The sequence below is a fragment of the Rhizobium sp. RAF56 genome, assembly GCF_052113965.1.
Taxonomy (GTDB): Bacteria; Pseudomonadota; Alphaproteobacteria; order Rhizobiales; family Rhizobiaceae; genus Rhizobium.
On the sequence record NZ_JBFRDU010000031.1, the window covers coordinates 1 to 55542 of the forward strand.

Consider the following 55542-nt stretch of genomic DNA (forward strand, 5'->3'; position numbering starts at 1 on the left):
CATTCACAAAAACAGGCAAAATGCCCGGCATAACGCCCGCAAAAACGCCGCCCTTTTGCCAAATAACCATAACGCGGGGTGGAGCAGCCCGGTAGCTCGTCAGGCTCATAACCTGAAGGCCGCAGGTTCAAATCCTGCCCCCGCAACCAAATCCATACATACAACCCTAGACGTCGTTATATAACAACGACTTCCAGGGGAAGCAGCCTACCAAAACCAAGCCCCTCCTCACTTGAGGAGGGGCTTTCGTCGTTCGGAGGCGGGCGGCGCTGGAGCGCCGCCGCCTTGCTGCTCTTCAATCGTATCGAGCGGCATCAGGCCGGTTTAAGGGTCGGGCCGACAGCCCCCTCGGAATTCCCGGCCCGCCCATGGTGACCACGCTGGAGATCTCGGGGCTGCTTGCCCGTCGCCCGCTCATACGAAGCTCCAAAGCCCGACAATCAGCAACAGGGCGACGAAACCGGCAATCGTGGTCAGCACGGTCCACGTCCTCAGCCCATCGCCGACCGAAAGCCCGCTCATGCGCGTCACGATCCAGAAACCGGGATCGTTGACATGCGACAGCGCCATGCCACCGGCTCCCATTGCCAGCGCCACGAGGGCAAGCTGGTTCGGGTTGAGTGCCGCGTTCTCGACCATCGGCGCGATAATCCCCGCCGTCGTCATCAGCGCTACCGTCGTCGGGCCTTGCGCGCCACGCAGCAACATCGTGACCAGGAAACCCATGATGACAATTGGCAGGCCGCTTGATTGCAGCAGTTTCGCCAGCGCCGGCCCGATCCCGGTCGAAACCAGCACCGAGGCGAATGCGCCTCCGGCACCGGTAATGAGGATGATGACCGCCACACCCGGCAAGGCCGATCCGAGAACTTCCGAAACTGTCGCCAAAGCCGCACCGCGCCTGACACCGAGGAGCCACGCGCAAAGCAGCACGTCGATCAGCAGCGCGACGTAAGGTATACCGAAGAACGTCAGTACGGCACGCAAGGCCGATTGCGGCTCCAGCGTCAGGGATGCAACCGTTCCGGCGAGAATGAGCAGGATCGGCAGCGCGATGAGCGTCACGACCAGCCCGACGCCCGGCGCGTGTGCGTGGCCGGGAAGCGCCGTACCGACCGGTTCCAGAAGCGCCCCTTCACGGTCTGCCGCTCTGCCTTCCAGAAGCCGTTCCCGGCCGATCTCGGCTGCAATGTCGGGCGACATCGCAAAGACGCTGCGCGTCAGCACCTTGCCGGCGAGAAACACGAAGACGGCTGTGACCGCCGCGAGAGGAAGGCCGAACATCAGCAGCGGCCGATATCGACCGGCATCAGCATGATCACCGCGACCTCGAAGAAGACGGGTATAGCGACCCCGAAGCCTGCCATCGTCAGCGCCATCGCGATGCGCCGCTCGCCGAAGCGGCGCACGAGGCCGCTCGCGAGCGCTTCCGCGCCGCCCGAAAGGTCGATCATGCGCCCGATCATCGCACCAAGCGCAATGATGACGGCGATGTGGCCGAGCGTCTTGCCCATGCCGCCCTCGACGGCGGCAACCACGTCGGTGACTTTCGTGCCTCCGGCGAGCGCGACCACTGTGGCAACCAGCAGAAGCGCGATGAAGGGATGGAGGCGAAGGATCAGGATCAAAAAAAGCAGTAGGACGATGGCGGCTACGCCAATCGAGAGCAGGGCAAACGTGGTCAATTTATTCTCCCTTGTAATATCAAATGATTATGTCTTCGGCAGGTCCTTGCGGCCGCCTTCCGCTTCCGGCGACGAGGGTCGGTTAATCCCCCATCCGATCGGCGGGCGGCGATTGCCGGGGTGCCAAGTATCCGGCCCCCAGATTGCTTGATAGGTGTCGATGCAGCGGCGCTTGGCTTGCAGCCATATGAAGATCAGCGCGTAGGCGACCCACCAACACCCGATGATCACCGCCATCCAGCGCGGGGCATCGACCAGCACCATTCCGGCGACGGTGACGCAAATCGCAACCGCCATCGCGGCCCAGCCCAGCGTCTTGTGCAGGTATTCGAAGATCACCCGCCGGAGCGTCATGTCGTAGTGATCGCCGCGCACGGTGACCGCCGTCGGCCCACCCTTGGAGCCGCGCAGCAGGCCGGAAAGAAGTTGCAGTGCGCCGATCCCAATGACCAGCCAGCCACCGACGTGATGGGCATTGGCGAGAGCCGAGCCGGCTGTGCTGCGCGCATACACCAGAGCCAGTCCGACGAGGACGAGAGCCAGGCCCGCCGCTTGCAGGCGAATATGGCAGCGCCACCAGAATTTATTGTCGAGGGACGACGGCCAGTTCTGGCGTGGCGTGACCTTCAAGAAGCGGGCGATCAGCATTCCGACAGGAAGCAGGATCGTCCACCCGACCACCATGCAGCGCGCGTGCCAATAGGCCCATGCCGGCGGCGAAACATGCGGGTGGCCTGACAGGCCGGTCAGCAGCCAATCGGACGCTGACGAGATCAGGGATGCCGTGTTGTCCACGGCTATATCCGGCACAGACCGATATCGAGCATGACTCCTCCCAAAGCTGCGATGTTATCGATAACATCGGCTATAGTAATGCATGCGGGGAGTCAATGTAGGTTATGTATTTTCGAATTATATAAGCGATTGATTATATTATAGTCGATGTGTGGCGCTTAATTCCTGAATACAAAGTCTAGTAATTTCTAGATTAGTGTTTTCATGACCTGCGTGAGGCCTGCTCGGCAAACCGCGTGCCGCGCGCAGCTTGCTCGCGCATCTCCGTCGGCCGCTCGTGTCGAGTGGGCGCCCGACGGCTCAAGGGGCCGCCCCATTGCCCGCCTTGGCAAAGGAGGGCGTTTCGGAGACCAGGAGCCTTGCCACAAAAGCCCACACTCAAACTCAGCGCCAGCTACGCCGCAAAGCGCTGCGCGGGTGGCTGCCGTAGCAACTTCCCCCGACGTCAACTGCCGTTAGACTTCCCCTCCAAATCGTTCTCGCGCGAAAGGTCAGCTTTCGCTAGACTTTGCCAAGCTTCGGGACCTTCTGACCTGCGCGGTCTTGCTATTGAAGGAAGCAACGATGAATGACGATATGCGCACACGCCTGATCAAGCTGAAGAATGAAAAGGTGGCCCACCGAAACGATCTCGCATTGTTGAAGTCGAAAGGGATCGCGGCGGATTGGGATGATGATGATGATCTTGATATCGACCGGATGATTGCCAGGGAAGACGAGGCAATCGACAATCTCGAGCGGGCGATTGCAAGATTGACTTAGGTCGCCTACGGCCGAACTACGGCGGCCTTGGCTTGTTCGCCGCGCGACGGGCGGTCTTGGCCCTCACCGAAGAAGTGTTAGGCCGCGTGGCAGCGTTCCGACCGGTTAGGCAGCGGATCGTTCCTTCTCGTCCGCATAGTATTTCGGTTTGGCCTGGCATTCGTCCCAGACCCGGATGGAGACGGCAAGTGCGGAGAGCAACAGCTTCATTTCCTCGTCATGCTTGCGCGGGTCCCCATACTCGCCTCCGATTTCGATCAGGCGCGCGAGAATCTGGTTGCTGACGGAAGACAACTCTTCCTTCGTCGAAACCGAGCCGAGACTATGAGCGATCTCGGCGCCTCGTAGGATCCGTTCATCTGCGGAGATCGGTTCCGGCTTGGTATTCGGCCGCCTTGTCCAGAGGCTTGCACTTCCGACGACCGCGCCCCCAACGACCAGAAGACCAGCCCAGAGCAGCGATGTATTGAGAACTGCATGCGTAAACATCGCGACCAATACGGTGCCGATAAGGGGTTCTACATAAGAGAAGGTGCCAAGCGCCTGTATATCTCCGCGCTTCAACCCGAAATCCCAGAAATAGATGGCCAATCCCATCGGCAGACAGCCAAGGGCTGCCATTGCGAGCCATTCCGTGCCGGTCGGGCTCACCCACTTTTCGAGGGAGAAGTGGGCGGCACCCGCGACAATCGCCGAGGCCGCATAGAATATCCCCAATGTCGATGTCGGAACGTCGGCAAGCCTGCGGGTCAGAACAGAGTAGAGCCCCCAGAGCGAAGCGGCGATCCCGATCAGCGAGAGATAGAAGACCGCTCCGTCGGACGAGTTGCCATCGCCGCCGTTGTCGATCAGGCAAAGCACGCCTGCCAGGCCCATCAGGGCACCAAGGACATGCCACCATTTCAGCTTCTCTCCCGGAAGAAGGGCCGATCCGAGGACGATCATCAGCGGCGTGGTCCCCTGGAGAAGCGCGGCCGCCGCTGGAGGAGCCTTCTGCGTGGCATAGTAGATGCAGGCGTGATAGCCGACGAGGGATCCAACGGTCAGCAGCCAGGCGCTGAGTGGCTGGCGAAACGCTAGCAGGGGATGGCTGCCCGTCACCAACCAGACCAGAGGAGACATGGCCGCTGCGAAGATGAAGGCGAGAGCCACGGTCTGAAGGGGCGGGATGGCAACCGTGTAGGTTATGAGCGTCGGTTCCGTCGCCCAGAGTATAACCCCGACGCCACCGATTGCCGACGCCACGGCTTTGTTGCCTGCCCACCTGCGCATCTATTTCACGTCCCGAGTGCGACAATCTGTTTGGCGAAGAAACCATTGAAGTGGGTTCTCATGGAGAGCGAGTAGGCGCCCATCATGCCGATCTCGATCCAGTCGCCTTCCTGGACGTCTTCCGGCAGCGTGAACGGCGCGCCGAGAACGTCGTTGGAATCGCAGGTCGGTCCCCACACCTTGAATTGCGCATTCTTCTGCGCCGTCCGGGAAGCATGCCGGATCAGGCGAAGCGGACGGTGTTCCCTTGGATGGCCGAGTTCCTGCAACGTGCCGAAGACGCCATCATTGATGAACAGATTGCGGTCGCGGCGCATCACTACCTGAACGATCGTCGTCCCGGATGTTGCGACGAGCGCGCGGCCCGGTTCGCAGAGTATGATGCAGCTGCGTGGAAAGCCGACATCGCGCATGGCGTGGACCAGCTCGCCGAAATACTGTTCGCGGCTTGCAATCTCATCGCGCGGGTAGGGCGCCGGAAAGCCGCCGCCGACGTTCAGGACGCTGAGCTCGACGCCGGCCATCTTCGCAACCTTGCCCGCCAGTCTGACGGCGTTGCCGAATGCAGCGGGAGCCAGGCACTGGGAGCCGACGTGGAATGAAATCCCGGCCTTGATGCCATGAGCGGCGATAAGCTTCAGCATCGTCACCGCGTCGTCCGGCTGCGCGCCGAATTTCGTCGAAAGGACATAGCGGGCTTCAGCGGCGCGGGTCGCGAGACGGACGGCGATGACGAGGTCCTTGCTGCCGCCGGTCTCATCGATGATCTTTCGGATCTCCTCAATGCAGTCCGCCGTATAGAAACGGATCCCGTGCTCTTCGGAGGCGGCGCGGATGGCCGGGCGGCTCTTGGCGGGGTTGTTGAAGAATTGCCCCGCCGCCTTGCCGAAGACGTTGTCGATCAGTTTGACCTCGTCAAGCGAAGCGACGTCGAAATCGGTGATGCCGGATCTAAAGAGCGTTTCCAGAACATAGGGATGCGGGTTGCACTTGACCGCGTAAAGCGCCCGGCCCGGAAAGGATTGGAAGCTTGCCGCGGCTTCGCGCAATTTGGCCGGCTCAATGCAAAAGACGGGCTCGGACGGCTTCAGATCGGCAATCACGTCGTCCACGCTCTGGTAGACCGGCAGAAGAGGCCCGACGCGGGACGCTTTTTCGATGGAGGGGAGCGCTTCCCGAATTTGTGTCTGAAGGTCCCTCGGCGAAAAACCGACGGCCGCTGACGATGCCTGCGCGTTCATTTGCTTGACCCTGTTTTGAAGATTTTTGATTTTGCTGTTGGAGAGGGTGGCGGCTAGACCGAATTGCTCTAGGCCGCCACCTCGTCGGTCTGCTTGTTGCGGTTCCAGGTGGCCATGAAGGCGGTCAGGTCATCGGCGGTCACGGGCCTGCTGAAATAGTATCCCTGGAGCTGGTCGCAGCCTTCCTGGCGGAGGAAAGCGGCCTGCTCGAGGGTTTCGACGCCCTCGGCGGTTGTGATCATGTTGAGGCTCTGGCCGAGGCTGATCACCGATTTGACGATCGCGCCGGCCTTGTCCTTGACGCTCATGTCGCTGACGAACGACTTGTCGATCTTGATCTTGTCGAAGGGGAAGGAGTTCAGATAGCCCAGCGACGAGTAGCCGGTACCGAAATCGTCCATCGCGATCTTGACGCCGAGGCCCTTGAGGCCGGTCAGGATATCGAGGGCGGCAGCGGCATCGTTGATAAGCACGTTCTCGGTGATTTCGAGTTCGAGACGGGCAGGTTCGAGACCGGTCCGCACCAGGACCTGGCGTACCGTCTCCACCAGCTCGCGGTTGCGGAACTGGACTGGCGAAAGGTTCACGGCAACGCCAAGGCCTTCCCATTCGAGTGCTTGCCGGCAAGCGGTCTCGAGAACCCATTCGCCCACCGAGATGATCAGGCCCGTCTCTTCCGCGAGCGGGATGAATTCGGCGGGGGAGACGAGGCCGCGCGTCGGGTGCCGCCAGCGCACCAGCGCCTCGACGGCAACGACGTTACGGCTTTCGAGATCGATCAGCGGCTGGTAGTGGACATCCAGCTCGTCTCTCAGGAGGGCCTGGCGGAGATCATATTCAAGCGCCTTACGCTCCTGAAGCTCAGCGTCCATCTGCGCTTCGAATATGCGGTATGTTGCGCGTCCGCCCTGCTTCGCACGGTAAAGGGCGATGTCGGCGCTCTTGAGCAGGCGTTCTGGATCACTGTCGTCGTTGCCGGCGATCGCGATCCCGATGCTCACGCCGACATGCAGGTCCTGTCCGTCGATGTTGAAGGGAGCGCGGATGACCTCGATGAGGCGCCGGCTGATCTCTTCAGCCTCCAGCGGCTGATTTACGCCAACCTGGATGATGGCGAACTCGTCGCCGCCAAGCCTTGCGACGGTATCGTGCTGACGGACGCATCCCATCAAGCGTCCCGACAATTGCTGAAGGAGGATGTCGCCGGCGCCATGGCCGAGCGTGTCGTTGACTTCCTTGAAATGATCGAGGTCGAGGCAGATGATCGAAATGCGCGAAGTCTGGTCGGCGTTGGCAGCAAGCGCCAGGTTGAGGCGTTCACGGAAGAGAACGCGGTTCGGAAGGCCGGTGAGGGCATCGTGATGCGCAAGATGGCTCGCACGCTCCTGCGCTTCCACTTCTTCGGTGATATCCGTCGCCGTGCCACGAAAACCGAGGAAGCTGCCGGCCTGGTCCACGATAGGACGCCCGGCGAGGCGGCAGATCCGGGCGCGGCCGCTCGCATCGCGATAGCAGCAGCGCAGGTCACGGAACGAGCCGCGGTCCTGCGTTTCTTCGACCAATCGGCGCCAGCCGTCGGAGTCGGCATCGCTGGAGAAGAATTGCTGGATCGTCTTGCCAAGAATGCTTGCGGCCGAGAGCCCCGTCACTTCGGTGAAGCGCGTGGAAAAGTACACAAGGTGCAGAGATTCGTCGCTTTCCCAGATCCAGTCGGAAGACGCTTCGGCAACGTCCCTGAACCGGGCCTCGCTCTCCTTGAGGGTCTGGGCGTAGGCTTCGACCGTCTTGGCCGATTGTTCCAGGGCGCTTGTCGAGCGGCGGGCGTTTCTGATGACGAGCGCGGCAAATGCCGCGAGGAATGCAAGAACGATTCCGAGCGGGGCAACGATGAAGCTGACCAGTTGGTTGCCCGGCTTGTCAGGCGACCAGGAGAGGAAACCAAGCGGCTCTTGGGCCTGAGACGTCAAGGGAATCCAGGCGCCGGCACCGAAAGGGCGGGTCGTGGAAATCTTGAGGTTTGACAACAGATAATCACGGCCTATCCGATCGAGGAACTTCTGATCCAGCCGCTTGGCAAAGACCAGCATCGTCAAATCTCTCACGTTTACCGTGCTGCGGTCGATCGAAGGCGGCAGCAGAGTGTTCGCCGCGACGAGATAGATGTCGTCGCCGGATTTGATGAGATAGGTGGTCGGGTCCGCCTGGATCGAGGCTACATGCAAGAGATCACGGAGGCCGTACGGCATCACCTGCAGCGCATCAACCTTCTGGGGCTTGCCTTCGATGACGGCGTAGACGGTCTCGCGTTTGGAATTGATGGCAAAGGCCATTTCATAGCCGAGACCTTCGTAGATATTTGCCCCGATATTGCCGTCCGTTCCGGCCCATTCCAGATCGATTTTCTCGTGGAGGTTCTTGTAGGCGTCTTCCCAGACGGCATAGTCACGAAGGTTGCGGGCAACCTCGCGCGCCTTCACCTGAAGCGCGGTCGTGGCGAGCTTCGTCGACGCTTCTACCTCAAGGTTATTTTGCTGGCGGGCGGACAGGAAGACAAAAGCGATGACGACCGTAATCGCGACAAGCATGACGCTTGCCATCGGAACGACGATCCGCTTGGTAAAATCCTTGCCGGAAAATTGCGCAAACTCAGAACGAAAAACCCGCATCTTGCCCCACCCCGTTTGAGGAAAAATGCTAAGTGGGAGATACAAATGACAGGTTAATAGTCACATTTTTCCGTGCCAATACAGTTAATAAAGAATTTCAGAGGATACTATGAGCAATAGAAGTCCCTCCAGTTGTCGCCTCTTTTGAAAATTCTTCCGGTATTCATTGCGATCCGCAGCATGCCGGCGTGATGCCATCGCATCCCTTGTGCGTTTTTTCAGGTTACTTCACTTGGCGGTGAAGAGTATCCTCGCGGATGCTTTCTAGTCTGGACCTTGTTTTTGACAATATCGAGAGGCAACCGGCATAAAAGCGCGGTTTGATTGCAAGTGCATCCGATGCACGTAGACGCAGGGGCTGTATCGCCGGTAGGATTTCCCTGGGCAGTTTACCTCAAGGCATCGCGAATTGCGTGGACAGCCGCGTGCGTGGCCCGCGTCCGATCCACACTCAGAAACTCCGGCCAGCTTGAGAGGACAACGGTCGCGAACTCGCTTTCCGGATCGATATAGATGAGTTGGCCGAAGACGCCGCGCGCCATGTAGGCTCGCCGCTCCTGGTCCTCGATCCAGAACTGGTTGTGGTAGCTGCCATTCGGGAGGGTCTGGCGATAGGTTTCTCCCAGCGGATTGGATTTTCCAAACCGAATCTCCTCGATCCAGCGCGAAGGAACAACCTGGCGGCCGCCAATATTGCCTTGCCCCAGGTGAAGCAATGCGAAGCGCGCGTAGTCGCGAAGCGTGGCATTGAAGCCGCCGTCGCCGAGTGCATATCCAGCGGGATCAACCGTGAAGTAGGCGTCTTCCTCAGCACCCATCGGCGCCCACAATTCGTGGCTGACGAGCTCGGACAGCGTTCGGCCGCTCGCTCTCTGGAGAGCGAAGGAAAGCACGTCCGTTTCGATCGAGCGATAGCGGAACGATGCTCCGTGCGGGCATTCGGCCTTCGTCAAGGTGAGGATCAGCTCCCATACCGTCTTCGGCCAATCCGGATCGTGCCCATCCTTCCAGCCGCTCGCGACATCCAACTGTGCCATGTGGGATTCCGGGGCAGTGTAGGTTTCGTCGAATACCACGCCGCTGGTCATATCCAGCACGTGTTGGACGGTGGCGCCTTTATAGGCTGTAGCTTCGAGCTCGGGGAGATATCGAGTGAGGGGAGCAGTCGGATCGATTTCGCCTCGATCAATCAGAATTCCCGCAACGGTGCCGACGATGGATTTCGCCACGGATTGAGAAAGGTGCGGCGTTCTCGCCGTCATGCCATTCAGGTATTTCTCCGCGACGACCTTTCCACGGTGCAGCACGAGAAGCGCGTCGGTGTATTGCGCTTGCATGAAATCCCGGATCGTGTGTCTGGAACCGTCAAGCTCGAACTCCAAGCGATCGATGTTCTCGGGCGCGCTGGGCAATTCCGTCGGCGCACCCGGCCCACGCCAAACCTGCGCCGTGGGCATTATCGAACGCACATTCTGGAAGGTCCAACGGTTCCACGGGGCACGATCCCAGTCCGCCCGAGGCACAAACGGGCCATCGAATCGCAAAGGGCCGCCGGATGCGAATGTCGAACTCAATTTCATCTCACTTTTCTTTCGCAATGCCTGGAAGGTTTTATCTTTGCGGCGCGGAGAAGAGCCGCCCGAACAGATTGCCCATTTCGCTCATCGTCGCGAAATTGCACGCGAATTTCAAGTCGGCTTCAATGACTGTCGGCGTGATCGGGCCAGCCTCCGGGATTGAGCGCTCCACCTGAGGGCGTTTACGCATTTAATCTATAGGCGTTATGGGTATATATTCGACGGGGGAGCTTTTGCGACCATTTAGCGGCGTCAGGCGGGCTGAGGCATCGGATGAGGAACCGCTTGAAGGCGATGCGCGTTCGATTGATCGTGCCCCGAGGAGAACTTGATGATTTATGACGTGGTGGTGGTCGGATCAGGTTTTTCGGCAATTGCGACAGTCTGCAATCTGATCGAGCTGCTGCCGCCTTCATCGAGTGTCGTCGTTATCGGCGACGATCCGGGTTTCGGACGCGGCACCGCCTATCGCACCGAGCTTTATCTGCACCGGTTGAACGTTCCGGCGGGGCGGATGAGTTTGTTTCCGGATCGGCCGGATGCCTTCGTCGAATGGCTCGGCGATCGAAAGCGGCCGTTGCGCGAAGGGGATTTCGCCTCCCGCCAGGACTACGGACTTTACGTCCGAGACACGCTTGCCGCGCTGTTGCGGAGCAAGCGCTCCCATTGCAGGGTCGATTTCATTCGCGCCAAGGCGACGGGATGCATCGAGCGCTACGGCACAATGCTTGGCTTCCTGCTCGACAACGGCGATGAGGTGGCAGGCCGCAACATCGCCCTCTGTCTCGGCGTGGGAAACGCCGCATTGCCCGTTGAGATCGCGGAACTATCCGCCGAGGCGCGCAGCCAAGTCATCAAGAACCCTTGGCGCTTGTCATGGCTGCAGCGGGTTCGAGCAAACGACCGCGTCGCCATACTTGGCTCGGGACTGACGATGATCGACCAAGTCCTGGCGCTGTACGCGCATGGCTTCAAGGGGCATATCGACGTGCTGTCCCGACGCGGTCTCATACCGCACGGTCACGCCAAGGCGCCGAAACCGGCCGCACACCTTGACCTCGACAGTCTTCCGACGAACGTCAGCGGTCTTTTGCACCGGCTACGTCGCGAAAGCCGGCAAGCGGGCGACTGGCGCAGCGTCATGGACGGGCTGCGTCCGCAGACCCAGGCGCTATGGCATCGCTTGCCGGAAATCGAGCGCCGACGGTTCCTGCGCCATGCGCTCCCGTGGTGGAACATTCACCGGCACCGTGTGGCGCCCGACGTGTTTGACCGGTTTCAGCGGATGGTGGAGAGCGGCCAGGTGTCGATCCATGCCGGCTTTCTTTCACAGATCGGAGAGGGGAGCGGCCTTACCCTCAGCTACCGCGTCAGAGGCAGCCAAGAGTTTCAGGCGCTGAAGGCAGATTGGATCGTGAATTGCACCGGCATGGAACGCGCCGGCATCTCTCACTCACCGCTGCTGCGCGAGATGCTGAAGCAACGCCTGATCGAGGCCGACCAACTCGGCCTCGGCATCGCTGTCGATCCGCAATCGCGCGTCCTTCGCGGGGGAACCAGCGATCCGACGACCTACGCCGTCGGCGCTTTGACGGCCGGTCAGTTCTGGGAGATCACCGCGGTTCCCGATATCCGTGTCCAGGCAAGGAAAGTTGCCAGTTCGATAGTGGCCCCCGAGCCTTGACGCGTCTAGCCATCTGAAACGGTCAAAGCTTGCCCTTCCAAGGCACGAGCAATGTTTCCAGAGAGCGTATGGCGGCGGAGAAGGCGAAGGCGCATATGGCGATGATGCCGATGCCGACGAAAACGACGTCGGTTGCCAGGAATTGCGAAGCCGACATGATCATGAAACCGATCCCGCGCGTGGAGGCGATCAGTTCGGCGGCGACCAGCGTGCCCCAGCCGACGCCCAACGCGATGCGAATGCCGGTGAGAATCTCAGGCAAGGCAGACGGCAGCACGATGTCGAGGAAGAGCTGCAGGCGGTTCGCGCCAAGCGAGCGCGCGGCGTTTACCCGTTCGATCGGCAATGACCGAACGCCCGCCTGCGCGGCAAGGCAGATAGGCGCGAACATCGCAAGCACGAGGAGCGTGATCTTCGACGTCTCGCCGATCCCGAGCCAGATGATCATCAGCGGCAGGTAGGAGAGCGGCGGCAGCGGCCAGTAGAACTCGATGGGCGTGTCAAGGATGCCCTTTGCCCAGCGGTTGAGCCCCATCAGCAGGCCCAGCGGAATACCGAGGGTGATGGCGATCGTTGCCGCGGCAACGATGCGAAACAGACTGGCGTAGACGTGCTCCCCGAGCGAGGCGCCCGCATAGCCATCGCGATAGACGACCGCCACCTGCCGCAGGACTTCGTCCGGGCGTGGCAGAAACAGGTGCGGAACGATGGCGAGCTCCGAAACCACCCACCACAACGCCAGGATGGCAAGGCCGGTGATCACGCTGATGGCGACCGTCGGACGTTCGCCGACGCCGAAGCTCGCCATCTTGACGAGCCGGACATTGTCCTGCGGCTGCCTGGCGGTGATCGTCGGGGCGTGTGTTATTTCGCTCATGCGGCGCTCCTGAAGTCTTCGGCCCGATGCAGGATGGCGCGTATCTCCTCGCGCAGCTCGGCGAATTCCGGCGAAGCCTTTATCGCGCCGGCATCACCCGTCTCGGCAAAGCGTTTGACGAAATCGAGTTCGAAGCGGGCAACGACGCGCCCCGGCCTCGGAGACATCACCAGCACCTGCGTGCCGAGAAACAAGGCTTCCTCGATCGAATGGGTGATGAAGAAGATCTTCTTCGCGGTTCGGTGCCAGACGGAGACCAACAGCTCCTGCATCTGCTCGCGCGTGAGACTGTCGAGCGCCCCGAACGGCTCGTCCATGAGGAGAATATCCGGGTCGGTCGCCAGAGCGCGCGCGATGCCGACACGCTGGCGCATGCCGCCCGACAGTTCGTAAGGAAACGCGCCGGCAAACTCGTCGAGACCGACAAGGCGAAGCAGTTCCTGCGCCCGCCCCTGACGTTCTCTTCGTTTCACGCCGGCAAATTTGAGGCCGAGGGCAACGTTGTCCACGACCGATTTCCAGGGCAGGAGCGAATCCTTTTGGAAGACCACGCCGCGATCGGCCCCAGGGCGGTCAACGCCGCGTCCGTCAAGCGTTATCCTGCCATCCGAAAGCGGCAGAAAGCCCGCGATGGCATTCAGAAGCGTGGACTTGCCGCATCCGGATGCCCCGAGCGCGACCACGAAACCACGGTCGGGAATATCGAAAGACACGCGATCGAGCGCATGAACGGTGCGCCCGTCGCGTGCTGAAAAGAAAACGCTGGCATGATCGACTTTAAGCATCTTGCACCTCATGCGGTCGACACCGGCGCGCCTGCCGTATCGTTGGCGCGCCGGCGTCCGGGAGGATCAGTTGGTTGCGGTGGCAAGCGCTTCGGCGGTGACGAACGCTCCGTAGTTCGGCAATACCTCCGACACCTTGCCCTGTTCCTTCAGAAACGAGGCGGTGTCCTTGAGGATCTTTGCGGCACCCGCGCTCTCGCCGCCGCCGAGCCAGGCGTTCGAGGCCTGCGCGTCGGGCGTAAGGAGGGTGAGGTTCTTCAGCGCGGCAGCCTGCTGCTCAGGGGTTCCGCCGAGAAGTTTGGCAAGGGCCTTGGCGTTGTCGCTTTCCGGACCCCAAGCTGCTTTATCCGCTGTGAAAGATGCATAGTATTTGTTGGTGACGGTCGCGAAACCCTTCAGGAATTCGGGGCTGTCCTTGGCAAACTTCGAGGTTGCGACCCATGCGGAGAATGTCGGTGCGCCCTTGTCGGCGACCTCCTTCGACGTGACGAGGACCTTGCCGTTCTTCTTCAGTTCGGTCAGCGCCGGGTCCCAGACGAAGCCGCCGTCGATGTCGCCGCGGTTATAGCTTGCGACGATTTCCGGCTGTGGGATCGCGAAAACCTGGACGTCCTTTTCCGAGAGACCGAGCGACTTGATGAGAGCCAGAAGCTGATAGTGGTCGGTCGATACCGGCGCTGCGGCAAGCTTCTTGCCCTTCAGGTCGTTCAGGGTCTCGATACCGGAACCGTTGCGGACGACCAGAGCTTCGTCGATGCCCGAGATCGAAGAGAGATAGAAGGCCTTGATATCAAGGCCGCGCGAGGCGGCGGCCGCAAACGGGCTCGAGCCCACGTAGCCGACCTCCACATCACCAGAGGCGATCGCCGCAAAGATCTCCGCACCGGAATTGAACCTGCGGAAGTCGATGTCGTAGCCCGTGGCCTTGGCATATTCGCCGTTCGCGATTGCGACCGAAGATGGAAGCGCATCCGTCTGGTAGCCGATGACCACCTTCTTGTCGGCCGCTTCGGAATGGCCCGCAATCGTCAGACTGCTTACGCCGACTGCAATCGCAGCGAGGAGATTCTTGATGTTCATGACTTGCCCCTTTTTGAAGAAGGCGCCCTCGGCGGCCTTCGATCCGACAATTGGGATCATAGACACCGAGACAGGCAGGCAAGAGAAATAGTAAACTAATTTTATAGAGTATAATGACAATAGTTTGCCCGGAAAGAATGACGCTCGCTACCTGAAGCGTGGGCTTGCCGTATCGCCAGCTTCCGATGATCGAGAAGCGGTTAGAGTGCCGATCTCAGCTCAAGATAGTGTTCCGTCAATCTCGTCAGGCTAAAAGCCCTGTTGAGACCACTTGGATTTGGCAGCACCCAGACGGAGGCACCCGCGAACGCGTCCGGTTGCCAACCCCAATCGACATCGGCTCGCAGACTGATCGCGGCGTATGCCGCCTTTCCCAGAAATGCCAAATTCGCCGGTGCAAACGCTCGTATTTTGCTTTCCAGTACTGGCGCCGCGCTCACGTAATCCTTGCTCACAAGCTCGCTGGCACGCCTTGTGGGACGCGGGACAGCCGATGTCAGGCCGCAGCCATATCGCAATATCTCGCGTTCCTCATCCGCTCGCAGCAAGCGGGGTGTGTATCCGACCAGATGCAACACTTTCCAGAAACGGTTGCTCGGATTTGAGAAGTTGTGCCCGTCTCGGGCAGCCGAAAGCGCCGGATTCAACCCGCAGAAAACGACGGAAAGACCGGGCGCCAGTATTTCTGACAGTCCCGCAGTCTGCGGCGTGATGTCGGTCTGGCCATCGATGTCCGTTGCTGTGGTATAGTCCTGCATTGTAAAATTCCGCTTGTGTTCAGTTAGTCCGGTCAGGATACGGCCCGGCCGCGGTCAGCAGCAACTGATGCGAAGGTATCGGCGACACTATCGCATAATTGATCGAAGCGGCCTTTGGTCGTTCTCTGCTAGAAGAAAAACGAGACCCGACGCTGGAGGCGAAGTCGTCCTGGGACGGTCCCGAAATTGTGGCGACGACCCTCGGAGACAAATGTGATGGTGCGCCTGTTATCCGTCAATGTTGGCCTGCCGCGTGACGTCGTTTGGCAGGTCAAGACCGTCAATACCTCGATCTGGAAGGTACCCGTGGATGGCCCGCGCATGGTGCGTCGGCTGAACATCGACGGCGACAAGCAGGCGGACCTCGCTGGCCATGGCGGCGAACGGCGTGCGGTGTTTGTCTACCAGATGGATTCCTATCGTTACTGGGAACAGCATCTGGGCCGAAACGATTTCGTCTACGGGCAGTTTGGCGAGAATTTCACAATCGACGGCTTGCCGGACGCGGAGGTGTGTATCGGAGACCGCTACCGCATCGGCGGCGCGTTGTTCGAGGTGACCCAGCCGCGCGTCACCTGCTATCGACTGGGGATACGCATGGACGTGCCTGAGATGGCGGCGCTTGTGGTCACGCACGACAGACCCGGTTTCTATTTCCGTGTGCTTGAGGAAGGGGAAGTCCAGGCGGGCGACGAGGTCACGCAGGTTGCGTCCGGCCCCGAAGGCATGACGGTATGCGAGATCAATTCGCTCCTTTACAAGCCCGGTCATCCGCGCGACCGGCTTGAGCGCGCTCTGCGGATTCCGGCGTTAAGCGCGGGCTGGCGAAGTTCCTTCGAGGCGCTTCTGGCTCAGGCGGAAAAGAGCGGAACGATCGCCGGAAACGCCGGGCTGACGGGGCCGTCGGCTCCGCCTCCGGCATGGCGCGGGTTTCGCCCGCTGCGTGTATCGAGCAAAGTTCGGGAGAGCGACAATGTGGTCTCCCTCGTGCTCGAGCCGACAGACGGGCAACCGGTGGCCGCTGCCCTGGCTGGTCAGTTTGTTGTTCTCCGGCTCGGATCACAGTCCGCGCCGGCGATGTTGCGCAGCTATTCCCTGTCCGGGAAACCTGGCGACACGCACTACCGTGTCAGCGTCAAGCGCGAAACCCACGGAGCGGCAAGCGGCTTTATAAACGACGAGCTGAAGGTTGGCGATGTCGTGCAGGCGAGCGCGGCGCGCGGGAGTTTTACGCTGCGGCCGGGCGACACGCCCGTTGTCCTGGTGAGTGCCGGGATCGGTGTGACGCCGGTGCTTGCAATGCTTCATGCATTGGCAGCCGAGGCATCGACCAGAGAAATCTGGTGGCTGCATGGCACCCGCAACGGTCGCGAGCACGCGTTCGCCGGCGAGGCATGCGGACTGCTTGAAGCGCTCGTCCATGGCCACAGCCACATTCGCTACAGCGCGCCTAGGCAAGACGATCGGCCGGGCATCGATTTCGACTCTCCCGGCCGCCTCGACGTGCAGGCGCTCGATAGCCTCGGCCTGCCGCGCAACGGTGATTTCTATATCTGCGGTCCCACGGCATTCATGGACGACCTGAAAGCTGGACTTCTCGGCCTCGGCGTCACTCCAGATCGCATCCACACCGAAGCCTTCGGAGCGGGACCATCGATCACGCCTGGCGTCGCTGCCGTGCCGCACCGGCCTGCGCATTTGCCGTCGGGGCCGGCTGGCTCGGGAGCGATGGTTTCGTTCGCCCGAACCGGTCTCAATGTGCGCTGGGATCCGACGTTTCACAGCCTGCTCGATCTCGCGGAAGCATGTGACGTGCCCGTGCGGTGGTCCTGCCGAACGGGGGTGTGTCACACTTGCGAGACGGGGCTCGTTTCGGGAGAGGTTGCCTACCGGCCAGACCCTGTGGACGCTGCGGCTGACGGCAATTTGCTGCTCTGCTGCTCGCAGCCGAAGGGCGACGTCGTGATTGATTTGTAGCCGGCCGAGCTCCGGTTACCGAGCCGCGCAAGAAAGTCGAGGACTTCAAATGAGATCTGACATCGTTCCAGGCGCCGTTTTCCCGGATTATGAGTTGAGCGATCATACCGGAAAGCATCGAAAACTCTCCGAACTGCAAGGGCAGCAGCCGATGGTGCTCGTGCTCAGCCGCGGCAGCTTCTGTCCGAAGGACCGGCGTCAGGCCGAGGGACTGCTGCAGCTCCATCGCGAGATGGAAGTGGGCTACTGCAGGCTGGTCACAATCAGCACCGACAACATCACGGCCACCCACGAATTTCGCAGCGGCGTCGGCGCGCACTGGCCCTTTCTTTCCGATCCGCGACGCATCATCCAGAAGGATCTCGACATCGCGGAATATACCGACCCGGTCCATGACCCCATGATCCCGCATGTGATGGTGCTGGAGCCCGGTCTCGTCATTTACAAGGTCTACAACGGCTACTGGTTCTTCGGCCGACCGACCGTGGAAGATCTGCGCCAGGACCTGCGGGCGGTCTGCCAGAAATGTTTTCCGGACTGGGATATCACCCGGCCTGAGCTTAGAGCCGCATGGCAACAGGGCCGCAAGGAGCTTTTCTATCCCTACGGCAAATCCTTCGTACAAACGCTCAGCGACCAGGATTGAAAGCAGCGGGCCAGTGCCGCCGAAGGCCACGTCGAAATCGGCACCAAAGTTCGATTGGAGTACGCCGCAAAAGGACCTATCCTCCAGTGCCTCCTCTTCCAATTCTACCAGCCTCGACCGATCGATCCGCCAACAACCACGGGCATTCTATCCATGACCAAAGGTTCTGATCTCCTAGTGGCCGCGCTTGAGAACGAAGGTGTCGACCGCATCTTCGGCATTCCCGGCGAAGAAAACCTCGATGTCGTCGAATCCATCCGAAATTCCTCGATCCAGTTGGTGCTGACCCGCCACGAACAGGCGGCAGCTTTCATGGCGGCGACCTACGGCCGCCTGACCGGCAAGCCGGGCGTCTGCCTGACGACGCTCGGGCCGGGCGCTCTCAATCTATCGACCGGGGCGGCATACGCGCTGCTGGGTGCGATGCCGATGGTGATGATCACGGGCCAGAAGGGCGTCCTTTCGTCTCGGCAGGCGCGGTTTCAGGTGGTCGACGTCGTCGCGTCGATGAAGCCGCTCACCAAGCTGGCGCGGCAGATCGTTTCGCCGCAGATGATCCCGACGACGGTCCGGGAGGCGTTCCGCATCGCCCAGGAGGAGAGGCCGGGACCGGTACATCTCGAACTGCCGGAAGACATCGCGGCAGAGGAATGCCAGGAGATGGCGCTCATTGCTCCGCACCAACTCGAGCTGCCGACGGCAAGCGACGCCGCACTCGATCGTGCCGCCGCGCTCATCACCGCCGCGAAACGGCCGCTGCTCATGTTCGGCGCCGCCGCCTCCCGTCCCCGCTCCACGTCTGATATCGCCGAGTTCGTCATTCGCACCCGCATCCCATTCTTCACAACTCAGATGGGCAAGGGGACGGTGCCGGGGGGAACCGAGCTCTATATGGGTACCGCGGCGCTGTCCGAGCGCGATTATGTTCACGAGGCGATCGAGCAGGCGGACCTGATCATCACCATCGGCCACGACACGATCGAGAAGCCACCGTTCATCATGGGCAAGGGCGGCCCCAAGGTGGTCCATGTGGGCTATCAGCCCGCAACCGTCGAGCAGGTCTATTTCCCGCAATCCGAGGTCATCGGCGACATCGGACCATCGCTGAAAGGGCTGGCAGATCGTATCGAGGGCAGGCTACCGAATGCGTCGGCTCTTCTGCATCTTCGTGAGCGGATTCTCGAGCGCATTGCAGCGCGGGCGACTGAAGATCGCTTCACTCCACAACGCCTGGTTCACGATATCCGGGAGGTTATGCCGCACGACGGCATCCTCGCGCTCGACAACGGCATGTATAAAATCTGGTTTGCGCGGAACTACCGGACGCGAATGGCGAATACGCTGCTGCTCGACAACGCGCTTGCAACCATGGGAGCCGGGCTTCCCTCGGCGATGGCCGCCTCGATGCTCTATCCGGAGCGTCGGGTGATGGCGATCTGCGGCGATGGCGGCTTCATGATGAACTCGCAGGAACTCGAAACCGCTGTCCGGCTGAAGCTCAACCTCGTGGTTCTCGTGATCGAGGACAACGCCTACGGGATGATCCGCTGGAAACAGGCCGTGGATGAGTTCCCGGATTTCGGGATGACCTTCGGCAATCCGGATTTCGTGAAATATGCGCAATCCTATGGTGCCAAGGGAACCAGGGTCGATGACATCGGTCAACTGAAGCAGGCGCTTGAAGACGCCTTTTCGGGAGGCGGCGTGCATCTGGTCAACGTACCCGTCGACTATTCGGAGAATGAACGCGTGCTTGTAAAGGAGCTGCGGGAGCGGCTTCCGGCGATCCTGGAGGACTGAGATGTCGCTTTCATTGAAGGTCTACCAGGCATTTGATCGCGAACTGATCGGGGAAGTTCCCGCCGACGATGCCGACGCCGTCGAACGCAAGCTTGACCTCGCCTCGAAAGCTTTCGCCGACCGTGACGGCTGGCTGCCAGCGCATCAGAGGACGGCGATCCTTAGAAAGGCGTCGGCGCTTCTGCATGAACACCGCGACCGCTTTGCCATGATGATTGCGCGCGAAGGCGGCAAGCCTCTCACGGATGCCATCATCGAGGTCACCCGCGGCATCGACGGCCTTCTCAACGCGGCGGACGAGCTTCGCAATTTTGGCGGCAAGGAGATCCCGATGGGCCTCACGGCTGCCAGCGCCAACCGGTGGGCCTTCACCACCAAGGAGCCGATCGGCGTGGTGGCGGCGATATCGGCGTTCAACCATCCGCTCAACCTCATCATCCACCAGATAGCGCCCGCGGTCGCCGTCGGCTGCCCGGTGATCATAAAACCCGCGGCGACCACGCCCATTTCCTGCATCGAGATTGTCAAGCTGTTCTGGGAGGCTGGGCTGGACGAACGCTGGTGCCAGACGTTGATCACAGAGGACAACGCGCTTGCCGAGCGTTTTGCGACCGATCCGCGCGTCGCGTTTCTGAGCTTCATCGGCTCTGCAAAGGTCGGCTGGTACCTCAAAGGCAAGCTGCCGCCGGGTACGCGATGCGCGCTGGAGCACGGCGGAGCCGCACCCGTCATCGTCGACCGCAGCGCAAAGGTCGATGCGATCGTCGGTACGATCGTCAAAGGCGGCTACTATCACGCGGGGCAGGTCTGTGTGTCGGCACAGCGCCTCTTCGTGCACGAGGACATTCTAACCACGTTCACGGACGCTCTCGCCGCCAAGGTTGGCGCCCTTCGTGTCGGTGACCCCACATTTAAGGAAACCGAGGTCGGCCCGCTCATACTGCCAAGAGAGGTGGAGCGTGTCGCAAGCTGGATCAAGGAGGCGACGGACGCCGGAACCGAAGAGATCGGAGGCGGGCGGATGTCGGAGACGACGCTTCTGCCGTCGGTCCTCGTAAACCCGCCCGCCGACGCCAAGGTATCGCGTCTCGAGGTGTTCGGACCGCTCACCTGCGTCTACGGCTATAGTGAGCTCCGTGACGCGATCCGCATCGCCAACTCGCTTCCATATGCGTTTCAGGCGAGCGTCTTTTCCTCCGACATTGCGGTCGCTCTCACGGCTGCCAGGCATCTCGATGCGTCGGCCGTTCTCGTGAACGACCACACGGCATTCCGGACCGACTGGATGCCTTTCGCTGGACGCAGACAGTCGGGCTATGGCGTCGGCGGCATTCCATGGACGATGGAAGAGATGGCCGAGGACAAGATGGTGGTATTCAACCACGTCACGTAGCTCTCCAACAATCGCTCCCCCTGACCAACATGTCGTCCGCACGCGGGCTTTCGGTGCTCGCGGCGCAATCGCGGCGCTTCACGTTTCGGTGTTCTCACCGCCAGGGGTGTAACAAGATCGCTTCCGATCTCGTATCTCGTTATGGACACGAACCCGTCCGGCCACGGAGAAGAGAGCAATGCTCAATCGACGCCTACTACTTGTTACCGCGGGGCTTGGCGCCCTCGGTCTCCGCTTCGGCCTTTGCACGCAAAGTGCAAGCGCCGCCGAAACCTTTGCCGTCACCCATACGGACGAGCAATGGCAAAAGCTGCTCACGGCCGACCAGTATTCCGTGCTCAGGAAGGAGGGGACCGAATACCCTTTCTCAAGTCCTCTGCTAAACGAGCATGGAACGGGCAACTTCGCCTGTGCCGGCTGTAACCAGGATGCGTTCTCCTCGACCACCAAGTTCGAGAGCGGCACAGGATGGCCGAGCTTCTGGGCACCGCTTGACGGGGCCGTCGCGACGTCGGGAGACGCCTCGGCCGGCATGGTTCGCACGGAAGTCCATTGCAGCCGCTGCGGCGGCCATCTTGGCCATGTCTTCGACGACGGCCCGAAGCCGACGGGCTTGCGCTACTGCATGAACGGCGTCGCCATGAAATTCCATAGGGCTTCGGCCTAGTAGAAATAGAGACACATCGATGATCCTCTTTGTTCTTGCCTATCTCGGCGGCGTGCTGACGATCGTCAGTCCCTGCATCCTGCCGGTTCTTCCGTTTGTGTTTGCGCGGGCGGGCCAGCCCTTTCTGCGCAGCACATTTCCGATGCTCGTCGGCATGGCGGCGACCTTTGCAGCCGTTGCGACGCTTGCCGCCCTCGGTGGCGGCTGGGCGGTGCAGGCCAATGAATACGGACGCTATGCAGCGCTGGCGCTGTTGGCTGTGTTCGGCGTCGTTCTTCTATTCCCCTCGCTTTCGGACCGCCTGACACGTCCGCTCGTGTCTCTCGGAGCGCGCCTTTCGCAATCCGCGGATAAGGAAAGTCGCCGTGGCGGCTCGACGGTGATTGCCTCGCTGCTGCTTGGCATCGCCACGGGCCTGCTTTGGGCCCCCTGTGCCGGACCGGTTCTCGGCCTGATCCTGACGGGTGCCGCGCTTCAGGGCGCAAGCGTCGGCACGACGCTCTTGCTTTTGGCATACGCTCTCGGAGCGGCGACGTCACTGGCGCTGGCGCTTCTCATCGGCGGGAGGGTCTACCAGGCCATGAAGCGATCGCTCGGTGTCGGCGAATGGCTGCGGCGTGGGGTCGGCATCGCCGTGCTTGTCGCAGTCGTTGCCATCGCAATGGGCCTCGATACCGGGTTCCTCACGCAAGCATCGCTTGCGAGCACCGCATCGATCGAACAGCGCCTGGTCGACAGGTTCCATGCCGAGGACCGGAAGAAGCCGTCCTCCGTCGTCATGACCAACGACGGCGGGGCGATGATGAGCGCCAACAACCAGATGATGAAGGGCGATCCGGCTGCAATGAGCGGCGCGAATGCCATGATGATGCAGGCACTGCCGAAGACGGCGACCGCCTCGGCGTTGCCGGTGGAGAGCACGATGCCGTCGCTCGACGGCGCCGTGCAGTGGTTGAACTCGCCGCCGCTGACGGTCGAAGGACTGAAGGGCAAGGTGGTGCTGGTCGACTTCTGGACCTATTCCTGCATCAACTGCATCCGCGCCATTCCCTACGTCAAGGCCTGGGCGGAGAAGTACAAGGATCAGGGTTTGGTGGTCATCGGCGTCCATGCGCCGGAATTCGCCTTCGAGAAGAATCCCGACAATGTGAAGAAGTCGATTGCCGACCTCGGCATCACCTATCCGGTCGCGATCGACAACGATTATAAGATCTGGCGCGCCTTCGAGAACGAATACTGGCCGGCACACTACTTCATCGATGCGCAGGGCCGCGTGCGTCACCATCATTTCGGTGAGGGGGAGTACGACGAGTCCGAGCGCGTCATTCAGCAGCTCCTTGCTGAAGCTGGAAAGAACGTGGCCAACGACATCGTCGACGTGAAGGCCTCTGGTGCGCAAGCCGCCTCGGACCAAGGCGACGTTCAGTCGGCCGAGACATATGTCGGCTGGCAGCGATCGGAAAACTTCGCCGACGACCAGGGGACAGTGAACGATGCGCCGCATGTCTATACGGCCCAGACACCTCGCCTCAACGAATGGGGACTGACCGGCAACTGGACGGTCGCCCGGGAGAATGCAGGCCTTAACGACAAGGACGGAAGCATATACTTCCGGTTCCATGCGCGGGACCTGCATCTGGTGCTCGGTCCCGGCTCAGACGGAAAGCCGGTGCGTTTCCAGGTGACGATCGACGGCAAGCCGCCGGGCGCAAGCCATGGCGTCGATACCGATGCCGATGGAAACGGCACCGTGACGGGCGAGCGGCTCTACCAGCTCGTTCGGGAAGACGGCCCGGTCTCTGATCGCACCTTCGAGATCCGCTTCAAGGATCCCGGCGTCCAGGCCTACGCGTTCACGTTTGGCTGAAAGGCAGCGGTAGGCGCCCTGTTCTTCACCGAACTCGGCGTCGTCACGAAGGGCGGCGTTCTCAGGATCGCCGCCGCTGCCGGGACTACGCGGCGCGCCCCAGTGCATCGTCGAGTTTCGACACGATCGTGTCGATCTCATGCTTTTCTATGATGAGCGGCGGAGACAGGGCGATGATGTCGCCGGTGACCCGGATGAGAAGCCCGCTCTTGAAGCAGTCGAGGAATACGTCATAGGCGCGGGTTCCCGGAGCGCCGTCACGCGGTGCCAATTCGACCGCGCCCACCAGGCCAAGGTTGCGGATGTCGAGCACGTGCGGGCGGCCCTTCAGGGAATGGAGGCCTTCCTGCCAATATTCGGCCAAATCGGAAGCACGCGTCAGCAGCCCCTCTTCCTCGTAGATTTCCAGAGTTGCGAGGCCCGCCGCGCAGGCCACGGGATGGCCGGAATAGGTGTAGCCGTGGAAGAGCTCGATTGCATTTTCGGGTCCGACCATCAGCCCGTCGTAGACCTTGCGGCTGGCGAACACGGCGCCCATGGGGATCGTGCCGTTGGTGATCCCCTTTGCCGTGGTCACGAGATCCGGAACGACGCCGAAGTAATCGGTTGCAAACGGCGTGCCGAGACGCCCGAAGCCCGTGATGACCTCGTCGAATATCAGGAGGATGCCATATTTGTCCGCGGTCGCGCGCAGCTTCTCCAGATAGCCCTTCGGGGGCAGGATGACGCCGGCCGACCCGGACATCGGCTCTACGATGACGGCAGCGATGGTTTCGGCGCCGTGCAGGGAGACCAGCCGTTCCAGGTCGTCGGCAAGCTCCACGCCGTGGGCGGGAAGGCCCTTGGAAAATGCGTTGCGTTCAATGTCGAGCGTGTGGCGCATGTGGTCGGCTGGGATTTGCGGAAAAACACGGCGATTGTTGACAAGGCCACCGACGGAAATGCCGCCAAACCCGACGCCATGGTAGCCTTTTTCACGCCCGATAACCCGTGTGCGGGTACCCTGGCCGATCGCCCGCTGATAGGCGATGGCGATCTTCAGCGCGGTATCGACGGATTCCGATCCGGAACCTGTGAAGAACACCCGGTCGAGCTTGGCATCCGCGCCGCCTGGCGCATTCGCGGCAAGTTTGGCGGCAAAGTCAAAGGCGATCGGGTGTCCCATCTGGAACGTCGGGGCGAAGTCCAGGGTCGAAAGCTGGCGCTCGACGGCCTGGGCGATCTTCTTTCGGCCATGGCCGGCGTTGCAGCACCAGAGGCCGGCCGTGCCGTCGAGGATCCGGTTGCCGTCGATATCGGTGTAGAACATGCCCTCGGCGGCGGCCAGCAGACGCGGCGCCGCCTTGAACTGGCGGTTTGCCGTAAACGGCATCCAGAAATTTTCGAGTGCGCGCGTATTGCTCTTGCTGACCTGATCCATCTCGGCCTCCTTTGGGTGACCAATGAGATCAGTGATTTCCGTTCTTCGAACAAGTCCTTTTCTTGCAGCTGGCAACCCATTGAAATAACGAATATCCGAGAATAAAGTTTTGGCTATTCTGAACAACTGAAACGGGATCGACATGACGGTCGACATTGGCAACCGCCTCCGCCATCTTCGCATCGCGCATAACCTGTCCCAGCGCCAGCTTGCAAAGCGCACGGGCGTGCCGAACTCGACGATCTCCTTGATCGAATCAAACGCCACAAACCCTTCGGTCGGCGCGTTGAAGCGGATTCTTGATGGTATTCCGATTGGTCTCGCCGAATTCTTTGCTTTTGAACCGGAGCGACCACGCAAGGCGTTTTATGCGGCTGAGGAACTGGTGGAGATCGGCAAAGGCGCGATTTCCTATAGACAGGTTGGAGAAAGTCTCTTCGGCCGCAGCCTGCAAATGCTTAAGGAATGCTACCAGCCCGGGGCGGATACGGGGAAAGTTCCCCTCGTTCACGAAGGCGAGGAGGGCGGGATCGTACTTTCGGGGCGACTGGAGGTAACGGTCGACGACGAGCGGCGCATTCTTGGCCCGGGCGATGCCTATTATTTCGAAAGCCGGCGTCCGCATCGTTTCCGGTGCGTGGGACCGGTTGCTTGCGAGGTCATCAGCGCTTGTACGCCGCCGACTTTCTAGACCGCTTCCCGCCTTCGCCTTTAGGACTGCTGCTGCGTCGGCGGGTCGGGTGCCCGATCGGCTTCCCTCAACCGATAGCCGACGCCGGTTTCGGTCGTGATGTATTGCGGCTGATCGGGCAGTTGCTCGATCTTCTGGCGCAACTGGCGGACATAGACGCGCAGGTATTGCACGTCGGCCGCGGGTCCCCAGATCTGCCTCAGCAGGAACTGGTGCGTCAGCACCTTGCCGGCATGTTGCGCGAGCACGCGCAGGATGTCGTATTCCTTGGGGGAGAGCTTGATCTCCCGGCCGTCGATCCGGACGATGCGCTTGACCAGATCGATCTGCAGGCCACCGCTCTGAAAGATCGCCGTCTCGCCCTGTTGCTGCAGCCGGTGGCGCAGAGCGACGCGGATGCGCGCGCCGAGTTCGTTCATGCCGAAGGGCTTGGTGACATAGTCGTCGGCGCCTGCCTCAAGCGCCTGAACGATGCCCGCCTCGTCGGTCCGGCTCGACAGGATGACGACCGGCATCGAAAGCCCGGTCGAACGCCATTCCCGCAAAAGCTCGTGACCGGATCTGTCGGGCAGGCCGAGGTCGAGGATGATGAGATCGGGCGGGTCTTCGCGTGCCAGGTGGCTTGCCGATATCCCATCGGGTGCCTCCTGCACGGCGTAGCCTTGAGCGCTCAAGCCGACGCGAAGCAGTTTGCGGATCGGTGGCTCGTCGTCCACCACGAGGATTTTCACGGTTGCACCGGTCATGCAAGCTCATCCGGTTTGGAGGCGTCCGCGGAAATCGGGACGCGAATGGTAAAAAGGGCGCCAGAACGGTCGCCGCGATTGGTGGCGGCAATCGTCCCGCCCATGGCCTCGACGAAGCCACGGCAAATGGAAAGACCGAGACCGGTCCCGGCCCGGACCTGGTCGCCTTTGCTGACGCGATAGAACGTGTCGAAGATACGGTCGAGGTCCGCCGGTGGAATCCCCGGCCCTTCGTCGGCAATCTCAAGAATGACAAATCCATCATCCGCCCTGCCGTCGATGGCGATCAGCGAGTTCTCGGGCGCGTATTTTGCGGCGTTGTCGAGCAGATTGAAGAGGACCTGTTCGAACAGCACCGGATCGACGCGCACCATCGGCAGGTCGCCCGGGATAAGCATCTTCGTTCGGTGATGCGAAAGTATCTTTGCCGCGCGGCGCAATGCGCTGCCGACGATGTCGCCGACATAGTGGGGGGCGGAATTCGGCTCGGCCGCGCCGGATTCGATCCTCGTCATGTCGAGCAGATTTGCGATGAAGCGGTTGAGCCGCTCGGATTCATCCACGACGGTGGAAAGCAGATCCTTTCGGTCCTCTTCCGGCATGGAGGCGAAGTATTCGCGCAGCGTGCCAGCAGCGCCGAGAATGGCGGCAAGCGGCGTCTTCAAATCGTGCGAGAGCGACGTCAGCAGCGCCGAGCGCAGGCGGTCGGCTTCCACGGCAAGCTTGGCGCGTTCGACGTCCTCGACCAGTTGGACGCGTTCGATGGCGAGCGCTGCCTGGTCTGCCAACGCGTCGAGAAGGCGCTGCTGTTCGGGCGTCAACAGCGGGCCTTCGCGGCGGTCGCCGTCGAGCCCGATCACGCCCACGGCGGCTCTGCCGGTGCGCAGCGGCACGTAGAGGCGCCGGGCGCCGGGAAGCGTGTCGGCGCCGCGGCCGGCTGCGTGATTGTGCTCCCAGGCCCAGCGCGCAGCGGCGATATCGGCGTCGTCGAGCGTATCGTCCGGAGGATAGCCGGATTTGACGACGATGCTGCCATCCTCCGGCAGCAACAGCACGACGCGCAACTTGAGCATCGAGGCAAGCTGGAAGGCGGTCGCCCAGAGCACATCGTCGAGGGTGCCGGTGCCGGCGAGCTTGCGGGAAAAGAGGTAGAGGTCCTCGGTGGTGCGCGCCCGCTGCCTTGCGGCGACGGCCTGGCGCTGCACGGTCGCCGTCAGATTGCTGGCGATGATTGCCACGCCGAGGAAGAAGAAGAGCGCAAGCACGCTTTCGGGGTCGCTGATCGTCAGCGTGAAGCGCGGCGGCAGAAAGAAGAAGTTGAAGGCGAGCGCGCCCAGAACGCAGGAATAGAGCGCCGGCCGCAATCCGTGCAGAACGGCCGAGGTCAGCACCGCCATCAGGAAGACGAGAGCGAGGTTGCGAACGTCCAGCACCTGGTCGAGCACGATCCCGACGCAAAGCGCGACCCCCACGTAGACCGTCGCCAGCAGATAGGCGCGAAGATCGAAGGGGGTCTCAGATGCGGCGGCCACGCCGCGCCGGGGGGATTTTTCCTCTTCCTCGCCGGAAATGACATGAACGCTGATGTCGCCGGCCTTGCGGATGAGCAGGGCTGCCGTCGACGGCCGGAGCCATTCGCGCCAGGTCGGCTGCTTCGGGGCGCCGATGACGATGTGCGTGACGTTGTTGGCCGCCGCATGCCGCAGGAGTTCTTCGGATGCTTCGCGGCCGGGAAGGGTGATCGCTTCGCCGCCGAGCTGTTCGGCCAGCCGCAAGGTGGCGGCGATGGCATCCCGCTGCGCTTCGCTCAGATTGATGGAGCGGTTGTTTTCGATATAGGCGGCCGTCCAGGGAGCGCGGAGCCGCGAGGCCATGCGCGCCGCATAGCGCACGAGCGAGGCAGCGCGCGGATGATGATCGACCGAGACCAGCACGCGTTCGCCGGCCGCCCAAGGGCCGGAAATGGCGTTCGCCTGCATATGGTTCAGCAGCTGATCGTCGACGCGCTGGGCGGTCCGTCGGAGCGCCAGTTCGCGCAGCGCCGTCAGATTGCCGGCGGTGAAATAGTTGGTAAGCGCCCGCTCGGCCGTGTTGGCGAGGTAAACTTTGCCGTCGTGCAGGCGTTTGATCAGGTCGTCAGGGGTCAGATCGATGATCTCGACATCGTCGGCCATGTCGATGATGGAATCCGGTACGGTCTCGCGCACCCGGATGCGGGTAATCCGCGACACCACGTCGTTCAGGCTTTCGACGTGCTGGATATTGAGCGTCGTGTAGACGTCGATGCCGCGGTCCAGCAATTCGCGCACGTCGAGATAGCGCTTCGGGTGACGGCTGCCTTCGGCATTGGTGTGTGCGAGCTCGTCGACGAGCACGAGATCCGGACGTCGGGCGAGAATGCCGTCGAGATCCATCTCCTCGAGATGATGGCCCTTGTAGCCGACTGCGACGCGCGGAACGATTTCGAAACCCTCGAGCAGCGCCGCCGTCTCCTTGCGGCCGTGCGTCTCGACGACGCCGATAACGACATCGTCGCCATCGGCGATCCGGCTCCGCCCGGAGACCAGCATCTCATAGGTCTTGCCGACGCCGGGAGCCGCGCCCAGAAATATCTTCAGGCGGCCGCGCGTCTCGGCGTTGGCTTTTTCGAGGAGCGCATCCGGCGATGGCCTGCCAAGCTTGTCGCTTCTTTCATCGGGCATCCGCATGATCGTCCTTAGGTTGCCGCACCGGCCCGGTCCGCCGGGCCGGTGCGGCAACGGTCACTGAGACATAGAAGCATCAAGGCTTCGGTTCAACGCCAGAACATTGACGACCGGCTCGCCGAGGACGCCGAGCTCGCGATCCTCGACCGCGTCGTCCACCAGTACCTTGACCTTGGCCTCGTCGAGGCCGCGGGCCCTGGCAACGCGCGACACCTGGAAATAGGCCGCGTCCGGCGAAATGTGGGGGTCAAGCCCGCTGCCCGATGCGGTTACCAGGTCGATGGGGACCGCCGCGTTGGGGTTCGTCGCGTGAGCAGCGTCATAGTCGCCCTTGACGCGATCGATCAGCTTCTTGCTGGTCGGGCCGAGGTTGGAACCGGAGGACGATGCGGCGTTGTATCCGTCTCCGGCAGCCGAGGGACGACCGTGGAAATATTTCTCGCTGGTGAAGGCCTGGCCGATCAGTGTCGAGCCGACGGTTCTGCCGTCCTCTTCGATCAGGCTGCCGTTCGCCTGTTTGGGGAACAGGGCTTGGGCGGCACCGGTCATGGCAAGCGGATAGATCAGGCCGGTGATGGCGGTGGTGGCAACGATCATGACGATCGCGGGACGAAGTTCTTTCAACATGGACGTTGTTCCTTAGGCAAGGCCGATTGCAGCGATCAGCATGTCGATCGCCTTGATGCCGATGAAGGGGACGATGATGCCGCCGAGGCCGTAGACGAGGAGGTTGCGCGACAAAAGCGCGCCGGCGCCGACCGGCCGGTAGCGCACGCCCTTCAGCGACAGCGGGATCAGCGCGACGATGATCAGCGCGTTGAAGATGATCGCCGACAGGATGGCGCTCTGCGGCGTTGCCAGGCCCATGATGTTCAAGACGCCGAGCTGCGGGTAGAAGGTCAGGAACATCGCGGGGATGATGGCGAAGTACTTGGCGATGTCGTTGGCGATCGAAAACGTCGTCAGCGCGCCGCGCGTCATCAGGAGCTGCTTGCCGATTTCGACGATCTCTATGAGCTTCGTCGGATCGCTGTCGAGGTCGACCATGTTGCCGGCCTCGCGGGCGGCGACCGTGCCGGTGTTCATGGCGACACCGACATCGGCTTGAGCAAGCGCCGGCGCATCGTTGGTGCCGTCGCCGCACATGGCGACGAGCTTGCCCTTGGCCTGCTCCTCGCGGATCAGCTGCAGCTTGTTTTCCGGCGTCGCCTGGGCAAGGAAGTCGTCGACGCCGGCCTCGGCGGCGATGGCCGCTGCGGTCATCGGATTGTCGCCGGTGATCATCACGGTACGAATGCCCATGCGGCGCAGTTCGGAGAAGCGTTCGCGAATGCCGCCCTTGACGACGTCCTTCAGCTGCACGACGCCAAGCAGGCGGCCGTCTCGCGCCACGGCGAGCGGCGTGCCGCCGGCCTTGGCAATCTCTTCGGCGATCGCCTGAAGCTCGCGCACCGTTTCGGAGCTGGCGCGCTGCATCACGGTGGCGTTGCCGTCGTGTGGGATGGCGGCGTTGACGTTGGCGAGCACCGCATCGACGGCGCCCTTGCGGATGGACGACCCGTCGAGATCGACGCCGCTCATGCGGGTCTGCGCGGTAAAGGGCACGAAGTTCGCCTTCAGGCTCGCCATATCCCGGCCGCGGATCGCGTATTTTTCCTTGGCAAGGACCACGATGGAGCGGCCCTCCGGCGTTTCGTCGGCGAGCGAGGCGAGCTGGGCGGCATCGGCCAGATCCTGTTCGCTAACGCCGCGCACAGGGCGGAACGAGGTTGCCTGGCGGTTGCCGAGGGTGATCGTGCCGGTCTTGTCGAGAAGCAACGTGTCGACATCGCCGGCGGCTTCGACCGCGCGGCCGGACATGGCGAGAACGTTGAAGCGCACGAGGCGGTCCATGCCGGCGATGCCGATCGCCGAAAGCAGGGCGCCGATGGTCGTCGGGATCAGCGTCACGAAGAGGGCGACGAGGACGATGATCGGGATCGCGCCGCCGGCGTATGTGACGAAGCTCGGGATGGTCGCGGTCGCCAGTACGAAGATCAGCGTCATGCCGGCAAGCAGGATGTTGAGGGCGATTTCGTTCGGCGTCTTCTGGCGCTGTGCGCCTTCGACGAGGGAAATCATGCGGTCGAGGAAGGTCGAGCCGGCGGCTGCGGTGATGCGAACGCGGATCCAGTCGGAGAGCACCTGCGTGCCGCCGGTCACCGCCGAGCGGTCGCCGCCGGATTCGCGGATCACAGGCGCGGATTCGCCGGTGATGGCCGCTTCATTGACCGAGGCGACGCCGACGATGACTTCGCCATCGGAAGGGATGATGTCGCCGGCTTCGACCAGCACCACATCGCCGACCTTGAGGCTGGTGCCGGGCACCAGGCGATAGTCGGCGGTGCTGCCGGGGGCAAGCAGCTTGGCTTGCGTCTCGGAGCGGGATTTACGCAAGGAATCGGCCTGCGCCTTGCCGCGGCCTTCGGCAACCGCTTCGGCGAAGTTGGCAAAGAGCACCGTGAACCAGAGCCAGATGTTTATCTGGAAGGAAAAGCCGAGATTGGCGCCGCCGACGAGGAGATCGCGGAGGAATAGAACGGTCGTCAGCGTCGAAACCACGGCTACGACGAACATGACGGGATTTTTGGAAAGCGTGCGTGGGTTCAGCTTTTTGAACGCCCCGCCAACGGCCGGCACGAGGATGCGAGGATCGAAGATGCTCGCGGATTTGGACTGGCTCATAAGAAGCTCCAGCGTGAAAGAGGGTGGCGGACCGGCGCAGCCGGTCAGCCCTGCAGGATTAGGAGGACGGCGAGAAGCGCGACGACCGGCACGGTCATCCAGAGGATGACGTCGGAGCCGCGAAGCGCGGCTGCCGTTTGTTTCGGTGACTTCCCATGATTGCGAAGGGGTCTCATCGCATATCTCCTTAGAAGGTTAGCCCGGCAACGCTGACGAGGTGCTCGACCACCGGACCCAGCGCGATTGCCGGGAAGAAGGTCAGACCGCCGACGATGACGATGGTGCCGACGAGCAGTCCGACGAAGAGCGGGCCGTCGGTGGGGAAGGTGCCGGCGGAGGCCGGTACGGTCTTCTTGGTGACCAGCGAGCCCGCGATCGCAAGGGCCGGAATGATGACCAGGAAGCGGCCGGCGAGCATGCCGAGACCGAGGGTGACGTTGTACCAAGGCGTGTTGCCGGTGAGCCCGCCGAAGGCCGAGCCGTTGTTTGCGGCGGCCGATGTGTAGGCGTAGAGAATCTCCGAGAAACCGTGCGGGCCGGCGGTGCCGATCGAGGCGACCGCTTGCGGCAACACGACGGCGATCGCCGTGAAGACCAGCATGGCGGCGGGCAGGCATAGAATGGCGAGCACGGCCATCTTGACCTCCTTCGCCTCAATCTTCTTGCCGAGATATTCCGGCGTGCGCCCGACCATCAGGCCGGCCACGAAGATGGCGATGAGGACGAAGAGCAGGATGCCGTAGAAACCAGCGCCGACACCGCCGACGATGACTTCGCCGAGCTGCATGTTGATGAGCGGGATCATGCCGCCGAGCGCGGTGAAGCTGCCGTGCATGGCGTTGACTGCGCCGCAGGAGGCGGCTGTCGTGATCACGGCGAAGAGCGAGGAGAGCGCGACGCCGAAGCGGACTTCCTTGCCTTCCATGTTGCCGCCAGCGAGGCCGAAGGCATGCATCAGCGGATTGCCGGCAGCTTCCGCCCAATAGGTGACGCCAACGCCGACGACGAAGAGCACGCCCATCGCGGCGAGGATCGCCCAGCCCTGGCGCTGGTTTCCGACCATGCGGCCGAAGACGTTGGTCAATGCCGCGCCGATCGCGAATATCGAGACCATCTGGATGAGGTTCGAGATGGCGTCCGGATTTTCGAAGGGATGCGCGGAGTTGGCGTTGAAGAAGCCGCCGCCGTTGGTGCCGAGCATCTTGATCGCCAGCTGCGATGCGACGGGCCCCAGGGCGATGGTCTGCTTTGCCCCTTCGAGCGTTGTTGCGTCGACATAGGGTCCAAGGGTCTGCGGCACGCCAAGCCAGACGTAGACGAGCGTCAGCACGATGCAGATCGGCAGGAGAACGTAGAGCGTAGCGCGGGTCATATCGACCCAGAAATTGCCGATCGCCTTGCCCGAAGCGCGCGAGAAGGCGCGGATAAGGGCGACCGCGATCGCAATGCCGGTTGCCGCCGAGACGAAATTCTGCACCGTCAGTCCGGCCATCTGGGTGAGGTAGGACATGGTGCTTTCGCCGCCGTAGTTCTGCCAGTTGGTGTTCGACACGAAGCTGACGGCGGTGTTGAAGGAGAGCGCGGGATCGACTGCACCCATGCCGGCGGGGTTATAGGGGAGCACGCCCTGGAACCGCTGCAGTGCATAGAGCACAAGCACGCCGGCAAGATTGAAGATGAGCATGGCGAAGGTATAGGAAATCCAGTGCTGCTCTTCGCGGTCGCTCGTGCCGGCGAGCCGGTAAAGTCCTCGCTCTATGGGCACGAGAACGGGCGAAAGCAACGTTCGCTCGCCGTTGAAGATGCGCGTCATGTAGCCGCCGAGCGGCTTGACGAGCAAAAGGACGATCCCGCAGAAAAGCAGGATCTGAAGCCATCCGTTGAGGGTCATGGACATAACTTTCAGTACCTGGCGCTTCGTCAGAAGCGCTCGGGGCGAATGAGGGCGTAGGTGAGGTAGACGGCGATGAATAGGGTCACCGCGCCGCCCAGAACATAGTCGATGGTCATCGACGTTCTCCGTAAAAACAAAGGGTTAGAGCCTATCGCATGCCTTGGTGTAGGCGAGGCAGACCGCGAAGAAGAAAACGGCCGTACCCAGTAGAACGATGTCGAGCATCGTCTTCACTCCTGTTCGATTGCGGACCGTGAAGGTGCGAGGCGGAAACGCGCACCTTCACGGTCTTCGTGCGGAGATCGGGGGATCTTCCGGCCATGAATATGCGGCCGAACGCCATAAAGGTTCGAGACGGCGGCTAGGGCGCCAATATAAAAATCTTATAAATGCGGGATGCGGAAATCGTTCCGCAATCGCCTGCCGCATGCAAGGGCGCGGGGCGTCCTGGCGTCGGCGCAGGCGTGGCGCGCGATAGCGATCAGCGCTCGCCGCCGCGATATTGGGCGGCGGTGTGCGATGCCGGCAGGCGGGCGTGGCCGAACAGCTTTTCGCGATAGGTGCCGTCGCGATAGGCGGTTTTGTAGACGCCACGCTCCTGCAACGCGGGGACCAGATATTCGATCACGTCGTCGACGCATTCGGGCACCACGGTCCGCGAAAGGTTGAAGCCGTCCACCCCGGTCTCTTCGCTCCAGGAGACGAGCAAGTCGGCAATCGTTTCGGCCGAGCCGACCCACGGCGCCTGGCGACTGCCCAGCACCATCTGCTCCAGCAGCTTGCGGCGGGTCCATTGCGGGCCGGCGCTGCGTGTCATGGCTTCGACGTTGGAGACGATCGCATTGCTTTTGCCTGCATCGATCGGTTCGTCCAGATCGTATTTGGAGAAATCGATGCCGAGCGATGCGGCGGCATGAACGAACGCGGCTTCGGAACTTGCGTAACGCCGGTACTCCTCGAATTTCTCTCGGGCATCGGCGTCGGTCTTTCCAAGGACGAGCGTGGCGCCGAGGAAGACTTTCACATCTTCGGCCGCGCGGCCGAGCGCCACGGCCCGCTCGCGGATGTCGGCGACCATCTCTTTGATGCCTTCCTTCTTCTGGCCGTTGACAAACACGCATTCGGCATGGGTTGCCGCAAATTGCCTGCCCCGTGCCGATGCGCCGGCCTGATAAAGCACCGGCGTTCGCTGCGGCGACGGCGAAGCGAGGTGCATGGCGTCGACCTTGTACTGCTTGCCCTCGTGGTGAATGACGCGGACCTTGGTGGGGTCCGCATAGACGCCCCTTGTCTTGTCTCCAAGGATCGCGTCGTCGTCCCAGCTGCCCTCCCAGAGCTTGTAGACCAGCGACATATATTCGTCGGCGAGATCATAGCGGTCGTCATGGGCGATTTGCCCCTTCAAGCCGATGGCGCGGGCCGCACTGTCGAGATAGCCGGTCACGATGTTCCAACCGATGCGGCCGCCGGTCAGATGATCGAGCGTGGACATCCGCCGCGCGAACAGAAACGGCTGTTCGTAGGTCAGGTTGCAGGTAACGCCAAAGCCGAGATTGCGGGTGACGGCGGCCATCGCGGGGATGATCAGCGTCGGGTCGTTCGCCGGCACCTGAACGGCGCCGCTCAAGGCCGCGTCGGGACTGCCGCCATAGACATCGTAGACGCCGAGCACATCGGCGAAGAATATGCCGTCGAAGAAACCCGCCTCGAGTTTTCGCGCATACTCCATCCAGTATTGGAGATCGTTGAAGCGGCCGGACTGATCGCGCGGATGCGTCCACATCCCCTGTTGAATATGGCCGACACAGTTCATATCGAAGGCGTTGAGGCGAATTTCTCGGGGCATGGCAGTTCCGGGTGAAGGGCGGTATTGCAAGCCGTTTTATGATAGCCGGCGGTTCGTGCAAAGGGGGATTGCCGAGACCCGCCCTCATCTGAGACAATCGCGTGGGCAGAACCTTCTTTCAGTGGTTGCTTTGCCGGGGCGCTCGCGCGCCATCCGATGCATCCGGTCCTGCCCCGTCCGCGCCTATGCGGCTGACAGCACGCAGCTAGCGAATTTCATACCGTCTTAGCAAACGCGAGCCAGGAGCATTGCACATGGTAACGTGGAAGCCCGATCCGAGTTTCTATCCTTCTCCCCGCATGGCGATGAAAGCGGCGCCCGAGACGCTTGCCTATGTCGCGGCCTTCGATCCGACGCGTACCGTGCCGGACGAGATTGCGGTCGTCGATGTCGACCCCGCCTCTGCCACCTATGGAAAGATCGTCAATACCGTCGCGATGCCCAATGTCGGCGACGAGCTGCATCACTTCGGCTGGAACGCCTGTTCCTCGTGCCTCTGCCCCAATGCGCCGCATCCACATGCGGAACGCCGCTATCTGGTGGTGCCCGGCCTGAAGTCATCGCGCATCCATATCCTCGACACCAAGCCCGACGAACGCAAGCCCGCGATCGTCAAGGTAATCGAGCCGGCCGACCTTGCCGAACGTGCCGGCTATAGCCGTCCGCACACCGTCCACTGCGGGCCCGAGGGCATCTATGTCGCGGCTCTCGGCAATGCCGAGGGCAAGGGACCCGGCGGCGTCTTCCTCATGGATCACGAGACCTTCGAGGTGAGGGGGCAGTGGGAGATGGACCGCGGGCCGCAATATCTCTCCTACGACGTCTGGTGGCACCTCGGCCACGATACGATGATCACCAGCGAATGGGGAACGCCCGACACGTTCGAAAACGGCCTGGTGCCGGAAATCCTGCTCGGCGCGAAATACGGCCGGCGGCTGCATTTCTGGGATCTGAACAAGCGCAAGCATGTGCAGACGATCGATTTCGGCGACAAATATCAGCTGGTCTTCGAACTCAGGCCGGCGCACGATCCGACGAAGGCCTACGGCTTCGTCAATTGCGTCGTCAGCCTCGAAAACCTTTCCTCCTCGATTTGGGTCTGGCATCGCGACGGCGACAAATGGGCCGTCACCAAGGTGATCGAAATTCCGGCCGAGCCCGCCGATCCGGAGCAGCTGCCGCCGATGCTCAAGGGCTTCGGCGCGGTGCCGCCGCTGGTCACGGATATCGATCTGTCGATGGACGACAGATTTCTCTACGTGTCCTGCTGGGGAACCGGCGACTTGCATCAATACGATGTCTCCGATCCGTTCAATCCGAAGCTGACGGGCAAGGTTCGCATCGGCGGCATCGTCTCGCGCGCCACGCATCCCGGCGCGAAAAACGGCGCGCTGAACGGTGGCCCGCAGATGGTGGAGGTCAGTCGCGACGGTCGCCGCGTCTATTTCACCAACTCGCTCTACGGCGCCATCGACGAGCAATTCTATCCAGAAGGCGTCGACGGCTGGATGGTGAAGCTCGACGCGAAGCCCGACGGCGGCATCGCATTCGACGAGAAATTCTTCGTCGAATGGCCGAAGTCGCACCGGCCGCACCAGGTGCGGCTCCAGGGCGGCGATTGCTCGTCGGACTCATACTGCTATCCGTGAGGGAGGGGCATAGCGCGATGCAGGAGTATTGGCCGTGGCTGCTACTTGCGGGACTGGGGGCCTTTCATGGCCTCAATCCCGCCATGGGCTGGCTGTTCGCGGTGGCGCTCGGCGTTCACAGGAAAAGCCCCATGGCCGTCGTGCAGGCGGTGCCGGTGATCGCGCTCGGTCATGCCGTCTCGATCCTGGCGGTCGCGAGCGCCATCGTCCTGGTCGGCGTTCTCATCGACCAGCAGGCGGTAAAGTTCGGAGCTGCCGCCGCACTCCTTGCCTGGGCTGGCTGGCATCAGCTCTACGGCCATCGCCGTCGCGTTCGCATCGGGCTCACCACGGGACTTGCGGGGCTTGCCCTCTGGTCCTTTCTGATGGCGACGGCGCACGGGGCAGGGCTGATGATCCTGCCGGCGCTGATGCCGCTTTGCCTGACGGCGTCGCCGATCGGCGCAATCGGCGGCAGCGGCTCGGCGGCCATGACACTTGCGGCGGTGGGCGTGCACAGCGCAGCGATGTTGGCGGTGACCACGCTCATGGCTGTCGTCGTCTATCGTTTCGTCGGGCTCGAAGTGTTGCGGAGCGCGTGGATCAACGTCGATGTCATCTGGACGCTGATGCTGGTGGCGACCGCGGCGATCCTTCTCCTGAGCGGGTAGCCGGCGACGTTGTGGAAACAGGGTGACGCCAAGGAAGTATAACAAGTCGGATGGGGGCTGCATGACGTTCGATTTCGAGACGATCTTCGAAAAGGAACTCGACGTCGTCAATTTCAGGCGGCGGGCGATCGGCGGGGGCGCCGTCGAAGCGAACCGGCCGACGATCGCGCCCAACGCCGCGGCAAGCGAACGCTTCCACGTCCCCCGGCAGGAAGCGCGGCTATCGTCCGAACCGGGGACGAGCCGGCGCGGCACGGTGCGCATGCAGCCCGAGAGCAATTTGACCGGTCTTGCCTTTTCCGGCGGCGGCATCCGGTCCGCCGCATTCTGCCTCGGGGCTTCGCAGGCGCTCGATTCACTGCCGCGAGATGGCGAGCCGGGCGTCTTCGATGCCTTCGACTATCTCTCCACGGTTTCGGGGGGCGGCTATATCGGGACTTCCATCGTCTCCGGCATGATGCAGGAACCCTATACCTTCCCTTTTGCCAGCAAGCTCGATGCCCAGGAGACGGAGGAGACCAAGCATCTCAGGAACTACTCGAATTTCCTCGCCCCGAACGGCGTGATCGACTACCTGACAAGCGGCGCGCTTCTCATTCGCGGCCTGCTCGTCAATCTATTGATCACGCTCCCGGCTCTGTTGTTGTTGGTGGTGATCTCCCTTCTCTTCAACCCGCGCGTCAGCGATCTCGACACGGCTGACGTGCTGGGCATTCCGCTGAGCGGCGTCCCGATGGTGACGATCGACGGGCTCGGCGCCTTCACGCTGACGATCAACCTGGCCATCCTCGGCGCGGTGCTGATGTTTGCGAGCGCCATCGCGACGTCGCTGACGTTCCAGAAGAGCAAGCTCATCACGCGCGAGAGACTGGCCCTTGGGCTCGGCGCCCTGCTCGCGGTCGTGATCGTCGCTGCCTTCGTCGAGCTGCAGCCTTTGATCCTCAGCGGCATGCTTCATCCAGGCGGCGATGCGGTTGATAGCGCCGAACTCAAGGACGGTGTCGTGAAGAGCGCTGCACTTGCAATCGCGCACGCGCTGCCGGCACTCGCGTCCGTTCTCCTGCCCGCCGCGCTGGTGTTGATCGGCTTTGCACAGAAGCTCGCCAATGTCGCAAGGGCGGCGCTTGGCGAGGCGAGCTGGACGGCGACGCTGAAGAAATACGGAAGCCGCATCGGGCTCTACGTCGCCGGGCTGGTCGTACCGTTGATGCTGTGGGTGTCTTATCTTTACCTGACGTTCTGGGCGCTGAGGACCGACGCGGACCTGCCGGCCGCATCCTCGATGCCGGGATGGTTGACGGGCGGGGCGGGGTTTATCAGCGCCCATCTTCCCGTCTTCGGGCGTATCGGTGCCGTCGGTTCGACCTATGTATGGGTGGCAGCGGTCCTTGGCGTCATCTGCCTGTTCATCGGCCCCAACTCCAATTCGCTCAACCAGCTATATCGGGATCGTCTCAGCCGCGCCTTCCTTTTCGAACGCCTGCAACTGAGCAAGAACAGACCTTCGACCGAAGTCGATCGCTGGAGGTTCTCCTCCCTCAAGCAGTTCGACGGCAAGAAGGAGTGGCGGGCGGGCGCTGCCTATTCGCCCTATCTTCTCGTCAATACCGCCATCAACCTGATCGCCTCGAAGGATCTGAACAAGCGGGGGCGCAACGCCGACAACTTCATCTTCAGCCCGCTGTTCATCGGCAGCGAGGCAACCCGCTACGTCGAAACCAAGGATATGGAGCGCGCCGTTCCCTCGCTCAGCCTTGCGACCGCGATGGCGACTTCGGGGGCGGCGGCGTCGGCCAACATGGGAAACCACACGGTCCGGATCCTGACCTTCAGCCTGTCGCTCCTCAATGTCCGGCTCGGCTATTGGCTCGCCAATCCGCGACGGCTGAAGAGCCTGAGCAAGACGTGGGCGCGCTGGTGGTCGAATGTCGGCACGTGGTATTTCGCGACCGAGAGTGCCGGCCTTCTCGACGAGAGGAAATTGAACGTCTACCTGACCGACGGCGGCCACATCGAGAACACCGGCATCTACGAGCTCCTCCGCCGGCGATGCAAAGTGATCGTCGCAATCGACGCGGAGGCCGATCCGAGTATGACGTTCGAGGCCTTCGTCAAGCTGCAGGTGATGGCGCGCATCGATTTCGGCATCCGCATCGAACTGCCATGGCGGGACATCCAGAAAAAGACGCTGAGCGTCGGCGAACCGTCTTCCGAGGGAAGTGCCGCGGCCAAGACCAAGGGTCCGCATGCGGCTGTCGGCATCATCCACTACGGCGAGAACGAAAAAGGTATTCTCTTTTACGTCAAATCCTCGCTAAGCGGTGACGAGAACGACTACATTGCCGACTACAAGCGGCGAAACCCTACATTTCCGCATGAAACGACGCTGGATCAGTTCTTCAGCGAGGAGCAGTTCGAGGTCTACCGCGCGCTTGCCTTCCACGCGGTCCGCAACTTCTTCTGCGGGGACGACGATGTCGCAACGCCGGCGATGGCGCCGGCAAACTGGAACGATGACGTCATTGCCGCCCTCGGCCTTTTGAACGTGCCGACGGCGATGCGCGCCTGTTTCCGTGCTCGTCTCGATGATCCGTCAAAAACATAGCAAGCGCTGGTATATTCTCTTATACTTCTCTCGCGTCCTTTTGGGGGAACGATCATGCGCATGATACGTGTGGCATCCCTAACGGCAGTGCTTGCGCTGACAGGTGGCGTTGGACACCCGTATCCTGCAGGCGCTCAGACGAGAGATGTCGTCTACTACTATGCGATGACGCCGACCGGCAAGCCGACGCCGCGTCCCTATCCCGGCTGCAAGCGCGTTCAGGTCAAGTCGAAGTCGCTGTGGGCGTGTCCCTCGTCCGCCTCAAACGCTCTTCCGGATTGGCTGGGTGGTTTGGTCGGCAATCTGAGCGGCGGATCGCGCGGCCAGGGCGATTTCGGCATGGGATCGGGCAGAAGTGGCGGCGGCATGGGCGGATCGCAAGGACGCGGCAGCGGCAACTCAGGAGGTTCCGGCAATAGCGGCGGCAGCAACTCGGGAAGCTCAGGCAGCAGTTCGGGAAGTTCCGGCGGCATGGGAGGCTCGGGCGGCGGCGGCATGGGCGGTTCCGGCGGCGGCGGCATGAATTGAGGTCTCGTCATCGTCGCCGAGGCTTTCGCCGCACTGCGCGGCAAGGGAGACGATCGGGGGTGCGATGAACGAGAACTGGGCCGTTTGCATCGGCATCAACGGATACGACAATCTGAAGCCGCTCGGTTTCGCGCGCCAGGATGCCGAGGCGATCAGCACCTTCTTTTCCCAGAACGCATTCAAGACCGTCTATTTTCTCGCCGAAGACGCGCCGCCGATCCAAACGGACTTCGGCCAGCCACTGCTGTCGCGGCCGACCTTCGGCAATCTCATGCGTTTTCTGCGGGTCCGATTCGAGCAGCCGTTCCTCGAGCCGAGCGACAATCTATGGTTCTTCTTCGCGGGCCATGGCAGGCGGGAACGCGAGCAGGACTATCTGCTTCCGATCGACGCCGATCCCGGCGATGTCGTCGAAACCGGCATACCGGTGCGCCATGTGGTCGAGCGGCTGCGCGGCAGCGGTGCGGAAAACGTCATCCTGTTGCTCGACGCCTGCCGCAACGACGGTGCGCGCGATGGCCAGGGCGTCGGCCTCGAACGGCAAAGAGGGATCGTGACGATCAGCTCCTGCAGCGCCACGGAATTCTCCTACGAGGTCGACGAGCTCGGCCATGGCGCCTTTACCTACGGGTTGCTGGAGGGCTTGCGTCTGCACGGCGAGCACAATTGCGCGACCGTGGAGCGGCTCGACAACTACCTGCAGAACCGGGTGCCGGAAATCTGTCGCCTGCACGCCAAGCCCCGGCAGACGCCCTGTACCTTCGCCGAACCGCTGTCGAAGCGGCATTTCATTCTGCTGCCGGCGCTCGCCCTGCCGGAGGATACCGAGCCGCTGAAGCTGCAGGCGCTCGAGGCCGAGGCAACCGGCGATCTGTCGCTTGCGGAGCAGCTATGGTGGCGCATCATCGCCGTCGATCCCACCGACGCCCAGGCGCGAGGCGCGGTCCGGCGGCTGCCGCTGAAGATCGAACAGGCACAACAGGCCGCCAAGCAGGCCCAAACGCTGGCCGAAACCGAAGAAGGCAGGCGCGAGGCCCGCCCGAACCACGAAGAAAAAACCGACACGGACGAAGGGAAACACTTCACCCTATCGCGGCGGCAGATGATAGTTGCGGGCGGCGCGGCGGCTGCCGGTCTTGCCGGGGTTGGCGCCTATCTCGCCGTTCCCTCTCTGCTTAGACCTTCGATGCCGCAGATCCGTTCCGAGATGGTCAAGATCCAGACCGTCGACAGCGTGGGCGATCCCGAGCCCGTCGCGCAGCAGAGCGTCGACTATTTCACCCACCCGATCGACGCGACCGCTGCCATCGATTTCAGCGTGGTTCCGGCAGGCGAGTTCACCATGGGCTCTGCGAGCAGCGAACCGTTCCGTCGCGACGGCGAGGGACCGGTGTTCATGCGGATCAGGCGTTTTGCTCTTGGCCGTACGGCGGTCACGCAAGCGCAATGGGCAGCCGTTCTTGCTCGGCATCCGGCGCAGGTGCGCCTGCCGCTTCCTCTCGACCCCGCCTCGTTCAAGGGCGCCGATCTGCCGGTCGAGACGGTGAGCTGGCAGTATGCCACGGAGTTTTGCGCGCGGCTTTCCGAGCTTGTGGGCCGGCGCTGCAGGCTGCCGAGCGAAGCGGAATGGGAATATGCCTGTCGGGCGCGCACCACGACGCCATTTCACTACGGACCGACATTGACGCCCGCCCTTGCGAACTATTGCGGCACGGGCGGCGCGGTCTGCGGGATGAGCTTCGGAAAGGACGTGTCCAGCCTCGAATACGATGGGATGACCTATCCGCTCGGCGCCTATGGGGACGGCCCGCCCGGCACTTTTTCGGGGTCCACCAAGCCCGTCCGATCCTTCCCGCCCAATCGCTTCGGTCTTTTCGAGATGCATGGCAATGTCTGGGAGCATTGCCTCGACAATTGGAGCGACCGGATCGAGGACCTGCCGGGTGACGGCAGCCCCTATGTCGGCGGGCGTCCCGATGTCCACGTCTTGCGGGGCGGATCGTGGTCCCATCATCCGGCAATCTGCCGCGCTGCCTATCGTGACCGGATGGACGATACGTTCCTCGGCTGGGAGGGCCGCGTGGGGTTCAGGGTTGTTTGCGAAATCTGAAAACTGGAGACCATGAAGCGATGGACAGGCAGATTTTTGTTGTAACTGACGCATCCCCGGTGATCGCGAACGATGTGGGTTCGCGCAGCAGCGAGGACGTGGGCGGCGGCTTCGGCAGCCGTCTGGCGCAAGGCGGCTTCCGCACGATCAGCCTCAGCGCCGAGGGATTGCGTGACCAGGTGACGAACCTGCTTGAAGTGGTGCAGTATGTTTTCGCGCAGGCGACCGATCGGCCGACGCTGGCTCTCGACCAGATAGAGCTCAGCGTCGAGATCAGCTCGGAAGGGCAGATCAGCATCCTGGGGACCGGCGGCAAGGCGGGCGGGCGCGGCGCCATAAAACTCACCTTCAAGCGGGCGGCAAAGCCGGAGACGAAGTCGGGCAACGCTGCGGCAGTCCTTGAGCCGGGCGCCAAATCCTGACAGGAATTTCCGTTTAGCGCGCACCTGGATAGCGCGAGTTCTTGAAGCACTCTCACGGTGTCCGAGCTTATGGTCCTAATCATTTAGAGTAATCTGAGGTTGAAGTCTCCAGTGAAATGCGCGACACTGGATGACGGTGCGTTGGGCTATCGGAGATGATGAACTTGATCTCCGCCTATATCTATTTTTCAATGATTTATTAGATGCTTGAATTGCTCGATATGAGGCGAGAATCGGCTTGACCTATTGGGGTTCTCGCGCTGCGCATGCGTAATTCGGTTGAGAAATAGTCTCGGCAGTCAACCTGTTTGGAGGGCATTCTCGATGAGGGTCTACGAGGCGATCGTGAAGGCACTTGAGGGGGTCGGCGTCGGTGCCGCCTTCGGCGGCGCGGGCGAAAACGCGGCCGGGCTGATGATTGCGCTGAAGCATTCCGCGACCATAAAGCCGGTGATCACGCGTCACGAGCAGGCGGCATCCTTCATGGCCTGCGGCTATGCCATGTGCACCGACAAACTCGGCTTCTGCTTTGCAACCGCTGGTCCCGGCGCCTTCAATCTCTTCTCTGGCCTGGCGGTTGCGATGTCGGATTCTTATCCGGTGCTTGCCGTCTCCGGCTATTCCTCGCTGGACTGGAAGGGGAAAGGCGCGCTCAACGAAACGTCCGGCGTCAACCGCACCCCCGACTCGCAGGCGATGTTTGCCGCCACGACGAAGAAGTCGTTCCTGCTGACGGATATCGCCAAGACCTGTGACGTCGTCGAAGAGGCGGTCAACCTCGCCTTCAACGGCCGACCGGGGCCTGTCCACATTCACGTGCCGGAAAATCTCACGCATCATGGCGTCAGTGTCGACAATTACCACGACATCAATCTGCAAGTGCAGCCGGCTTTGCCCGATCCGAAGCGTGTGAGCGAGGTGGCGGCTCTTCTCGCCGATGCCGTGGCGCGGGGCAAGAAGATCCTGGCGCTGATCGGCTTCGGCGCGGTCCGGAGCGGCGCGGGCCCCGAACTTACGGCGCTCGTCGAACGCTACCAGATACCGTTCGCGACCACCCTTGATGGAAAGGGCGTCATTTCAGAAGGCCATCCGCTATCGGTCGGCGTGTTCTGCGACAGCGGGCACAAGGCGGCGCGGAAAGCCTTTCTGGCGGCCGATATCATCTTCGCCGTCGGCAATTCCTTTGCCCAGCACGCGACGTTCAATTTCCGTGATGACCTGCTCGACGGAAAGACGCTCATTCACATCAACATCAGCGAAGTCGAGATCGACAAGGTCTACAAGGCGGATGCCGCCATCATCGCCGATGCGAAACGCGCCGTTGCCGCTCTCAACAAGGAGATCTGGCCGATCGCCGCCGCCGTTGCCGCAAGGCCGCCCGTCGATCGCGACTATGACGACGAATGGGTGATCGAGCTCTCGGAGAAGCTTCACCCCGGAAGGCTCGCACAGGTCGTCTCCCACAACCTGCCGGACAATGCCATCGTGCTTGCGGATGCGGGCGCCCATCTCGCCTGGCTCGGCTATTACCTCGAACTGTCGCCTGGCCAGTTCTTCCGGAAACCCGGTGGTTTCGGACCGATGGCGGGCCATGTGAACGGCGCGCTCGGTGCCAAATGCGGCAATCCCGGCCGGCCGGTGATCGTCGGCTGCGGCGACGGCTGCTATCTTTTGTCGGGCTTCGAACTGCTGACGGCCGTTCAGTACGATCTTCCGGCCATCTGGATCATCTTCAACGACAGCGAGTTCAAGCTGATCAAGCTCTATCAGCTGCAAGCCTACCGTGAGACTGGCCTCGTCGAGTTTCCCAACCCGGACTACGTCGCTTTTGCCGAGGCCTGCGGCGCGCGCGGCTATCGGGTGGAGACGATCGAGGAGTTCGAGGCGGCGTTCAAGCAGGCGCTGGCGCTCGGCAAGCCTGTCATCATCGATGCCCACATCACGCGACACGCGCTGCCGCACTACAGTCCGTCGCCAAGGGGTATCCTGGCGGGGATCGGCGAGATGATCGAGGATCGCTTGCGCCCACAGCAAACGCCTTAGGGCAAAATCGCGATGGGAACGGCTAGGCGAGCGCAGCGCCCGCCCGAGGTCCCTCGCGACGCATCGAAGTTGCCAGCATTCCTGTCGAAGAAGAGCACTCAAAGCCTTCCTTCGATGCCTTCAAGGAGGGGAACGATGACGGCGTGGACTGAGACATACCAGGGGGGCGTCGAAGCCGAACGGTTGATGTTCGAGCGCCTCGCGGTGGATATGATGCGCGTCCAGTATAAGACGCGCGCGCATGCGAAGGCGGCCGAAATTCAACGAGCCTTCCACAGCAAGGCCGTCTTTGCGTCCATCGATGCGGAGCTCATCTTCGAGAACGATCTGCCGGAGGATCTGAGGGTAGGGTTCGCCCAGCCAGGCCGGTCCTATCCGGCGATCCTGCGCCTCTCCAACGCCAGCGGTTTCGGTCAGCCGGACTACAAGCCGGATCTGCGCGGTCTGGCGGTGCGCATCAAGGTCTCGCATGAGGAAGAGCACGATCTGCTGGCGACCAATTTTCCGGTTTCGCATGCGCGCGATGCCCGCCAGTTCGTGGCTTTCGCCAAGGCGACCGCCGGCGGGCGCATCAGCCAGCTCTGCGGCATCATCGGCCTCCTCTTCAGCTTCGGTCCCTCCGAAACGATGCGAATGATCCGCAATGTCACGACGGGACGCAATCGCAAGATCCGCAGTCTGGCGCTGGAGAGCTACTGGAGCCGCGGGGCGATCTGTTGGGGCGAAAAGCAGGCGGTGCGCTATTTCTTCCGGCCGGTTCCAGGTGCGGCGCCCGCGCCGAACCCTTCGGAAACCGATCCCTCCTACCTGTCGACAGAGCTTGCGAAGCGTCTTGAGGCCGGCGATATACGCTTCGAGCTCTGCCTCCAGCGCTTCGCCGATCCGAGATCGACGCCGATCGAGGATACCTCCGTCGAGTGGACCGAGATGGTCGCGCCGCCGGTGAAGGTCGCGGAATTGCGTGTCGGGAAGGCCAAGGTCGGCGTGGCCGAGGCGATCGCGGATGCGCGCCGCATCGACGAACTCGCCTTCAATCCGTGGAATACGACCGATGCCTTCCGCCCGCTCGGCAATCTGAACCGGGCGCGAAAGGCCGTATACGACGCCGGCTCGGCCTATCGCCACAGCTTTCGCTGGCAGACGCCCGTGCCGCTGCGCAACAGGTTGCTCGGGAGGTTTGCGCGCTCGTCCTTCCTCGTCATCAACCGATATATCGAATGGCACCGTCTGCCGCTGCGGCTTAGCCTGCTCAATCTCGACGCCTTTCGATACGTGCTGCGCGAGAAAAACCTGATCGCCACCGATATTGCCGAGGCGCCGCCTGTCGCCCGCCCCGTGCCGCCGTCCACCATTGCCGAAGGCGAGCGGCAGGTGCGCACCTATGACGGAACGTTCAACGATTTGTCGTCACCGAAGATGGGTGCGGTCGGGTCGACCTTCGGCCGCAATCTGACGCCGGTTTTCGCGCCGGAGCTGTTCGATACGCCGAACCCGGTCGTCGTCGCCCGTCAGCTTCTGCACCGCGACGCTTTCGTGCCTGCCCGGTCGCTCAATATCCTCGCCGCCGCCTGGATCCAGTTCCAGGTGCACGACTGGGTCAATCATGCGCGCCATCCGCTTGGCGAGAAGGATGTGGTGGTGCCGCTGCCGACCGGCATGAGCTGGATCAGCGAAGTCGGTGGCAAGGCCGAAGACGTCATGCGCATTGCCGGCAACATGGAAATCGGCGGCTACGACGGCAAGCCACCCATCTATTTCGGCAACGCAGCTTCGCACTGGTGGGACGGCTCGGAGGTCTATGGCCCCGACAGCACCAAGGCGAAAGCTCTGCGGGAAGGCGCCAAGATCCGCCTCGTCAACGGCCATCTGCCGATCGACGTGCGCGGTTTCGAGGTAACCGGCTTCAACGAGAGCTGGTGGCTGGGACTGAGCGCCATGCACACGCTCTTTGCGCGTGAGCACAACCTGCTCTGCGACGAGCTGAGGCGCCTATATGGCAACTGGGACGACGAGCGGGTCTACCAGACCGCTCGGCTGATCGTTTCGGCGCTGATCGCCAAGATCCATACGGTGGAATGGACGCCGGCGATCCTCGCCACCAAGGCGATCGACGTCGGCCTCTCCAGCAACTGGAATGGTCCGCCGGCCAACGACTGGTTGACCAAGGCCGGCCTTTGGCTGGTCGACGCGCATGCTGCCACCGGCATTCCGAAGACCATGCCCGATCACCACGGCGCGCCCTATTCGTTGACCGAGGATTTCGTCACCGTCTACCGCATGCATCCGCTTCTGCCTGACGACTACTGCTTCTACGATCATAAGACCGGGCGGAAGATCGCCGAGAAGGGCTTCATGGATATCCAGGGGCCCGGCGCCGACGATATCATGCGCGACTACGGCCTTCGAAACACGCTCTATTCCTTCGGCACCGCCTATCCAGGCGCCATCGCGCTGCATAATTTCCCCCGCGCGCTCACCGCTTTCGAGCGCAACAACGAGCTTATCGACCTCTCCGTAGTCGACCTAGTGCGCACGCGCCGCCGCGGGGTGCCGCGCTACAACGACTTCCGGGCCGGGCTGCACAGGCCACGCATCAAGCACTGGGAGGAGCTTGCCACCAACCCGGACGACGTGCGCCTGCTCAAGGAAATCTACGGCGACATCGACCGCGTCGATACGGTGGTCGGCCTCTTCGCCGAGCCGGCGCCGACCGGTTTCGGCTTCAGCGACACGGCCTTCCGCATCTTCATCCTGATGGCTTCGCGCCGGCTTCAGAGCGATCGCTTCCTGACGGTCGATTTCCGCCCGGAGGTCTATTCGCCTTTCGGCATCGACTGGATCGCCAACAACGGCATGACGAGCCTCATTCTGCGTCACTGCCCGGACCTTGCCGCCATGCTGCCGCGCACGGCGAGCGCCTTTGCGCCCTGGCGGCCGATCATTCCCGGTGGCGACAGGCAGGACATGGATAGGACGACATCATGACCGACGCACCTTCCTCCTCGACCGGACATCGGGGCCTCGACGCGCTCCTGAAAAGGCCGCTGGTCGAGGCGATCTGGCGACGCCGGACCCATCGTGTCAGCCAGGGCAGCACGGTTCTCGCCGGCACGATGAGCTACCAGTCCCCGCATGAGCGCGAGCCCCTGTCGGATATTGAAGAGGCGATGCTGATCGCGGTGACCGGCGCCACAGGCCTCACCATGCCGGATCGCCCCTTCGAGGATCCGGCGACGCATCAGCCGATCATGGCGAAACCCAACCTGGTCATGGAGGGGCGGACCGCCGGCAGTCCAGACAACGCGCAGGGTACGCATTTCTTCATGATCAACGACAGCGGCACCTATTTCATCCGCCGGCTGCCGCCGCTGCCCGACGGCGAACGAGGGTTGACGGCCGAGCGGCTGCTTAGCCGAGCCGCCGAGGCAAAGGTGCGCATCCTCGACAAGCGCCTGGACGTCGCCGAGGGCAAGCGCGCCTTTCCGGCCTATCTCGATTCCAACCGGTTCCTCTCCAATCTGCCGGGAACGACGATCTTCCTGCCGGTGGTCGATCTGTCGCGGCAATACATCAACGGCATGATGTATCTCTTGACGCAGCCGGACGGGGCGCGGCCGGCGATCGTCGACGACCGCAATTTCTACCGGATGGCCGGCGTGAAGAAATGGGTCGACAAAGGCTTTCTCAACAAGGACATCAAGATACCGCTCGGCGTCATCGGCTCGCTGCGCACGCAGATCGAGGCCGATCTTTTGCTGCAGAACCTGTTTCTGACCGCCGATGCCATGGGCCTCGGCGCCTGGATCCACGGATCGATCAGCCCGCCGGTTCTCCTTGGCGACCCGAAATTCCTGAAAACCTATGGGCCGCTGCTCGGCTTCGACGTGGTGACGCCGCGCTGGCGCTTGATGGATATCCTGCGATGGCAGGTTCCGTTGCCGCGCTATTCCAACCTGCGCAGCAACCCGATCGGGCTGCGCTTCAAGGGCGAGCATCTCATCAAGGGCATGTCGCCGCCCTATTACAACTCGATGGCCGATGCGGTCACCGCCGTCATCGAGGAGAAGTTCGGCAAAAGCGGTCTTTTCAACGACCAGGCGCTGTTTGCGGAGATCTACAAGGACGACTACGGCAAGCGCTATCTGACGGAGGCGGCCGTCTACAGCGACGATGTGATCGCCTGCGCGCGCGACATCTGCACGTATATCTACGAGACGCATGGTCGCTTTCCGGCCCATTGCGATGCAATCCATGTTCCCGGCGTCTGGCTGCAGGCGCATCACGTCGAACTGGACTACTACGACCGCTTTTTCCGCAACGGCGTGACCGAGGCTCACCGCAACCATCATCGCGATTGGCACGGGTAAGGCTTTTCGAGAGCGCGTCATGATCGAACTATCACGATATATTACGCTTGGAAGGCGTTGCTCTCAGCGCGTGCACAAGAAATCGTCAAATACAGATCAGCTATGCTTCTTAGGGATGCAGAAAAGATCGCGGATTAATTCCTTGTAGCTATTATATTTCAAATGCTTAATCGTCATTTATGCATGGCGTTACGGCAGGAAAACTTGACCATTTCTGATTGCAGCAGTAATTGTTAATAGATTCCATAATTGTAGTCGCGTCTTTATGCGCATTTGCGCGATCGACCTTTTGAAGGGAGATGAAAGATGGAATCGCTTCACCTGACAATGGAGCTGTGTGGCCAGAACAAGATCAAGATGGCTTGGTCGGACCGCAAGTACTGGAGCCCCGCGCATTATTTCGTTGATGCTGGCCTTGTGAAGCAGGCGAGCGACAGCGTTCGAGAGGTATTGGACGGGATCTCGACTGAGATACGTCAAGAGTCTCTCGATAGCCCGGTCTTTCACAGGCGTTGGCTGCCACAGTTGGCGGAAGCCGGCGCTGTGCTCGCCGATCAGGTTTTCAGCCCCGTCGACAACGATCCGGGAACCGCCGCACAGGTGAAGAGGATCATCACCGAGGCGACCGAGCCGATCGAGCTGACGGTCTCCACCGATGGCTCGGTTCATATTCCCTGGGCGTTCCTCTACCGCAAGGATCCCTACGAGCTCGATACCCAGGGACAACCCGACGCGACGACCATCAGCGATTTTTCCGACTTCTGGCTCGGCATATTCAAGATCTATGTCCGTTATTCCGTGACCGACCTCATTCGCTGCTCGCGGTCGAAGCGCGACACTTTCCGCTTCCTCTACGCGCTCAACAAGGACCTCTTCAACAGCGCGCTGCGGGTGCTGCCGCAGGACGAGCAGACCACCTGCTCGAGGCTGCTTTCCGAAGAGGTGGGCGAGGTAACGACCTGGGCGGGCTGCCGGGAAAAATGGCGCAGCATCGAGGGCAAGAACTCCATCATCTATGTCTTCGGCCACAGCGATGGCGACGATATCGTCTTGGAAGGCGACACCCGCATCACCACGGCGCAGTTCAATTTCCTGTTCAAGAAGCACGAAGGCGCCTCCGACACCGTTTGCGTCCTGAACGGCTGCCGAACGGGCGTGGGACCGCTGTTTGACAGCTTCATCAAGGTCACGTCGGGACCGGGCTTCCACGGGTTCATCGGCACCGAAGCGGAGGTCGCGAACAATTTCGCGGCAAGCTACGGCATCGAGCTCATGAAACAGATCTGCGAGAACGGCCGCAGCGTCGGCGAGGCCTTCGAGAGCCTGCAACAGGAGAAGTTCCCGACCAGCCTCTTCTACACCTGCTATGCCAATCCAGAATTCAGAGTTCCAAGACCATCGGAGTGATGTGGAAAGATGGATTCGAGCGCGGCGGCGTATGACGCCAGACCGATACAATGGCCGGATCAGCCCTATAAGGGACTGAATTTCTTTCGGGAAAGCGATGCGCCGCTTTTTACGGAACGCGATTTCGACGTCCGTGACTGCGGCATGCTGCTCGGCCAGTTCTCGACCCGCGTCCTTCTTCTCCACGGCAATAGCGGCGCGGGCAAATCCTCATTCCTCAGGGCCGGGCTCGTGCCCTGGCTGAAGCAGCAGCACGGCGCGTTCTATTTTCTGACCGATGAGGCGTCGGAGCTGATCTTCGTGCGCTCGACCGACGACCCGGTCTATCAGGTCCATGAGGTCCTGCGGGCGGCGTTTCAAAGCGATCCGCAGCTTTCGAAGCTTGCGACCCCGGATATCGCCGCCGCCAAGCAACGCCTGTCGCAACCGGCGGAAAAGGATCGCGAACTGCTGGCGGCAAAGGTGGTCGAGGCGCTTTCGGCGATCGCCATGGCGCTCACGCCGCATCTGGTATTGATGATCGACCAGAGCGAGGAAGTGTTTTCCGCGGGAACACCCACCGACGAGGACAATCGCCGGCTTGCCTTTTTCAACATGCTCGAGGAGATCTGCTTCCAGAACCTCCCGCTGAAAGTCATCGTCGTGATGCGCACGGAGTTCTATGGCAGGTTCAGCAATGCGCTCGGCATCCTTCCCCGCACCAATGTCGAGAATGCCGATATTGGCTTCCGGCAATATCTGCTGCGCGATCTACACACCCGAGAGAGCCTCGTGGCGGTCATCCGGCGTCCGACGCTCGACGGAACGGAGGTTGAGCCCAACCCGCCGCGTTCGGTTTATGGCTTTACCTTCGAACAGGGTGTGCCCGAGCTGCTGGCGGACGACCTGCTTTCGCAGTTCGGTGAAAGCGGCCCGCTGCCGGTGCTGCAGATCGTTTGCGAAACGCTTTACCGCAACGTCGTGACTGGCGCGAAGCGCGCGGTGATCACTGCTGCCGACTATACCAGCGTCGGCAATGCGCAAGGGTTCATGGAGAAGTATATCGACAGCGCGATCGCCGAAGCGCTGCCGGGCGACGACCCCAACCCCGCCCGCGAGCATATCGTCCGCTGGCGCCACGTACTTGCCAGTCTCGCCGGCAGGCAGGGATCGGGATCCGTGACCACGCTGATCGCGCGGGAAAGTTCGATGGTCCAGACGGCGGAGGCGCAAGGGGTCACCGAAGATATCGAGGCGACGCTAGCGCGCATGACGGAACGGCGGCTCTTGAGAAAAGTCGCAAGCCTTTCGCGCGTCGACGAGGCCGAACCCAAATACAGTCTCGGCCACGATGCCCTTGCCGCATCGCTCTGCATCTGGTCGGAGGCCTGGAACACCTATGAGGGCCAGCTGACCGCCGCCGAACGTGAGAACGAGCGATGGCGCAAGCGCATGAAGGCGCGTGCGACCACCTTTGCCGGCATTTTCACCTGTATCGCGCTGACCGCCGGCGGCTTGATCTTCTACGACCACTTCAACACGCAGAACACCATTCTGAAACGCGTGACCACGCTTGTCGAGGAATCGAGGGAACCGACATTTTCGGACAAGCTGCTGGGCCTCATGTCCACGCTCGATCTGACAAAATCCTTCATGCCGCTTCCGGAAAGGCATGCGGCCGAGCTGGTGCTGCGCAAGGTCCTGTGGCGCGCTCCGAGATATGGGGGCACGGCCGATGCGGCCGGCTTCGATCTCGCCTCTCGCCGGATCGCGTACCTGTCGGCCGATGGAACGGTCGTGGTTCAGGCTTTTGCGGGATCGAATGAAAGGCGCAACCTCGGCAAGATCACCGATCAAAAGGCGCTGACGCCATTCCCGTCCGCAACGGTCGGGTTCGTCAAAGGGCTCGACAACCCGGTCGTCTACAAGAACGGCTTCCTGCACGCCTACAACGGGACGCAGTGGGTAGCGCCATTCGACATCACCACATTGCTGCCGCCCGAATTTCTGACGGGAACGCCGCCCTTCGTCGATATCGCCGGCGGCTCGCTGCGGGTGGTCGTTTCCAACCTGAAGCAGGGGACATTCAACCTGCTCCTCGTGAAAGGCGAGCAGCACGGTCAGGAGATCACCTTCCGCGCGGCGGGCAACATCACGGTGAGCAGGGGCGAGAGCCGCTACTTCCCGACGATCTCGGACTCGTCCGGGTTCGTCGCAAGGCTTGCTCCCGACCAGGCCAACGAGACGGAGGCCCTACTGGTCGCCGATATGTCGGAACCGGTGCCGGTGTGGGGTGCCGTCGCTCGAATGCCGCCGTTGAACCAGCAGACCGGGCTCAATTTCGCCCGCTCCATCTCGTTTTCGCCGGACGGCGCCTTCCTGGCGATGCGCCAGGAGCAGGATTGGGTGAAGCTTTTCGCCATCCGCTCGGCGCCGATGCGGCCGACGCCGACGATCCGGCTCGAAAACTGGCCGAATTCCGTGCCGACCTCGTGGCCCAACCTGCGCCCGCTGATGGCGGCGGTCGAGCGACCGAGTGGGGACTGGCGCGTGGCATGGCCGACAACGGCCGGCATCGTGGTCGGCGAGGGTAAATTCGGTGGCAAGCTGCAACCGTTGCTTGGAAAGACCACCGATGGCCTCTACTCGGATGCCAACGACGCCATGCGCTTGAAGTTCAGCGACGACGGTTCGCTGCTGGTCGCCGAAAGCAAGGGCTTTCGCGGGCGTCAGAGCAGGGTGCTGGTTTGGGATCTCTCCCCGGATCGCCAGAAGGCGCTCGATGCGCTGCCGCTTGGGTCTCTTCGCGACGAAGCCTGCCGAGTGGCCGCGATCTCCGGCAGCGCCGAACTTAAGCAAGACGACATGAACGCGCTCTTTGGCCAGCGGGTGAACCAGCCATGCCCACTTTATTGACCTCCGGCGTCTTCCAGCAGTTCGACAATCTGTTTCAGCTGCTGAAAGGCGGCAAGATACCGATACCGACGATTGCGGCCTTTGCCAGCGAGCGTTGCCTGCCGCGCGGGGCCGTCGGCGAGGAGATCGTCAGGGATCAGGATTATTTCTCGATCGAGATCAACGAACTCTTTCTTGCCGAGGGACGCCGCTGGTGGGCCAACTACGATCCGGCGGTGCTGATCGTCTGCGAGTTCGTCTATGGCGGCGACAAGATGCTCGTGCCGATGGTGGTCGGGCCGTCGATGATGGAAAACCAGTTCGGCAAACTGCCGCTTGGCGTCGTCCTGCAGGATACGCGCGTGGTGGGTCCGTATCCGTTCCGCGGTGACCGTATCAAGATCAGCGTCGTGCTCTACCGCGTTCGTCACGATAGTGCCGCGCGCGAACTGTTGCGCCTGGTGGAGCAGATTTCCACCGCGATCGGTGTTCCCGCCGATGCCGGGATATTGATGAAGATGGGCCAGACGATCCTTGGCGGGGTGGAGTCCCTGATGGGCCTCGGCGATACGGAACCCGTCGTCGGACACCGGATCGAACTCGACGGCAATCGTCTGCAGGGCTTGCGCTCCTCCGCGACGGTGTTGAGTTCCGGCGATCCGCAGGAGATCGGCGGCCTATGGATCGACGGTGGCCGCCTGCGTACGGGCGAGATCGGAGCCTCAAAGGTGCCGTACGACGCGGCGGACTACGTGCTCTATACGCTGCAGCGGCACACCTCGCGGGGCGAGGAAGCGACGCTGCCGTTCTACGAACTCTACGAGCAGGCCCTGAAATCGGCCGTCCTTGCCGACGACAGCGGCGAGAGCTGGAAACAGGCGAAGGCCAATCTGCTGTCGCTCTACCAACAGATGGTCATCAGCCCGGATATAACAGCGACGGAGGCCGACCAGCTGTTTGCGAAGTATACGGAAAGCCTGAAGGCCAAGCGCGCGATTGCCGAAAACGTGCGCAAGATGGGTGCCGCCAAGCCACCTCAACTTTCCGATGCACGCCAGCGGCTCAATCGGGCGGTCTCCGTGCTGGATCTGGAATAGCGTTCTGAACCCGCACCGGGACCGGCGTTCCGCGATTTTTACGTGCAGAAAAAAAATTTTCGCGCAGGCATACACATCGGCCGAAACCATACCTACATTACCCGTGCTTCCGCCGCCGGAGTGTTTCGCGAGACGTTCGCGGGCAGGCGGAGGCCGGCGCCTCTGCCCGATACCGTAACGTGCGGCGAAGGCAGGGGAGGTGAATGCCGCGGCGGCGCGGCCGGCAGTCTGA

The 55542-nt window shown here is 62.0% G+C and carries 41 protein-coding genes and 1 tRNA gene; 22 read left to right on the forward strand and 20 right to left on the reverse strand.

The window, feature by feature from the left end; translation table 11 throughout:
- Positions 1–72: 72 nt before the first annotated feature.
- Positions 73–149: transfer RNA gene (locus AB4048_RS21970), tRNA-Met, on the forward strand.
- A 265-nt stretch (positions 150–414) separates the two neighbouring features.
- Here AB4048_RS21970 and AB4048_RS21975 read toward each other — a convergent pair.
- From AB4048_RS21975 to AB4048_RS21985, 3 genes are read right to left on the reverse strand one after another with little or no spacing between them, the layout of a single operon-like run.
- Positions 415–1284, reverse strand: coding sequence for a GntT/GntP/DsdX family permease (locus AB4048_RS21975; protein WP_442204111.1), 870 nt, complete (start codon positions 1282–1284; stop codon positions 415–417).
- Positions 1284–1685: a GntT/GntP/DsdX family permease gene (locus tag AB4048_RS21980; protein WP_442204112.1), complete on the reverse strand. Its 402-nt coding sequence runs from the start codon at positions 1683–1685 to the stop codon at positions 1284–1286. Before AB4048_RS21980 ends, AB4048_RS21975 begins: the two co-directional genes overlap by 1 nt.
- A gap of 27 nt (positions 1686–1712) precedes the next feature.
- Positions 1713–2480 (reverse strand): cytochrome b561 domain-containing protein, encoded by a 768-nt coding sequence (locus tag AB4048_RS21985; RefSeq protein ID WP_442204113.1) that lies wholly within the window; start codon positions 2478–2480, stop codon positions 1713–1715.
- A 564-nt stretch (positions 2481–3044) separates the two neighbouring features.
- On the opposite strand from AB4048_RS21985, the gene AB4048_RS21990 reads away from it, so the two are divergent.
- The gene (locus AB4048_RS21990; protein ID WP_442204114.1) at positions 3045–3242 is read left to right on the forward strand and encodes a hypothetical protein; all 198 of its coding nucleotides are present in this window, start codon (positions 3045–3047) and stop codon (positions 3240–3242) included.
- A gap of 105 nt (positions 3243–3347) precedes the next feature.
- Here AB4048_RS21990 and AB4048_RS21995 read toward each other — a convergent pair whose 3' ends face one another.
- From AB4048_RS21995 to AB4048_RS22010, 4 genes are all read right to left on the reverse strand, one after another.
- Complete coding sequence (locus tag AB4048_RS21995; RefSeq protein WP_442204115.1) at positions 3348–4514, reverse strand: DMT family transporter; 1167 nt, start codon at positions 4512–4514, stop codon at positions 3348–3350.
- 5 nt (positions 4515–4519) lie between these two features.
- Complete coding sequence (locus tag AB4048_RS22000) at positions 4520–5755, reverse strand: type III PLP-dependent enzyme (protein WP_442204116.1); 1236 nt, start codon at positions 5753–5755, stop codon at positions 4520–4522.
- 68 nt (positions 5756–5823) lie between these two features.
- Positions 5824–8421 (reverse strand): bifunctional diguanylate cyclase/phosphodiesterase, encoded by a 2598-nt coding sequence (locus AB4048_RS22005; protein WP_442204117.1) that lies wholly within the window; start codon positions 8419–8421, stop codon positions 5824–5826.
- Positions 8422–8810: 389 nt separating this feature from the next.
- Positions 8811–10001, reverse strand: coding sequence for a serine hydrolase domain-containing protein (locus tag AB4048_RS22010; RefSeq protein ID WP_442204118.1), 1191 nt, complete (start codon positions 9999–10001; stop codon positions 8811–8813).
- A gap of 328 nt (positions 10002–10329) precedes the next feature.
- Here AB4048_RS22010 and AB4048_RS22015 point away from each other — a divergent pair, with 328 nt between their 5' ends.
- Positions 10330–11682, forward strand: a complete 1353-nt coding sequence (locus AB4048_RS22015; RefSeq protein ID WP_442204119.1) for an FAD/NAD(P)-binding protein — start codon at positions 10330–10332, stop codon at positions 11680–11682.
- A 22-nt stretch (positions 11683–11704) separates the two neighbouring features.
- Here the strand turns inward: AB4048_RS22015 and AB4048_RS22020 are convergent, their stop codons facing one another.
- The 4 genes from AB4048_RS22020 to mug all read right to left on the reverse strand — a co-directional run bounded on the left by AB4048_RS22020 (position 11705) and on the right by mug (position 15182).
- On the reverse strand, positions 11705–12559 hold the full coding sequence (locus AB4048_RS22020) for an ABC transporter permease subunit (protein WP_442204120.1): 855 nt from the start codon (positions 12557–12559) through the stop codon (positions 11705–11707).
- Positions 12556–13344 (reverse strand): taurine ABC transporter ATP-binding protein, encoded by a 789-nt coding sequence (locus AB4048_RS22025; protein ID WP_442204121.1) that lies wholly within the window; start codon positions 13342–13344, stop codon positions 12556–12558. The genes AB4048_RS22020 and AB4048_RS22025 overlap by 4 nt, the downstream gene beginning before the upstream one ends.
- Positions 13345–13410: 66 nt before the next feature.
- Positions 13411–14424 carry a taurine ABC transporter substrate-binding protein gene (tauA, locus tag AB4048_RS22030; RefSeq protein ID WP_442204122.1) on the reverse strand — a complete coding sequence of 338 codons (1014 nt, stop codon included), beginning with the start codon at positions 14422–14424 and terminating at the stop codon, positions 13411–13413.
- A 200-nt stretch (positions 14425–14624) separates the two neighbouring features.
- Positions 14625–15182 carry a G/U mismatch-specific DNA glycosylase gene (gene mug, locus AB4048_RS22035; RefSeq protein WP_442204123.1) on the reverse strand — a complete coding sequence of 186 codons (558 nt, stop codon included), beginning with the start codon at positions 15180–15182 and terminating at the stop codon, positions 14625–14627.
- Positions 15183–15398: 216 nt separating this feature from the next.
- Here mug and AB4048_RS22040 point away from each other — a divergent pair, with 216 nt between their 5' ends.
- From AB4048_RS22040 to AB4048_RS22065, 6 genes are all read left to right on the forward strand, one after another.
- A complete protein-coding gene (locus tag AB4048_RS22040; protein WP_442204124.1) occupies positions 15399–17159 on the forward strand; it encodes an MOSC domain-containing protein in 1761 nt (586 codons plus the stop codon).
- Between the two features lie 49 nt (positions 17160–17208).
- The gene (locus tag AB4048_RS22045) at positions 17209–17805 is read left to right on the forward strand and encodes a redoxin domain-containing protein (RefSeq protein ID WP_442204125.1); all 597 of its coding nucleotides are present in this window, start codon (positions 17209–17211) and stop codon (positions 17803–17805) included.
- A gap of 153 nt (positions 17806–17958) precedes the next feature.
- A complete protein-coding gene (locus AB4048_RS22050) occupies positions 17959–19605 on the forward strand; it encodes an acetolactate synthase large subunit (RefSeq protein WP_442204126.1) in 1647 nt (548 codons plus the stop codon).
- Between the two features lies 1 nt (position 19606).
- Positions 19607–20998, forward strand: coding sequence for an aldehyde dehydrogenase family protein (locus AB4048_RS22055; protein ID WP_442204127.1), 1392 nt, complete (start codon positions 19607–19609; stop codon positions 20996–20998).
- A 178-nt stretch (positions 20999–21176) separates the two neighbouring features.
- Positions 21177–21665, forward strand: coding sequence for a peptide-methionine (R)-S-oxide reductase MsrB (gene msrB / locus AB4048_RS22060; protein ID WP_442204128.1), 489 nt, complete (start codon positions 21177–21179; stop codon positions 21663–21665).
- Positions 21666–21684: 19 nt separating this feature from the next.
- On the forward strand, positions 21685–23532 hold the full coding sequence (locus tag AB4048_RS22065) for a cytochrome c biogenesis protein DipZ (protein ID WP_442204129.1): 1848 nt from the start codon (positions 21685–21687) through the stop codon (positions 23530–23532).
- 85 nt (positions 23533–23617) lie between these two features.
- Here AB4048_RS22065 and AB4048_RS22070 read toward each other — a convergent pair whose 3' ends face one another.
- Positions 23618–24952, reverse strand: coding sequence for an aspartate aminotransferase family protein (locus AB4048_RS22070; protein WP_442204130.1), 1335 nt, complete (start codon positions 24950–24952; stop codon positions 23618–23620).
- A 142-nt stretch (positions 24953–25094) separates the two neighbouring features.
- On the opposite strand from AB4048_RS22070, the gene AB4048_RS22075 reads away from it, so the two are divergent.
- Positions 25095–25643: a cupin domain-containing protein gene (locus AB4048_RS22075; RefSeq protein ID WP_442204131.1), complete on the forward strand. Its 549-nt coding sequence runs from the start codon at positions 25095–25097 to the stop codon at positions 25641–25643.
- A 20-nt stretch (positions 25644–25663) separates the two neighbouring features.
- On the opposite strand, the gene AB4048_RS22080 is transcribed toward AB4048_RS22075, so the two are convergent.
- From AB4048_RS22080 to AB4048_RS22115, 8 genes are all read right to left on the reverse strand, one after another.
- Entirely contained in the window at positions 25664–26389 is a 726-nt protein-coding gene (locus tag AB4048_RS22080) for a response regulator transcription factor (protein WP_442204132.1), read from the reverse strand.
- Positions 26386–29091, reverse strand: coding sequence for a DUF4118 domain-containing protein (locus tag AB4048_RS22085; protein WP_442204133.1), 2706 nt, complete (start codon positions 29089–29091; stop codon positions 26386–26388). Before AB4048_RS22085 ends, AB4048_RS22080 begins: the two co-directional genes overlap by 4 nt.
- Positions 29092–29151: 60 nt before the next feature.
- Positions 29152–29721, reverse strand: a complete 570-nt coding sequence (gene kdpC / locus AB4048_RS22090) for a potassium-transporting ATPase subunit KdpC (RefSeq protein WP_442204134.1) — start codon at positions 29719–29721, stop codon at positions 29152–29154.
- A 12-nt stretch (positions 29722–29733) separates the two neighbouring features.
- The gene (kdpB, locus tag AB4048_RS22095; RefSeq protein WP_442204135.1) at positions 29734–31818 is read right to left on the reverse strand and encodes a potassium-transporting ATPase subunit KdpB; all 2085 of its coding nucleotides are present in this window, start codon (positions 31816–31818) and stop codon (positions 29734–29736) included.
- 44 nt (positions 31819–31862) lie between these two features.
- On the reverse strand, positions 31863–31994 hold the full coding sequence (locus AB4048_RS22100; RefSeq protein WP_442204136.1) for a hypothetical protein: 132 nt from the start codon (positions 31992–31994) through the stop codon (positions 31863–31865).
- Positions 31995–32005: 11 nt separating this feature from the next.
- Positions 32006–33709 (reverse strand): potassium-transporting ATPase subunit KdpA, encoded by a 1704-nt coding sequence (kdpA, locus tag AB4048_RS22105; protein ID WP_442204137.1) that lies wholly within the window; start codon positions 33707–33709, stop codon positions 32006–32008.
- 29 nt (positions 33710–33738) lie between these two features.
- Positions 33739–33828 (reverse strand): K(+)-transporting ATPase subunit F, encoded by a 90-nt coding sequence (locus AB4048_RS22110; RefSeq protein ID WP_442204138.1) that lies wholly within the window; start codon positions 33826–33828, stop codon positions 33739–33741.
- 365 nt (positions 33829–34193) lie between these two features.
- Positions 34194–35558 carry an LLM class flavin-dependent oxidoreductase gene (locus AB4048_RS22115; RefSeq protein ID WP_442204139.1) on the reverse strand — a complete coding sequence of 455 codons (1365 nt, stop codon included), beginning with the start codon at positions 35556–35558 and terminating at the stop codon, positions 34194–34196.
- A 254-nt stretch (positions 35559–35812) separates the two neighbouring features.
- Between AB4048_RS22115 and AB4048_RS22120 the strand changes: the two genes are divergently transcribed.
- From AB4048_RS22120 to AB4048_RS22175, 12 genes are all read left to right on the forward strand, one after another.
- Positions 35813–37207, forward strand: coding sequence for a selenium-binding family protein (locus AB4048_RS22120; RefSeq protein ID WP_442204140.1), 1395 nt, complete (start codon positions 35813–35815; stop codon positions 37205–37207).
- Positions 37208–37224: 17 nt separating this feature from the next.
- Positions 37225–37857, forward strand: coding sequence for a hypothetical protein (locus tag AB4048_RS22125; RefSeq protein WP_442204141.1), 633 nt, complete (start codon positions 37225–37227; stop codon positions 37855–37857).
- Between the two features lie 61 nt (positions 37858–37918).
- Entirely contained in the window at positions 37919–40462 is a 2544-nt protein-coding gene (locus AB4048_RS22130) for a patatin-like phospholipase family protein (protein ID WP_442204142.1), read from the forward strand.
- Between the two features lie 54 nt (positions 40463–40516).
- Positions 40517–40990 (forward strand): hypothetical protein, encoded by a 474-nt coding sequence (locus AB4048_RS22135; protein ID WP_442204143.1) that lies wholly within the window; start codon positions 40517–40519, stop codon positions 40988–40990.
- 64 nt (positions 40991–41054) lie between these two features.
- The gene (locus AB4048_RS22140; protein WP_442204144.1) at positions 41055–43100 is read left to right on the forward strand and encodes an SUMF1/EgtB/PvdO family nonheme iron enzyme; all 2046 of its coding nucleotides are present in this window, start codon (positions 41055–41057) and stop codon (positions 43098–43100) included.
- Between the two features lie 20 nt (positions 43101–43120).
- On the forward strand, positions 43121–43522 hold the full coding sequence (locus AB4048_RS22145; protein ID WP_442204145.1) for a Pepco domain-containing protein: 402 nt from the start codon (positions 43121–43123) through the stop codon (positions 43520–43522).
- Positions 43523–43846: 324 nt separating this feature from the next.
- Entirely contained in the window at positions 43847–45565 is a 1719-nt protein-coding gene (locus tag AB4048_RS22150) for a thiamine pyrophosphate-binding protein (protein ID WP_442204146.1), read from the forward strand.
- A gap of 135 nt (positions 45566–45700) precedes the next feature.
- Entirely contained in the window at positions 45701–48550 is a 2850-nt protein-coding gene (locus AB4048_RS22155; protein WP_442204147.1) for a peroxidase family protein, read from the forward strand.
- Positions 48547–49932, forward strand: a complete 1386-nt coding sequence (locus tag AB4048_RS22160) for a hypothetical protein (RefSeq protein WP_442204148.1) — start codon at positions 48547–48549, stop codon at positions 49930–49932. The genes AB4048_RS22155 and AB4048_RS22160 overlap by 4 nt, the downstream gene beginning before the upstream one ends.
- A gap of 306 nt (positions 49933–50238) precedes the next feature.
- Positions 50239–51339 (forward strand): hypothetical protein, encoded by a 1101-nt coding sequence (locus AB4048_RS22165; RefSeq protein WP_442204149.1) that lies wholly within the window; start codon positions 50239–50241, stop codon positions 51337–51339.
- A 9-nt stretch (positions 51340–51348) separates the two neighbouring features.
- Positions 51349–54234: an nSTAND1 domain-containing NTPase gene (locus tag AB4048_RS22170; RefSeq protein WP_442204150.1), complete on the forward strand. Its 2886-nt coding sequence runs from the start codon at positions 51349–51351 to the stop codon at positions 54232–54234.
- Positions 54219–55310: a hypothetical protein gene (locus tag AB4048_RS22175; protein WP_442204151.1), complete on the forward strand. Its 1092-nt coding sequence runs from the start codon at positions 54219–54221 to the stop codon at positions 55308–55310. Before AB4048_RS22170 ends, AB4048_RS22175 begins: the two co-directional genes overlap by 16 nt.
- The last annotated feature ends 232 nt before the right edge of the window (positions 55311–55542 follow it).

What these genes read in the sequence shown, in the direction of transcription:
- AB4048_RS21975 (WP_442204111.1), bottom strand. Translation starts at nt 1,284, where the DNA reads ATGTTCGGCCTTCCTCTCGCGGCGGTCACAGCCGTCTTCGTGTTTCTC.
- AB4048_RS21990 (WP_442204114.1), top strand. Translation starts at nt 3,045, where the DNA reads ATGAATGACGATATGCGCACACGCCTGATCAAGCTGAAGAATGAAAAG.
- AB4048_RS21995 (WP_442204115.1), bottom strand. Translation starts at nt 4,514, where the DNA reads ATGCGCAGGTGGGCAGGCAACAAAGCCGTGGCGTCGGCAATCGGTGGC.
- AB4048_RS22000 (WP_442204116.1), bottom strand. Translation starts at nt 5,755, where the DNA reads ATGAACGCGCAGGCATCGTCAGCGGCCGTCGGTTTTTCGCCGAGGGAC.
- AB4048_RS22005 (WP_442204117.1), bottom strand. Translation starts at nt 8,421, where the DNA reads ATGCGGGTTTTTCGTTCTGAGTTTGCGCAATTTTCCGGCAAGGATTTT.
- AB4048_RS22010 (WP_442204118.1), bottom strand. Translation starts at nt 10,001, where the DNA reads ATGAAATTGAGTTCGACATTCGCATCCGGCGGCCCTTTGCGATTCGAT.
- AB4048_RS22015 (WP_442204119.1), top strand. Translation starts at nt 10,330, where the DNA reads ATGATTTATGACGTGGTGGTGGTCGGATCAGGTTTTTCGGCAATTGCG.
- AB4048_RS22020 (WP_442204120.1), bottom strand. Translation starts at nt 12,559, where the DNA reads ATGAGCGAAATAACACACGCCCCGACGATCACCGCCAGGCAGCCGCAG.
- AB4048_RS22025 (WP_442204121.1), bottom strand. Translation starts at nt 13,344, where the DNA reads ATGCTTAAAGTCGATCATGCCAGCGTTTTCTTTTCAGCACGCGACGGG.
- tauA (WP_442204122.1), bottom strand. Translation starts at nt 14,424, where the DNA reads ATGAACATCAAGAATCTCCTCGCTGCGATTGCAGTCGGCGTAAGCAGT.
- mug (WP_442204123.1), bottom strand. Translation starts at nt 15,182, where the DNA reads ATGCAGGACTATACCACAGCAACGGACATCGATGGCCAGACCGACATC.
- AB4048_RS22040 (WP_442204124.1), top strand. Translation starts at nt 15,399, where the DNA reads ATGGTGCGCCTGTTATCCGTCAATGTTGGCCTGCCGCGTGACGTCGTT.
- AB4048_RS22045 (WP_442204125.1), top strand. Translation starts at nt 17,209, where the DNA reads ATGAGATCTGACATCGTTCCAGGCGCCGTTTTCCCGGATTATGAGTTG.
- AB4048_RS22050 (WP_442204126.1), top strand. Translation starts at nt 17,959, where the DNA reads ATGACCAAAGGTTCTGATCTCCTAGTGGCCGCGCTTGAGAACGAAGGT.
- AB4048_RS22055 (WP_442204127.1), top strand. Translation starts at nt 19,607, where the DNA reads ATGTCGCTTTCATTGAAGGTCTACCAGGCATTTGATCGCGAACTGATC.
- msrB (WP_442204128.1), top strand. Translation starts at nt 21,177, where the DNA reads ATGCTCAATCGACGCCTACTACTTGTTACCGCGGGGCTTGGCGCCCTC.
- AB4048_RS22065 (WP_442204129.1), top strand. Translation starts at nt 21,685, where the DNA reads ATGATCCTCTTTGTTCTTGCCTATCTCGGCGGCGTGCTGACGATCGTC.
- AB4048_RS22070 (WP_442204130.1), bottom strand. Translation starts at nt 24,952, where the DNA reads ATGGATCAGGTCAGCAAGAGCAATACGCGCGCACTCGAAAATTTCTGG.
- AB4048_RS22075 (WP_442204131.1), top strand. Translation starts at nt 25,095, where the DNA reads ATGACGGTCGACATTGGCAACCGCCTCCGCCATCTTCGCATCGCGCAT.
- AB4048_RS22080 (WP_442204132.1), bottom strand. Translation starts at nt 26,389, where the DNA reads ATGACCGGTGCAACCGTGAAAATCCTCGTGGTGGACGACGAGCCACCG.
- AB4048_RS22085 (WP_442204133.1), bottom strand. Translation starts at nt 29,091, where the DNA reads ATGCCCGATGAAAGAAGCGACAAGCTTGGCAGGCCATCGCCGGATGCG.
- kdpC (WP_442204134.1), bottom strand. Translation starts at nt 29,721, where the DNA reads ATGTTGAAAGAACTTCGTCCCGCGATCGTCATGATCGTTGCCACCACC.
- kdpB (WP_442204135.1), bottom strand. Translation starts at nt 31,818, where the DNA reads ATGAGCCAGTCCAAATCCGCGAGCATCTTCGATCCTCGCATCCTCGTG.
- AB4048_RS22100 (WP_442204136.1), bottom strand. Translation starts at nt 31,994, where the DNA reads ATGAGACCCCTTCGCAATCATGGGAAGTCACCGAAACAAACGGCAGCC.
- kdpA (WP_442204137.1), bottom strand. Translation starts at nt 33,709, where the DNA reads ATGACCCTCAACGGATGGCTTCAGATCCTGCTTTTCTGCGGGATCGTC.
- AB4048_RS22110 (WP_442204138.1), bottom strand. Translation starts at nt 33,828, where the DNA reads ATGACCATCGACTATGTTCTGGGCGGCGCGGTGACCCTATTCATCGCC.
- AB4048_RS22115 (WP_442204139.1), bottom strand. Translation starts at nt 35,558, where the DNA reads ATGCCCCGAGAAATTCGCCTCAACGCCTTCGATATGAACTGTGTCGGC.
- AB4048_RS22120 (WP_442204140.1), top strand. Translation starts at nt 35,813, where the DNA reads ATGGTAACGTGGAAGCCCGATCCGAGTTTCTATCCTTCTCCCCGCATG.
- AB4048_RS22125 (WP_442204141.1), top strand. Translation starts at nt 37,225, where the DNA reads ATGCAGGAGTATTGGCCGTGGCTGCTACTTGCGGGACTGGGGGCCTTT.
- AB4048_RS22130 (WP_442204142.1), top strand. Translation starts at nt 37,919, where the DNA reads ATGACGTTCGATTTCGAGACGATCTTCGAAAAGGAACTCGACGTCGTC.
- AB4048_RS22135 (WP_442204143.1), top strand. Translation starts at nt 40,517, where the DNA reads ATGCGCATGATACGTGTGGCATCCCTAACGGCAGTGCTTGCGCTGACA.
- AB4048_RS22140 (WP_442204144.1), top strand. Translation starts at nt 41,055, where the DNA reads ATGAACGAGAACTGGGCCGTTTGCATCGGCATCAACGGATACGACAAT.
- AB4048_RS22145 (WP_442204145.1), top strand. Translation starts at nt 43,121, where the DNA reads ATGGACAGGCAGATTTTTGTTGTAACTGACGCATCCCCGGTGATCGCG.
- AB4048_RS22150 (WP_442204146.1), top strand. Translation starts at nt 43,847, where the DNA reads ATGAGGGTCTACGAGGCGATCGTGAAGGCACTTGAGGGGGTCGGCGTC.
- AB4048_RS22155 (WP_442204147.1), top strand. Translation starts at nt 45,701, where the DNA reads ATGACGGCGTGGACTGAGACATACCAGGGGGGCGTCGAAGCCGAACGG.
- AB4048_RS22160 (WP_442204148.1), top strand. Translation starts at nt 48,547, where the DNA reads ATGACCGACGCACCTTCCTCCTCGACCGGACATCGGGGCCTCGACGCG.
- AB4048_RS22165 (WP_442204149.1), top strand. Translation starts at nt 50,239, where the DNA reads ATGGAATCGCTTCACCTGACAATGGAGCTGTGTGGCCAGAACAAGATC.
- AB4048_RS22170 (WP_442204150.1), top strand. Translation starts at nt 51,349, where the DNA reads ATGGATTCGAGCGCGGCGGCGTATGACGCCAGACCGATACAATGGCCG.
- AB4048_RS22175 (WP_442204151.1), top strand. Translation starts at nt 54,219, where the DNA reads ATGCCCACTTTATTGACCTCCGGCGTCTTCCAGCAGTTCGACAATCTG.